Origin of the sequence: Demequina phytophila (genome assembly GCF_000971135.1) — a bacterium.
GTDB lineage: Bacteria > Actinomycetota > Actinomycetes > Actinomycetales > Demequinaceae > Demequina > Demequina phytophila.
The window spans coordinates 281720-338455 of sequence record NZ_BBLW01000004.1 but is presented as its reverse complement, the minus strand read 5'-3'; the positions used below and the strand labels follow the sequence as shown (position 1 = coordinate 338455).

Sequence of the window (56736 nt, the reverse complement as noted above, 5' to 3'; positions counted from 1 at the left end):
GTGGTCGCCGGGTACGCCGCGGTGTGGGGGGCGATCGCCGCGTGGCGGTGGGTGCGCGGATACGTGCGGAGGGACGATGCGCGGGCGGAGCCCGAGGTTCCCGTCGCCCCCGTCAGGGAGCCAGCCCGGTCGGGACGGTGAGCCCCCACTCCTCGAGCAGGTCGAGATAGGACTGCTCGTACTCGTCGAGGCACACCTGGCGCGCGGTCTGGGTGATCGCGTTCGCCTGGCAGTCGGTGAGCGCCTGGACCTGGTCGTGCAGGATCACCAGGCCGAGCCCGTACATCAGCGCGATCGCGGAGGCGCCGATGCCGATCGCGAGCACCACCTTGAGCCCGGTGAGGCGCACGCCGCGCAGCATCACGAGCGCGGTGATCATCGCCGCGGCCGCCGCCGGCGCGAGGATCAGCGAGGACAGCCCCCACGTGGGCCCGAACAGCGGGACCAGCAGCATCGCGGTGAGGAGCCCGAGGCTCCACTGCACGGCTCGGCGAGCGCCGGCACCCACCTCGGGCGCGGCGTCGGGGGTGGGCGGCATGCGGCTCCCTCGGTCGGTGTGACCCCCAGCATGCCGATAGGCTCGACGCTGTGACAAACCCACCCCGTCCCCGGCGTGTCGTCGTGCTCGTCTCCGGGGCAGGGTCCACCCTTCGCGCCGTGCTCGAGGCCGCGCGCGAGGATGCCTACGGCGCCCGCGTGGTCGGGGTGGTCACCGACAAGGACGGGATCGGCGCGCTCGACATCGCGCGCGAGTGCGGCGTCCCCACCGCCGTGGTGCGGCTGGCCGACTTCGAGTCCCGCGCCCTGTGGGATGAGGCGATCGCCCGCACCATCGCCACGTTCGACCCCGAGATCGTGCTGCTCGCGGGCTTCATGCGGCTGCTCGGCGAGCCCTCGCTCGAGCGCTTCGGCGGCCGCATCCTCAACACGCACCCCGCCCTGCTGCCCGCCTACCCCGGCGCGCACGGGGTGAGGGACGCCCTCGCCGGGGGAGCGAAGGTGACGGGATGCACCGTCATCGTCGTCGACGCCGGCGTGGACACCGGGCCCATCGTCGCGCAGGCGGCGGTCGAGGTCCTCGACGACGACACCGAGCCCACCCTCCACGAGCGCATCAAGGAGGTCGAGCGCGTGCTGGTCACCGCCACGCTCGGCCGCCTCGCCCGCGAGGGCTGGACCGTCAGCGGCCGCACCGTGCGCATCGGCGCGGCGAACCCCACCACCGAGGAGTCATCATGACCGAGCGTCAGGCCGTCCGCCGCGCCCTCATCTCCGTGTACGACAAGACCGGCATCGAGGAGCTCGCGACCGCGCTCACCCACGAGGGCGTGCAGATCGTCTCGACCGGCTCGACCGCGCAGCGGATCGCCGCCGCCGGCGTGCCCGTCACCCCGGTCGAGGAGCTCACCGGCTTCCCCGAGTGCCTCGACGGCCGCGTCAAGACGCTCCACCCGAACGTGCACGCGGGCATCCTCGCGGACCGCCGCCTCGAGTCGCACGTCGCGCAGCTCGCGGAGCTGGGCATCGAGGCGTTCGACCTGGTGGTGGTGAACCTCTACCCGTTCGCCGCGACCGTCGCGTCCGGCGCCTCGGACGACGAGGTGGTCGAGCAGATCGACATCGGCGGGCCGTCGATGGTGCGCGGCGCTGCGAAGAACCACGCCAGCGTCGCCGTCGTGGTGGACCCCGAGGACTACGAGCTCGCCGCCAGCGCGGTGGGCCACGGCGGCTTCACGCTCGCCGAGCGCACGCAGCTCGCCGTCAAGGCGTTCCGCCACACCGCGGAGTACGACGTCCAGGTCGCCTCGTGGCTGGGCAGCACCCAGGCGCCCGACGACGAGGGGACCGGCCTGCCCGGCTGGATGGGCGCATCGTTCACCCGCACGGCCGCCCTGCGCTACGGCGAGAACCCGCACCAGAACGCCGCCCTGTACTCGGACGGCTCGGGCGCCGGCATCGCCGGGGCGCGCCAGCTGCACGGCAAGGAGATGTCCTTCAACAACTACGTCGACGCCGACGCCGCCGTGCGCGCCGCGTACGACCACGCCGGCCCGGCCGTCGCGGTGATCAAGCACGCCAACCCGTGCGGGATCGCGGTGGGCGACACCATCGCCGAGGCGCACGCGAAGGCGCACGCGACGGACCCGGTGAGCGCGTTCGGCGGCGTGATCGCCGCCAACGGCGTGGTGACGGCCGATGCGGCGCGTCAGGTCGCGGAGATCTTCACCGAGGTGGTGGTCGCCCCCGGCTACGAGGACGAGGCCGTCGAGATCCTCGCCAAGAAGAAGAACCTGCGCATCCTCGAGATCGACCCGGTGCCGCTGGTGGCCGAGTGGCGTCGCGTGAGCGGCGGGCTGCTGGTGCAGCAGGCGGACGCGATCGACGCGCCCGGCGACCCGGCCTCGACGTGGCAGCACGTCGCCGGCCCCGTCGCGGACGAGGCGACGCTCGCGGAGCTCGAGTTCGCGTGGCGGGCGTGCCGCGCGGTGAAGTCGAACGCGATCCTGCTGGCCAAGGACGGCGGCGCGGTGGGCATCGGCATGGGGCAGGTCAACCGCGTCGACTCGTGCCGCCTCGCGGTGAGCCGCGCCGGCGAGGAGCGGGCGCAGGGCTCCGTGGCCGCGTCCGACGCCTTCTTCCCGTTCGCGGACGGACTCCAGGTGCTGATCGACGGCGGCGTGCGCGCCGTGGCGTCGCCCGGCGGATCGGTGCGCGATGCTGAGGTGATCGCGGCCGCGGAGGCCGCCGGGATCACGCTGTACCACACCGGCACCCGGCACTTCTTCCACTAGGCCACCAGGAGGCGCACATGGGGGAGAGGACCCGTACCCCGCTCGGGCTCGCGGTCGGCCTGACGGCCGCGGTGGTCGCGATCGCGTTGTCCGGCCTGATCGTCGGCGTCGACGTGGCCGTGCTCGCGCTGGCGGCCTTCGCCGCGGCGGGGGCCGTCGCGCGCATCGTGATCCCGGTGGGCCGGACCTTCGAGGTGCGCCGCCGCGCGATCGACGTGGGTGTGCTGGTGGTGCTCGCGGCGGCTCTGCTGTTCCTGGGGCTCACCACGCCGCTGGGATAGAAGAGCCCGAGACGACGACAGCCCCCGCCGCGAGGCGGGGGCTGTCGTGCGTCCTGAGGAGCTCAGTCCTCGATGGTCTCGATCACCTCGACGGTGATGAGGTCCTCCTCGGGGCCGAACGCGCGCACCAGCAGGCCCGCGATCGCGCCGCCCACGAGCGGTGCGACCCAGAACAGCCACACCTGCTGCAGCGCCCACGTGTCGGCGAAGATCGCGATGCCGGTCGCGCGTGCCGGGTTGAGCGCGCCGTTGGTGAAGGGGATGGCCACCAGCACCAGGAAGCCCACGGTGAGGCCGATCGCGAACGGCGCCACGCCGGGCACCGCGCGCGCGGACGTCACCGCGAGCACCACGCCGACGAGCAGCGCGGCGATGAGGACCTCGATCACCAGGCCTGACACCAGGTTGAAGCCCGCGGGGGAGTGGTCGCCGTAGCCGTTGGCCCCGCCGTCCATGAACTCGCGCGCGCTCTCGATGCTCGGGTGCCCGGCGACGAGCCCGAACAGGAGCGCTCCGGCGGCGGTCGCGCCGACCAGCTGCGCGAGGATGTACGGGGCGACGTCGCGGCCCTGGAAGCGGCCCGCGAGCCACAGACCCACCGACACCGCCGGGTTGAGGTGAGCGCCGGACACGCCGCCGAAGATCACCGCTGCGATGATGACGCCGAGCGCGAAGCCGAACGCGGCGGTCAGCGTGCCGTTGTTCCCCACCGACAGGAACAGCGCCGTGCCCACGCCCATGAAGACGAGGATGAAGGTGCCGGCGAGCTCCGCCAGCATGCGGGCCACCAGGCTGGGGCCGGAGGCGTCCTCGACCCACACCTCCTCGGTGAGCTCCTCGGAGAGCTCGACCACGTCGGGCTCCCCCGCGTTCTCAAAAGAAGACTGGCTCATCGTTCCTCCTGACAGGCGTGCCGCGGCGGGCGCGCTCTGTCGCATACTCGCACGCGCATCGTCCCTGGGCGAGGGGGCGCGCGGACCGTCCACCGGCCCTGATCGGGCCGTGACGTAGGGCCCGGGTGCGTGGACTAGCCTGGTGCCACCATCCGACGAAGGTGTGAGGACTGACGCATGGCGAAGATCAAGGTCGAAGGCAAGGTCGTCGAGCTCGACGGCGACGAGATGACGCGGATCATCTGGCAGTTCATCAAGGACCGCCTCATCCACCCGTACCTCGACGTGGACCTCGAGTACTACGACCTCGGCATCGAGTCGCGCGACGCGACCGACGACCAGATCACCATCGACGCGGCGAACGCCATCAAGAAGCACGGCGTCGGCGTCAAGTGCGCGACCATCACGCCGGACGAGGCGCGCGTCGAGGAGTTCGGCCTCAAGCGCATGTACGTCTCGCCCAACGGCACCATCCGCAACATCCTCGGCGGCGTCGTGTTCCGCGAGCCGATCATCATCTCCAACATCCCGCGCCTGGTGCCGGGCTGGACCAAGCCGATCGTCATCGGCCGTCACGCCCACGGCGACCAGTACAAGGCCACCAACTTCAAGGTGCCCGGCGCCGGCAAGCTGACGGTGACCTTCACGCCCGAGGACGGCTCCGAGCCCATCGAGCACGTGGTCGCGAACTACGGCGCCGACGGCGGCGTCGCCATGGGCATGTACAACTTCAACAAGTCCATCGAGGACTTCGCGCGCGCCTCGTTCGCGTACGGCCTGCAGCGCGGCTACCCGGTGTACCTGTCCACCAAGAACACGATCCTCAAGGCGTACGACGGCCAGTTCAAGGACATCTTCGCGGACGTGTTCGAGAAGGAGTACAAGGCGCAGTTCGACGCCGCCGGCATCACCTACGAGCACCGCCTCATCGACGACATGGTCGCCGCGGCCATGAAGTGGGAGGGCGGCTACGTCTGGGCCTGCAAGAACTACGACGGCGACGTCCAGTCCGACACCGTCGCGCAGGGCTTCGGCTCGCTGGGCCTCATGACCTCCGTGCTCATGACCCCGGACGGCAAGACCGTCGAGGCGGAGGCCGCGCACGGCACCGTCACCCGCCACTTCCGCCAGCACCAGGCGGGCAAGCCGACGTCGACCAACCCGATCGCGTCGATCTTCGCGTGGACCGGCGGCCTCAAGCACCGCGGCAAGCTCGACGGCACCCCCGAGGTCACCGGCTTCGCCGAGACCCTCGAGGACGTCATCATCAAGTCCGTCGAGGGCGGTGCGATGACCAAGGACCTTGCGCTGCTCGTCGGCCCCGACCAGGAGTGGCAGACCACCGAGGAGTTCCTCGCGACCCTCGACGCCAACCTGGCGGCACGCCTGGCCTGAGCGCCACGGGACGATGCTCCGGTGACCGGCGCATCGTCCCTCCCGGGCGGCGCCGGTCGCCCGGGTCCCCGCAATCCCCACCCCGTCCTCAACCAAGGAGTCACGACGACGTGAGCACCACCCCTGTCACCGTCACCGTCACCGGAGCGGCCGGCCAGATCGGCTACGCCCTCCTGTTCCGCATCGCGTCCGGCGCGATGCTCGGGCCGGACACCCCGGTCAAGCTCAACCTCCTCGAGATCCCGCAGGCCGTCAAGGCGGCCGAGGGCACCGCGATGGAGCTCGACGACTGCGCGTTCCCGCTGCTGGCCGGCGTGGACATCTACGACGACGCCGAGGCGGCGTTCGACGGCGTCAACGTGGCGCTGCTCGTGGGCGCGCGCCCGCGAGGACCGGGCATGGAGCGCGGCGACCTGCTCGCCGCGAACGGCGGGATCTTCGGGCCCCAGGGTGCGGCGATCAACAAGGGTGCGGCGGATGACGTGCGCGTGCTCGTGGTCGGCAACCCGGCCAACACGAACGCGCTGATCGCGGCCTCGCACGCGCCCGACGTCCCCGCGTCCCGCTTCACCGCGATGATGCGCCTCGACCACAACCGCGCGCTCGCGCAGCTCGCCGGCCGCGCCGGGGTCGGGGTCGCCGACGTCTCGAACGTCACCATCTGGGGCAACCACTCCGCGAAGCAGTACCCGGACATCGCGCACGCCGTGATCGGCGGGCGTCCGGCGCCTGAGGTCGTGGGTGACGATGCGTGGGTCACCGACACGTTCATCCCGACCGTCGCGAAGCGCGGCGCGGCGATCATCGACGCGCGCGGCGCCTCCTCGGCGGCCTCAGCGGCGAACGCGGCGATCGACCACGTGCGCGACTGGGCGCTCGGCACGCCGTCCGGGACCTGGACCTCCGTGGGCATGGTGTCGGACGGGTCCTACGGCGTGCCCGAGGGGATCATCTCCGGGTTCCCCGCGACGTCGAAGGGCGGCGAGTGGGAGATCGTGCAGGGGCTCTCCATGTCCGAGGCCGCCGTGGCCGGGCTCCAGGTGTCCGTCGACGAGCTGGTCGAGGAGCGCGACGCCGTCAAGGAGCTCGGGCTGATCTGAGCGCATCCGCGTGACCGGGCCCCGACCCGCCCCCCGTGTGGGGGCGGGTCGGGGCTCTCGGCGTTCTCGCGCGGCCGTCACGCCTCGTTGATCGGATCGTGCAGAGAAGTCGACCTGGATCTGCGCGATCAGATCACATGGACTCTCGAGCCGATGCGTGCGGTGGGTGGGGTGGGCGCGGAGGCGGTCGCGGCATGCGTTGATGTCTTCGGCGGCGGGTCCCGGTGACGCAGGAGCGCCCGCTGCGCCCTGGTGACACCCTGGTGTCCGCACAGCGCCGTGTGCGAGCTCCAAGGTGTCACGGGCACGCAACGGCGCCCGCTCGACGGCGGCCGTCACGCCCCGTTGATCGGATCGTGCAGAGAAGTCGACCTGGATCTGCACGATCCGATCAGGTGGCTCGAGCCGGGGCGGCTCGGATGACGCCGGACTCGTCCTCGAGTCGCGCGCGCCGCCCGTGCACCCCCGGCCCGTCCGCGATCCGGACGGAAGCGGTGTGAACGTCCACATCACGGACCGGTAACGATCCCAAGAAATTCACCCCGACCCCTTGCACTTTGATTGTTAGTAACCTTTACTAACGAACATGACCCAGCAAGGGACCCGCCAGGGAACCGGACTCGCATCGGAGCGAGCCGCGTCGCGACAGCACCGATTCGCCTCGGTGGTGCGCGCCGGCGCACGCGTCACCCCGGAGCGGGCGCGCAGCCACAACCGCGTCCTCGTCCTGCAGGAGCTGTACCGCTCGGAGGGCCTGTCCCGCGCGGACCTCGCCCGCGCCGTGGGCCTCACCCGCGTCACCATCTCGGACCTGGTCGCGGACCTCATCGCCGACGACCTGGTGATCGAGCTCGGCATCCGCGCCGACGCCCGCCCGGGCAAGCCGGCCACGCTGCTCGACATCAACCGCGCCGGCTTCGCGATCGTCGCGCTCGACCTGTCCTACCTCAACCTGTTCCGCGGCGTGGTCACGGACCTCGACGGCACCGTCCTGCACCGCGAGCAGCTCGACGTCACCGGCGTCACGGGCGCCGCGGCGGTGGACGCGGTCTCCGACCTCCTCGCCCGCCTGGTCGCCCGCGCCGACGCGCCGATCCTGGGCGTCGGCGTCGGCAGCCCCGGCATCGTGGACGATGCGGGCACCGTGCTCTCCGCTCCCAACCTCGGCTGGGCGGACCTGCCGCTTCAGGACACCCTTGCCGAGCGCACCGGCCTGCCGGTCCTCGTGGCGAACGATGCCAACGCGGCGGCCCTCGCCGAGCGCACCTTCGGCGGCGCCGAGGACGACACGCTGCTCATCCGGATCGGCCGCGGTGTCGGTTCGGGCCTGGTGATCGGCGGCCGCCTGGTGCGCGGCGCGCACTCGGCCGCGGGCGAGATCGGCCACGTGGTCGTCGGCACCGACGGCGGCGAGGTCTGCGCCTGCGGCAAGACGGGCTGCCTCGAGACCTGGCTCGCGATCCCGCGGCTCCAGGCTCGCGCCCAGGCCGCCCCCGACGCGGCCGGCCGCGACGCCGTGCTCGCCGCCGCGGGCGAGCGGCTCGGCATCTCGATCTCGCCCGTGGTGGGCGCTCTCAATCTTGGGGAGGTCGTCCTGTCCGGCCCCCTCGATCTTCTCGACGGCACGCTGCTCGACTCCGCCGCCGAGACGATCCGTTCCCGCACGATGGCCGACTCTCACGGCGGTCCCGCGGTACGGATGACCACGCTCGGGCGCGACATCGTCGTGCTCGGGGCCGCGGTCATGGTCCTCACCGGCCAGCTGGGGGTCTTCTGACCCTCGTCCCCCCGTGGCACCACCCGCCACGGAACCCACCAAGAAAAGGAACTGGAATGAAGAAGACGATGCTGGGGGTGACCGCGTTCGCGGCCGCCGGCGCCATCGCACTGGCGGGCTGCTCGTCGCCCGGCGAGACCGAGCCCACCGCCTCCGCCACCGAGTCCGCCGCTGCCGGCGGCGCGGAGGACATCACGCTGTGGCTCATGGGCACCGACACCCCTGAGGCCCTCATCGACTACCTCAAGACCACCTACACCGAGGAGAACGGCGGCGCGCTCACCGTCGAGCAGATCGGCTGGGGCGACGCGATCGCGTCCCTCACCACCGCCCTCCCGGACTCCGCCAACACCCCGGACGTCACCGAGGTCGGCAACACCCAGTCCGCGACGTTCACCACGGTCGGTGCGTTCCTCGACATCTCCGACATGTACGACGAGCTGGGCGGCGACTCGCTGCTCCAGGGCTTCGTCGAGGCCGGCGCGGTGGGCGACGCCAAGTATGCCCTCCCGTACTACTTCGGCTCGCGCCTCACCTGGTTCCGCAAGGACCTGTACGAGCAGGGCGGCGTCGAGGTGCCGACCACGCTCGCCGAGGTGACCGAGGTCAACGCCTCGCTCAAGGACCAGGGCATCGCGGGCATGTACGTGCCCGGCCAGGACTGGCGCGACGGCATCTCGTGGATCTTCGCCAACGGCGGCGAGATCGCCACCTACGAGGGTGACACCTGGACCTCGGCGCTCTCCTCGCCCGAGTCCGTCGAGGGCATGAAGCAGTGGCAGGAGCTCTTCGAGAAGGCCTCCGTCGCGAAGGTCACGGACGACGACTCGACCGCCTACCAGGCGATCAACGACGACTTCCTGCAGGGCACCCCCGCCGCCACCACCATGGCGCCGAACTGGGCCTACTGGTCGCTAGGTGACCTCACCGAGAACGACGAGGGCGAGCAGGTCGCGACCTGGAACGACGAGAAGTTCGGCGCGTACGTCCTGCCGGGCGTCGACGGCGGCACGGCTCCCGTGTTCGCGGGCGGCTCCAACATCGGCATCTCCGCGGCGACCGAGCACGTCGAGGGCGCCAAGACCCTCATGCGCATCATCTTCTCGGAGGACTACCAGACGATGCTCGCGGAGAACGGCCTCGGCCCCGCGAACCTCGACTACGCCGACACCTACACCTCGGTCGCCGCGATGGGTGACCTCGCCCTCGAGGCGGCGTCGTCCGCCAAGCTCACGCCGGCCGCGCCGGGCTGGGCCGCGATCGAGGAGGCCAAGCTGATGGAGCAGTACTTCGCCGCCGTGGCTCAGGGTGGCGACGTCGAGTCGCTCGCCGTCGAGTACGACGCGAAGATCAACGAGCTCATCAACGGCTGATCCACCCCCTGGAGCGGTAGCCTCCCTGCCGCTCGCGCATGGGCCCGGGTGTCCCCGTGGCACCCGGGCCCATGCTGTCCCAGGGACTTGTCGAAGCACCACCGAGAGGTACACCCATGACCACCACCGCGCCGGCGCCGGGCATGACAGAAGCCCCTGCTGCGCCCGCCGCACGCCCCAAGCGCCGCCGGTCCCCGCTGCCGTACATCCTCGCCACCCCGGCGATCCTCGCCCTGCTCGCCGGCATGGGCTACCCGCTCATCTGGCAGGTCTGGAACTCGTTCCGCGAGTACGGGCTCGCCCAGCAGTTCGGGCAGGCCCCCGAGTTCGTGGGTCTCGACAACTACATCGAGCTCCTCACCGGTTCCGAGTTCTGGGGGATCCTCGCGAAGTCCGTGGTCTTCATGGCCGTGACCGCGGGCGCCACCATGATCCTGGGCATCGCCCTCGCGCTGCTGATGAAGCACATCGCGGGCTGGGCGCGCATCACCCTCCAGGTCGCGATGCTGCTCGCCTGGGCCATGCCGATCGTCGCCCAGATGACCGTGTGGAACTGGCTGATCGACGACCGCAACGGCGTGCTCAACTACCTGCTCAGCCTGCTCCCCGGAGTCGACCTCGTCGGCCACGACTGGCTCGAGAACCCCCTCAGCTTCTTCGCCGTCGCCTCGGTCATCATCACGTGGGCATCGGTGCCCTTCGTGGCGCTGTCCGTGTACGCCGGCCTCACGCAGGTCTCCGACGACGTGGTCGAGGCCGCCCAGCTCGACGGTGCAGGCGGCTTCCAGATGCTGCGCCGCATCACCCTGCCGATCCTGCGACCCATCCTCGTGATCCTGCTCCTGCTCCAGATGATCTGGGACCTGCGCGTCTACGCGCAGATCGAGCTCCTCCAGGGCTTCGGCGCCGCCGGCACCCAGTACGACCTGCTCGGCACCTACATCTACGGCCTGGGCATCGGCCAGGGCCACTTCGGCGTCGCCGCCGCGGCCGCGATGCTCGTCATGCTCTTCACCATCGCGCTCAGCTGGTTCTACGTGCGCGAGCTCCTCAAGGAGGACGCCCAGTGACCACCACCTCGCTGACCGCCCGCCGCACGCCGCGGCGTTCCCCGATGCGCCACATCGGCGCGGCCGTGGCGCTCGTCCTCGCCGTCGCCTGGGCCTTCCCCGTGTACTGGATGGTGAACTCGTCGTTCCTGTCCGTCACCACCATCACCGCGCTCACGCCCACCTGGGTCCCGTTCGGCGGCACGCTCGCCAACTACAAGAACGTGCTCAAGAGCTCGACGGGCTTCACGGACGCGCTGCTCATGTCGCTCGGCGTCACCGGCGTCGCGCTCGTCATCTGCATCGTGTTCGCGTTCCTCGGCGCGCTCGCCATCTCGCGCTTCCGCTTCCGCGGCCGCAAGGCGCTCGTCCTCGCGATCATCCTGGTGCAGATGCTCCCCGCGGAGGCCATGTTCATCGCGCAGTACCAGATGATCTCCGGGCTGGGCCTGCTCAACACCCTCGCCGGTGTCTCGATCATCTACGTCGCGATGGTGGTGCCGTTCACCATGTGGATGCTGCGCGGGTTCGTCGCGGGCGTCCCCGCGGACCTCGAGGAGGCGGCCATGATCGACGGCTGCTCCCGGTTCGGCGCCTTCATGCGGGTGACGTTCCCGCTGCTCGCCCCCGGCCTGGTCGCGTCCGGCGTGTTCGCGTTCCTCCAGGTGTGGAACGAGTTCGCCCTCGCCTCGATCATCCTCACCTCCGAGCAGCAGGAGACCCTCCCGCTGTGGCTGCGCAACTTCGCCCAGCCGTCGAGCCTCGGGATGCTCGAGTGGGGTCAGGTCATGGCCGGCTCGACCCTCGTCGCCGTGCCCGTCATCGTCTTCTTCCTCATCGTGCAGCAGCGCATGACGCAGGGCCTCGTGGGCGGCGCGGTCAAGGGATGAGCGCCGCCATCAACCCGCTCGCCGTGCTCATGCCCGGCTTCGTCGGGTACACGCTCCCCGGCTGGCTCGAGGCGCGGCTGCGCGACGGCCTCGGCGGCGTGTGCCTGTTCGCGGCCAACGTCGAGTCTCCCGCCCAGCTGCGCGCCCTCACGGACGCGATCCACGCCGCCAACCCCCGCGCGATCGTCTCGATCGACGAGGAGGGCGGCGACGTCTCCCGCCTCTACCAGGCGGTCGGCTCGCCGTTCCCCGGCAACGCGGTCCTGGGCCGGATGGACGATGCCGCGGTCACCGAGGCCGTCGCGGCCCGGGTGGGCGCGGAGCTGGCCGAGGCGGGCGTGGACCTCACCCTCGCGCCCGATGTCGACGTCAACGCGGACCCGCGCAACCCCGTGATCGGGATCCGCAGCTTCGGCACCGACCCGGACCTGGTGTCCCGCCACTCCGCGGCGTGGGTCGCGGGCGTGCAGTCGCGCGGCGTCTCGGCGTGCGCCAAGCACTTCCCTGGCCACGGCGACACCGCGCAGGACTCGCACCACTCGCTGCCGACCGTCACGGCGGACGCCGCGACGCTGCGCGAGCGCGACCTGCCTCCGTTCGTCGCCGCGATCGACGCGGGCGCCGCGACCGTGATGACGTCGCACATCATGCTGCCCGCGCTCGACCCCGAGCTGCCCGCGACGTTCTCGCGGCTCATCCTCGAGGACCTGCTCCGCGGCGAGCTCGGCTTCGACGGCGTGATCGTCACCGATGCGCTCGACATGCAGGGCGCGAGCGGGGGACGCGGCATCCCCGCGGCGGCCGTGCTCGCGCTCGCGGGCGGAGCGGACCTGCTGTGCCTGGGGTCGGTCAACCCCGACGAGGAGATCGGCGAGGTGGCCGCGGCCATCGCGGCCGCCGTCGCCGACGGCGCGCTCGACGCCGCCCGGGTGATCGAGGCCTCCGCGCGGTGCGCCGCGCTCGGGGCGAGCCATGCCGCCCGCCGGACCGCCGCATCGTCCCCCGCCCCTCAGATCGTGGATGCCGCAGCGGTGCGCGCCACCTTCGCGGTGGACGATGCGGCCCTCGCCCTGGTCGCTCAGGACCGGCCCCGCGCGTGGCTGAGGCTCGAGCCGGCGGCGAACATGGCCGTCGGTCCCGCGCCGTGGGGCCCGTTCGCGGCGGGCGTCACGCCCACGGCCACGCTGGGACCGGACGGCGACCCGGCATCGTTCGCCGCCGCCGTGCCGCCCGGCGCGCTCGCGGTGATCGTGGGCAAGGACAACCACCGCCACCCGTGGGCGCTCTCCGCGATCGACGCGGTGCGCGAGCGCGGCGACGCCGTGGTGGTAGACATGGGCTGGCCGGGTGACACCGCTGCCGACGTCGCGACGTACGGGGCGTCCCGCCTGGTCGGCGCGGCGCTGCTCGAGCTGATCGGACACTGACATGCATCTGGGAATCGACATCGGTGGAACCAAGACCGATGCCGTGGTGGTCGACGCGGCGGGCACCGTGCTGGCGCGCCGCCGCCTGCCGTCGGGTCGGGGCGGCGACGCCGTGGTGGCCGCGGCCGTCGAGGCCTCGCTGGCCGCGTGCGCGGACGCCGGGGTCGCGACCGCGGACGTGACCGTCGGGATCGGCACGCCTGGCACCGTGGTCGACGGCGTCGTGTCGCACGCGGTCAACCTGGGCGTCGACGTGCTCGACCTCGCCGCCGCGTTCGGCGGGGCCTGGGGTGCGCGTCCGGTGGTCGACAACGACGTGAACGTCGCCGCGCTGGGCGCGTGGGCGCTCGCCGGCGACGGCGCGGACCGGTCCATGGCGTACCTCAACCTCGGGACCGGCCTCGCCGCGGGTCTGGTGCTCGGCGGAAAGGTGTGGCGGGGTGCGCGCGGCGCCGCCGGCGAGATCGGCCACATCTCGGTGGACCCGGCCGGACCGATCGGTGCCGACGGCCTGCCCGGCGGCCTCGAGACCTATGCGTCGGGCTCGGGCCTCGCCCTGCAGTGGGGAGTCGAGGGCGCGACCGGCCGCGACGTGGTCGACGCCGCCGCCGCGGGCGACGCGCGCGCACGCGAGATCTGCGAGCGCGCGTACTACGGGCTCGCGTCCAGCGTGCGCGTGCTCGTGCTCACTCTCGACGTCGACGAGGTGGTGATCGGCGGCGGCATGACCGCGTGGGGCGAGGACCTGATCGCGGGCGCGACCCGCATCCTGGACGCGTGGGCGGCCACCAGCCCGTTCCTCGCGTCCCTGCAGCTGGCGCGGCGCATGCGCCCGCTCGACATCGACATCCCCGTGGCCGCCGTCGGCGCCGCGATGCTAGGAGGTGGACGTGGCTGAGGTCATCGTCCTGGAGACGCCCGCGGACGCGGGCGCGTTCGTGGCGGCGCACATCGCGGCCGCCGTCCGCACCGACCCGACGTTCACGCTGGGCGTCGCGACGGGTTCGACGCCGCTGCCGGTCTACGAGGCGCTGCGCGCGCAGGCCGCCGCGGGCACCGACTTCACCCGCATGCAGGCGTTCGCGCTCGACGAGTACGTGGGCCTGCCCGCCGGGCACCCCGAGAGCTACCGCGCCGTGGTCGACCGCGAGGTCACCGAGCCGCTCGGGCTCGACCCGGCGCGGGTGCACGTCCCGGACGGCTCGGCCGCCGGCATCGAGACCGCGGGGGAGCGCTACGAGGCCGCCATCGAGGCGGGCGGCGGCGTCGACCTGCAGCTGCTCGGGATCGGACGCACCGGCCACCTGGGCTTCAACGAGCCCGGGTCGAGCTTCGGGTCGCTCACGCGCGTGAAGACCCTCACCGAGCGCACGCGCCTCGACAACGCGCGGTTCTTCTCCTCGTTGGACGAGGTGCCGATCCACTGCGTGACCCAGGGCCTGGGCACCATCCTGCGCGCCCGCCACCTGGTGCTGCTCGCGTTCGGCGAGTCCAAGGCGGAGGCGCTGGCCGCCGCCGTCGAGGGTCCCGTGTCCGCGTCGATGCCGGGCTCCGCGATCCAGCTCCACCCGCGCGTCACCGTGGTGGTCGACCCTGCCGCGGCGTCGCGGCTGCGCTTCGCCGACTACTACCGGTGGGCGCAGGACCACAAGCCGGAGTGGCAGGGCATCTGATGACCTACCTGGACCTTCACGGTCACGGCGGCGGCGGCCACGCGTACGGCGCGTCCGTCTCCGGCACCCTCGACGCGTTCGCGGCGCACCGCGCGCATGGGACGTCGCGGGCGGTGCTGTCGCTCGTGTCCGCGCCCGTCGACGTCATCGCGGCGCAGGCTGCCGTGGTGTGCGAGGCCATGGCCGTCGAGCCCGGGCTCCTCGGGATCCACCTCGAGGGTCCGTTCCTCGCGCCCGTGCGCAAGGGCGCCCACGACCCGGCGGCGCTCGCCGCCCCCACGCCCGACCTGGTCCGCGCGCTGCTCGAGGCCTGCGACGGGACGCTGCGCCAGGTCACCATGGCGCCCGAGCTGCCGGGCGCGCTCGACGCGATCGCGCTGCTGGCGGACCACGGCGTGGTGGTCGCGGTGGGCCACACCGAGTGCACCGCGGACCAGGCGCGCGCGGCGTTCGACCGCGGCGCGACGCTGATCACCCACGGATTTAACGCGATGCGCGGCATCGTGGGCCGTGAGCCGGGACCGTTGGGGGCCGCGCTCGACGACCCCCGTGTCTTCATCGAGGTCATCGCGGACGGCATCCACGTCCACCCTGCGAACCTCGCGATGCTGTTCCGCGCCGCCCCGGGCCGCGTGGTCCTGGTGACGGACGCGATGGCGGCCGCCGCATCGTCCCCCGGCCGCTACGTGCTCGGGGGGCTGGACGTCGACGTGACCGCGGACGGGCGCGCGGTGCTCGCCGGCACGGACACGCTGGCGGGCTCGACGCTCACCATGGACCGTGCCGTCGAGGTGTGCGTCGAGGCGGGCGTGCCGCGCGAGGACGCCGTCGCGGCGGCGACCACGGTGCCGGAGCGCGTGCTGGGGTTGTAGCCTCGGCGCACCCATCCACACGGCGCGGCTCCTGAGGCGTCCGACACGCGCATGTTCCCGCTCACATCCGGGGTCACGTGTGGAGGAGTGTCCGATCCGTGTGGAGAGGCGTTCGGCGGCGGCGCCGGGGCTACTTGAAGACGATGGTGCGGTGGCCGTCGAGCAGCACCCGGTGCTCCGCGTGCCAGCGGACCGCACGCGCCAGCGCGCGCCGCTCGACGTCCGCGCCGATCGCGGTGAGCGACTCGGGCGTGAACGTGTGGTCCACGCGCTCGACGTCCTGCTCGATGATCGGGCCCTCGTCGAGGTCGGACGTGACGTAGTGCGCGGTGGCGCCGATGAGCTTGACGCCGCGATCGTGCGCCTGGAAGTACGGGCGCGCGCCCTTGAAGGACGGCAGGAACGAGTGGTGGATGTTGATGATCCGCCCGCGCAGCGCGTCCGACAGTTCCGGGGAGAGGATCTGCATGTAGCGCGCGAGCACCACCAGCTCCGCGTCCAGCTCCTCGACCAGCGCGAGCAGCGCCGCCTCGGCGTCCGCCTTCGTGTCCGCCGTCACCGGGATGTGGTGGAACGGCTTGCCGTAGAACTCGGCGAGCTCGCGCAGGGTCGGGTGGTTGCCCACGACGGCGACGATGTCGACCGGCAGCGTCTTGGCGCGCTCACGGAAGAGCAGGTCGTTCACGCAGTGCGCGGCCTTGGACACCATCACGATGGTGCGCATCCGGCGGCCCGCGACGTCGAGGTTCCACGTCATCTCGAAGCGCCCCGCGAGCGCTTCCACCGCGGCCTCGAGCTCGGCGAGCGGCGCCGCCGACGAGAACGCGACGCGCATGAAGAACAGCCCCGTGTCGGGGTCGCCGAACTGCTGCGACTCGGTGATGTTGCCGTCGTGGTCCGCGAGCACGCCGGAGACGGCGTGCACGATGCCGGGCCGGTCGGGGCAGGAAAGGCTCAGGACCCAGGACGATGCGTCGGTCATGACGCACAAGATTAGCGGGAACGACATCGGTCGGGTCCGGCGCGTGCGCGCTCGCCGTCGCGCGGCGCCACGGCGTGGACAACCGCGCGCCGGGGACATACGGTGGCCGCGGGTGCGGCGCCCTCCACCGGACGTCGCCGCCGCCAACGTTCCGACCACGGCCGCGGGAGGCCCTCAGCATGCTGTCATCCACGGTCCTCCGGGCCTCCCGTCGCCGTGTCGCGGCGACCGTCGCGGCGCTCGCGACGCTGGTGCTCGCCCTCGCGGCCGCCCCCGCGACCGCCGCGACCGCCGCCCCCGCCGGAGCCGCGACCGCCGCGACCGCCTCGCCCGACGTCCCGGCCACCTTCACCGTGAAGGGCGCGGGCTACGGGCACGGCGTGGGCATGCCGCAGTACGGCGCGCAGGCGATGGCGGTCGCCGGTCGCGGCGCTCTCACGATCCTGCGCAAGTACTACACGGGCACCAACGTCGCCTGGGTCGACGCGGGCAAGGACCTCCGCGTCGGGATCTTCGGGTCCGGATCGGACGCCCGCGGAGCCGTCGACGTGGTGGCGACCGGCCCGTGGCGCCTGCGATTCGTCGACGGCAGGAGCACCCCGCACACCACGTGGACGGGCGCCGCCGGCGAGGTCCTCCACGTGACCCGCACGGGCACCTCCGTCAAGGTCACCCGGCAGAGCGGCAAGAGCGCCGTCGCGACCGGCCGGGTGAGGGTCGAATGGGCGGGCACCCGCTACTACCGGTCGGGCTCCTCCGCCGCCACCACCGTCTCCCTCCGCAAGGCCGGCAGGAAGGTCTCGGCGACCCACGGCACCTACCGTCACGGCCGCCTCGTGATCTCGGTTCCGGCCGCCGGATCCCCGCAGCGTCTCACCGTGGTCAACCAGCTGAGGCTCAACTCCGAGTACCTGTACGGCATCGCCGAGATGCCGTCGTCATGGCACACCTCGGCGCTCCGTGCCCAGGCGATCGTCGCGCGCGGTTACGCGCTGCGCGCCGTCGACGCCGGGATCAAGGCGGACTGCGACTGCCACCTCTACGACGACACCCGCTCCCAGAACTTCACCGGCTGGCGCAAGGAGAGCGAGGGCACGGGCGCGTACTACGGCAAGCGCTGGGTGGCCGCCGTCGACCGCACGCGCGACGGCTCCAGCGGCCGAGTGGTCCGCTACAAGGGCGCGATCGCGCAGACGTTCTACTTCTCGTCGTCCGGTGGCCAGACCGAGAACAGCGAGGACATCTGGACGTCGGAGGTGCCCTACCTGCGCTCGGTCGACGACCCGTGGTCGCTGAAGACCACCATCTCGAACCCCTGGCGCGCCTGGTCGCAGACCCTGACGCAGGCGCAGGCGAGCGCGGCCTTCGGGCTGCCCGACGTGGTGTCGATCGCGATCACCGCGCGCACCGACGGCGGGTCGGACGCGGCGGTCACGCGGGTGAGGGCGACCTCGTCCACGGGTGCGACGTCGGTCCTCACGGGCGCCGAGACGATCCGGAGCAGGCTCGCGGCGGGCACCTCGCCCTGGATCCACCGGTTCGTCGCGAACTCCTGACGACACGGCACCGCCGGGCGTCGCGTCGTGCGCCGCGCGTGGGGACGTCATGCCAGGATGGAGCCATGAGCGAGGGCGACCAGATCAGGATCGACGTGGTGACCACCGCGGACGCGGGCGAGCTGCTGACGCTGCGCCGGGCGGCGTTCGTGTCGGAGGCGCAGATCTTCAACGATCCCAACATCCCTGCGCTCACGCAGACGCTCGAGGAGCTGGTCGTGGACCTCCAGTCGGAGGACGTCGTCACGCTCGGCGCCTGGGCGGGTCACCGCCTCATCGGGTCCATCCGCGTGGGCATCGAAGGCGGCAAGGCGACCATCGGCCGCCTCGCGGTCGCCCCCGACCAGCAGGGCCAGGGCATCGGCACGCAGCTCCTGTTCGCGGTCCTGGGCCACCTGCCCGAGGACACCAAGGAGGTCTGGGTCTTCACCGGCCAGAACTCCAAGCACAACATCTCGATGTACAACAAGGCCGGCTACGAGCACCAGTTCGACCAGGTGGCCGGCGACCTCACGTACGCCTACCTGCGCAAGGTCCTCGAGGCCGGCGCGATCGTCGACGACGAGGACGACGAGGACGAGGTGGTCCGCGGGGAGAACTAGCCGGGACGATGCGGGGGTCACCCTTCGCACGAACCCGGGCGGCGCATCGTCCACGGGAGGGGACATGGCCTGGTACGACTCGCTCGCCGAGTCCGGCCGGGCGCCCACGCTGTGGCTGCTGGTCGGCTTCCTCATCACGTTCGCGCTCACGCGCTGGGTGACGCGGCGCATCCGCGCCCGCGAGCAGGCGCAGGAGGCGGCCGGCGGCGTGGTGTCGAACATCCACATCGGCGGCGTCCACATCCACCACCAGGTGTGGGGCATCCTGCTGGTCCTGCTCACCGGCGTGCTGCAGTTCCGCTTCGCGCCCGGATCGCCGTGGGCGGAGGTGCTCGCCGCGCTCTTCGGCGCGGGCGCCGCCCTCGCGCTCGACGAGTTCGCGCTCTGGCTCCACCTCGAGGACGTCTACTGGTCCGCGGAGGGGCGCAAGTCCATCGACGCGATCCTGGTGGCGGCCGTGATCGCGCTCGGGCTCCTCGTCGGCTCGTCGCCCGTGGGGGTCGATCCAGCCGAGCAGAGCTCGGGATGGGGGTTCGCGATCGCGCTCGCCGTGCATTTCGCGCTGGTCGTCATCACCGCGCTCAAGGGCAAGCGGGTCTCCGCGCTCATCGGCGTGGTGGTGCCGCTCGTGGCCGAGATCGCCGCGATCAGGCTCGCGAAGCCCACGTCCTTCTGGGCGCGACGGTTCTACTCGGAGCGTCGCATGGCGCGCGCCCGGAAACGCTACTCCGAGCAGTACCAGGCGAGGTGGGACCGCATCCGCGACCGCATCGGCGGCAGCCACGGCACCCGGCTCACCGCCGCCGTGGAGCGGCGGGTGAGCGCGGGCATCGCCCGTGCGACGGCGGACGATGCGCCGGTCGCCTCGGCGTCGCACGGGCAGGCGGCGGGGGACACGGATTGACCACTGGCGAGCGCCGCTCGCATTGCTAGACTGACCGCGCCGCAACTGGCGCAGTGGGCTCACCCACGGGGAGCGGCAAGGAGATCTCTCGACTGCTGGTCGCACGCCTGGGCCACTGGTCACCGGAAGCAAGGTGCCGGCGACCCCGCCGGCGGACAGACAAGGACAGTCATGACGACAGACTCCAGCGCCACCGCAGCGGTGATGAACGCCACGCTGCAGGACTTCGACCCCGAGATCGCCCAGGTGCTCGACCGCGAGCTCGGCCGCCAGCGCGACTACCTCGAGATGATCGCGTCCGAGAACTTCGTGCCGCGCTCCGTGCTGCAGGCCCAGGGCTCGGTGCTCACCAACAAGTACGCCGAGGGCTACCCGGGCCGCCGCTACTACGGCGGCTGCGAGGAGGTCGACGTCGCCGAGTCGATCGCGATCGAGCGCGCGAAGGCGCTGTTCGGCGCCGAGTACGCGAACGTCCAGCCCCACTCGGGCGCCACCGCGAACGCCGCGGTGCTGCACGCCCTCATCAACGCCGGCGACAAGATCATGGGCCTCTCCCTCGCCCACGGCGGCCACCTCACGCACGGCATGAAGCTGAACTTCTCGGGACGCCTGTACAACGTCGCGGCGTACGGCCTCGACGAGCAGACCCACCGCGTCGAGATGGACAAGGTGCGCGAGCAGGCCCTCGCCGAGCGCCCCGACGTCATCATCGCGGGCTGGTCCGCGTACCCCCGCCACCTCGACTTCGCCGCGTTCCGCTCGATCGCGGACGAGGTGGGCGCGAAGCTGTGGACCGACATGGCGCACTTCGCCGGCCTGGTCGCCGCGGACCTGCACCCGAGCCCCGTGCCGCACTCCGACGTCGTGTCGAGCACCATCCACAAGACACTCGGCGGCCCCCGCTCGGGCCTCATCGTGTCGCGTGACACCGTGCTGGCCAAGAAGCTCAACTCCGCGGTGTTCCCCGGCCAGCAGGGCGGCCCGCTCATGCACGTGATCGCAGCCAAGGCCGTCGCGCTCAAGGCGGCCGGCGAGGCCGAGTTCAAGGAGCGCATGGAGCGAGTCCTCGAGGGCGCGAAGATCATCGCGGACCGCCTCACCGCCGCCGACGCGATCGCCGCGGGCGTCAACGTGGTCACCGGCGGCACCGACGTGCACCTGGTGCTCGCGGACCTCCGCAACTCTCCGCTCGACGGCCAGCAGGCCGAGGACCTCCTCCACGAGGTCGGCATCACGGTCAACCGCAACGCCGTCCCGTTCGACCCCCGCCCGCCGATGGTCACCTCGGGCGTGCGCATCGGCACCGCGGCGCTCGCCTCGCGCGGCTTCGGCGCCGAGGAGTTCACCGAGGTCGCCGACGTCATCGCCACCGCGCTCAAGGGCGGCGCCGACATCCCCGCCCTTCGCGCCCGCGTCGCGAAGCTCGCGGCGGACTTCCCGCTGTACGAGGGCCTCGCCCAGTAATGGCGCCCCAGAAGCTCGACGGCAAGGCCACCGCGGCCGCCATCAAGTCCGAGCTCGCGTCGCGCGTCGCCTCCCTGGCGGCGCGCGGCGTGACGCCGGGACTCGGCACCCTGCTGGTCGGCTCGGACCCGGGTTCCACCTGGTACGTGGCCGGCAAGCACGCCGACTGCGCCGAGGTGGGCATCGCCTCCATCCGTGAGGACCTGCCCGAGACCGCGACGCAGGAGGACATCGAGGCCGCGGTCGCGCGCCTCAACTCCGACCCCGCGTGCACGGGCTTCATCGTCCAGCTGCCGTTGCCGGCGGGCATCGACACCAACCGCGTGCTCGAGCTCATCGACCCGGACAAGGACGCGGACGGCCTCCACCCGACCAACCTGGGCCGCCTGGTGCTGCGCATCTCCGAGGACGTCGAGTCCAGCCTGCCGTGCACGCCCAAGGGCATCATCGAGCTGCTGGTGCGGCACGGGATCTCGCTCAAGGGCAAGGAGGTCGTGGTCGTGGGCCGCGGCACCACCGTGGGCCGCTCGATCGGGCTGCTGCTCACCCGCAAGGACGTCAACGCGACCGTGACGCTGTGCCACACCGGCACCGCCGACCTCGCCTTCCACACCCGCAAGGCGGACGTGGTGATCGCCGCGGCCGGCGTGCCCGGGATCGTCACCGGCGACATGGTCAAGGACGGCGCCGTGCTGGTGGATGTGGGCGTCTCGCGCGTCACCGACCCCGAGACCGGCAAGTCCCGGGTGGCCGGAGACATCTCGCCGGAGGCCCGCGAGAAGGCGTCCTGGTACTCGCCCAACCCCGGCGGCGTGGGTCCCATGACCCGCGCGATGCTGCTGGCCAACGTGGTCGAGTCCGCGGAGCGCGCGCTGGGCTGACCGTCGCGTCGAATCCGGGTGACCGCGCCCGCGGCCGATCCTGCATGCAGGACTGCCGGTCGAACTATTCGACATGCGAGCTGCGCCGACCCGTATGCGGGACCCATCGTAGGTTGGTCCTGCATACGGGTCGGCACCCGCGCTGTCGGCGGGACCGGGTAGCGTCGTCGCCATGAGAATCGCTTCCGTCAACGTCAACGGCGTGCGCGCCGCCGCCAAGAAGGGCATGGGCGGCTGGCTCGCCACCGCGACCCCCGACGTGATCTGCCTCCAGGAGGTTCGCGCGCCCCTCGACATCACCGCCCCGCTGCTGGGCGAGGGCTGGCACGTGGTCGAGCAGCCATGCGAGATCAAGGGCCGCGCCGGCGTCGCGATCGCCTCGCGCACCCCGCTCACGGACGTGGTGGCGGGCGTCGACGCGCTCGGCGGCGTCACCGGCGAGCCGGTGCACACGGGCCGCTGGATCGAGGGCACCGTCGAGTCGCCCTCCGGCCCCGTCCGCGTGGTCTCCGTCTACCACCACTCCGGGACCGCGGGCACTCCCTCGATGGATGACAAGTACGCGTTGCTCGACGCCGCGACCGCCCGCATGGCGGCCCTGCGCGCCGCCTACGAGCACGTGGTGGTGATGGGCGACATCAACATCGCCCACACCGAGAACGACATCAAGAACTGGAAGGGCAACCTCAAGTCCGCCGGCTTCCTCCCAGAGGAGCGCGCCTACCTGGACCGCTGGATCGAGGCGGGGTGGGTGGACGTCCACCGGACGCTCGAGGGCCCCAAGCCGGGCCCCTACACGTGGTGGTCCATGCGCGGCCAGGCCTTCGACAACGACGCGGGCTGGCGCATCGACTACCAGCACGCCTCGCCCGCCCTGGCGGCCAAGGCGACCGCGGTGCGCGTCGACCGCCAGGCGTCCTGGGACTCCCGCTGGACGGACCACGCCCCGCTGGTGGTGGACTACACGCTGTAGGCGACCGGCGCATCGTCCCTTCGACCCGGGACGATGCGGGGCACGTCAGACCAGCAGGTAGCGCGGGCGGGGGACGGCGTACGTGTCGAACACGGCGTCGACGGCGCGCGCGACCTGGTCGAGCTGCGTCGCGCGGACCAGCGCAACCGCGCAGCCGCCGAACCCCGCGCCCGCCAGGCGCGCGCCCAAGGCGCCCGCCTCCATGGCGGCCTCCACCGCGATGTCGAGCTCGGGCGTCGAGGCCCCGAAGTCCGAGCGCAGCGACCGGTGCGACGTGAGCATGAGGGCGCCGATCTCGGTGAAGCGGTCGTGCGCGGGGCCGAGCCCGGCGAGCTCTGCCACCGTCTCCCGCACGCGTTGGTCCTCGGTGACGATGTGCCGCGCGCGCCGGTGCACCGTCGGGTCCGCGATGTCCCGCACCCGGGCGAGCGCGCCGGGCTCGTCGGCGAGGGCGCGCAGCGACGACACCCCGAGCGTGGCGGCGGCGAGCGACGCGTCCCTGCTGCGCCGCGCGTACGCCTCGCGCCAGCCGGGGTCGCGGGCGCCCGTGTCGACGAGCAGCAGCCGTAGCCCGTAGTCGGGGAAGTACAAGGGGTAATGGGTGAGCGCGGGCGGCACCTCCGCGAAGTCGAGCAGCACCGCCTCCCCGTCCTGGCAGCGGAGCACCGTGTGGGTGTCGAGGCGGCCGCACGGGAAGCCCACGTACGAGTTCTCCGCCTCCCAGCACGCCTCCGCGAGCTCGATCGCGCCCGCCTCCGTGTCGAGCGCGAGCCCCCACGCCGCCTCGCATGCGTGCGCGACGGAGGCGGTGAGCGCGGCGGAGGAGCCCAGGCCGGCGCTCGGCGGGAGGCACGAGTCGATCGCGAGGTCCAGCCCGGTCACCGGGTAGCCGCGCTCCTCGAGCGCCCAGATGACGCCGGCGACGCGCGACGGCCAGCCGTCGTCGCCGGGCGCGAGCGCGTCGAGCGCCCCCTCCCATCGCGCGCCCGGGCCGCGGACCGCGTCGCCCTGCGCGGTCACCACCCGCAGCGCCTGATCCTCGCGGCGGCGCACCGCGACGAACGTGCGGGCCGCGGTCACCGTCGCGAGGGTGAGCCCCTCGCTGTAGTCGGTGTGGTCGCCCACGATGGTGAGCCGCCCTGGCGCGGACACGATCGCGTCGGGCTCGCCGCCGAAGTGCTCCCCGAACAGCGCGCGGGCGCGGTCCGCACCCTCGTCCAGGCTCCAGGGCTCGAGCCAGCGAGGCGCCTCGTCGTCCGGGGACGCGGTCACGCCGCCATTGTGCCAGCGCGCGTGCCGGTGTGCCGGGCCATGTGCCGGGGGAGCGACCGCGCTATCAGCCGTGCCGCCCGCCGCGCCGCGCGTGCCAGAATGCAAGGGACAGCCGAGGAGGAGCCATGGCCCGCGAGTCCGCACCCGAGCCGACGGGACCGGAGGAGCCCGCCGGCGCATCGTCCCTCCCGCCGGAGGCGCCGCGGCAGGAGCCGCCCTCGGTGCTGGAGCGGGTCCGCCGCAACCGCGTGGGCGCGCTCGCCGCGGGGCTCGGCGTGGCCGTGGTGGTCGCGCTGCTGCTGGCGATCCTGGTCCCCGGCGAGCCCAACCTCTACGCGAGCGCGCTGCTGGGCCTGCTGCTGACCGCCGCGGTGGGCTTCACCGTGCGCTACCTGGCCGTCGACCGCGGGTGGGCGGCCCAGGGTGCGGCGTTCCTCGCGACGGTGATCGGCGTCCACCTCATGGGCGTGACCGGGACCCTCAACGGCCTCGGGTCGGGGCGCGGCGCCGGCCGCGGCATGATGGCGCAGCTGGGGTTCAGCGGGATCGGCTTCGACGACGCGCTGCTCGCCGCGCTCGCGACGCCCGCCGTGTCGACCGGCGGGGTGCTCGCGGGGCTGGTGGCCGCGGTGATCGTCGGCTGGGGCCCGCGCGACCGCGACCGCGGCTGAGCCCCTGGGCCCCCTGGGTGGTTCGGGACAACCAGTCCTCGATATTCCGTGCGGAGCCGCGTTTCGGGACACTCAGTCCCCCAGACGCCTGGAGGCACTGGGTCGCTTGGAGGCTTCTGCGCGATGCGAGGACTGAGCGTCCCGAACAAGCGCTCGGACGCGCGAACGGAGGACTGAGCGTCCCGAACCGACGTGTCAGCTAGCGCTTGACGGGCGTCACGCCCAGCGACCGGCCCGCGAGGCCGCGCTGGCGTGACGTGAGCCTGCGAGCGACCGCTCGCAGCGCCTCCGCCGCGGGCGAGGTCGGGTCGGAGACCACCACGGGCGTGCCGTTGTCGCCGGCCTCGCGCGCGGTGATGTCGAGCGGGATCTGGCCCAGCAGCGGCACGTCGGTGCCCAGCACGGAGGACAGGCGCCCGGCCACGGTCTGACCGCCGCCGGACCCGAACACCTCGAGGCGCGAGCCGTCGGCCTGCTCGAGCCAAGCCATGTTCTCGACCACGCCGACCACGGACTGCGAGGTCTGGGTCGCGATGGCGCCGGCCCGCTCCGCGACGCCCGCCGCGGCGGACTGCGGGGTAGTGACCACCAGGATCTCGGCGTGGGGGAGCAGCTGCGCGACGGAGATCGCGATGTCGCCAGTCCCGGGCGGCAGGTCGAGCAGCAGCACATCGAGGTCGCCCCAGAACACGTCCGCGAGGAACTGCTCGATCGCGCGGTGCAGCATGGGGCCGCGCCACACGACGGGCTGGCCCTCCGGCACGAACATGCCGATCGAGACTGCCTTGACCTCGTGCGCGATGGGCGGGAGCAGCATGTCGTCGAGGCGGGTCGGCTGGCCCTGCACGCCCAGCATGCCGGGGATCGAGAAGCCGAAGATGTCCGCGTCGAGCACGCCCACCTTCAACCCGTCGGCAGCCATCGCGGCCGCGAGGTTCGCGGTGACGGTGGACTTACCCACGCCGCCCTTGCCGGATGCGATCGCGTAGATGCGCGTCATGTTGCCCGGCTGGGTGAACTGGATGACGGGCTCGGGCTTGCCGCCGCGCAGCTTGGAGCGCAGCTCGAGGCGCTGCTCCTCGCTCATCACGCCCAGCTCGATGCGGACGTCGCTCACGCCCTCGACGCCGCGCGCGGCGGCGTCCACGTCCGTGGTGATCCGCTCGCGCATGGGACAGCCCTGCGTGGTGAGGTCGATGCCGACGACGGCGACGTCCCCCTCGAGGTCGACCGAGCGGACCATGCCGATCTCGGTGATGGGGCGGCGGATCTCGGGGTCGATCACCTTCGCCAGGGCGTCGCGGATGAGCTCTGCGGTAGGCATGGGGTCAATCGTAGGCGGTCCCGGGACCGCCGCCTCCCGCGGCCCGGGTGGACGATGCGTGGGTTCAGCGGGCGCGACGGGTGGGCTTGCGGTGGTCGTCGTCCTGATCGTCGGGCTCGTCCTCGGCCCGCAGCTCCTCGAGCAGCGCGCGGAGCTCCGAGCGCACGAAGTCGCGCGTCGCGGTCTCGCCGAGCGCCTGACGCAGGGCGGCGACCTCGCGGGCCAGGTACTCGGTGTCCGCGAGGGAGCGTGCGGCCTGCTGACGGTCCTGCTCGGCGGCGACGCGGTCGCGGTCGTCCTGGCGGTTCTGCGCGAGCAGGATGAGCGGCGCGGCGTACGACGCCTGGAGCGAGAGCATGAGGGTGAGCAGGGTGAAGCCCAGCGCCGCGTCGTCGAAGCGGAGGGGTTCGGGACCCCACGAGTTCCAGCCGAGCCACGCGGCGCAGAACAGCGTCAGCCACAGCAGGAAGCGCGGGGTGCCGAGGAAGCGGGCGATGCCCTCGACCACCACGCCGGCGCGGTCGGGGTTCGAGGGACGGCGTCGGAACAGGCCGCGGTCGGCGCCCTTGGGGCGGTCGAGACGGTCAGCCACGGGCGACCCCCTCCGCGGCGGGCTCCTCGGTGTCGTCCTCGTCCATGTGCTCGCGCCAGTCGCTGGGCAGCAGGTGGTCGAGGACGTCGTCGATGGAGATCGCGCCCACGAGGCGGTGCTCGTCGTTCACCACGGGCAGCGCGAGGATGTCGTAGGCGGCCATGCGGCGCGCCACCACGGAGAGGTGGTCGCCGGGATGCAGGGGCGCGATCGCGGGGTCGACGAAGTTCCCGATCGAGTCATGAGGGGGCTCGCGCAGCAGGCGCTGGATGTGCACGAGGCCGATGTAGCGGCCCGTCGGGGTCTCGAGCGGCGGGCGCACCACGAAGACCATCGAGGCGAGGGCCGGCGGCAGCTCGTTCTTGCGCACCAGTGCGAGGCACGTCGCCACCGAGGTCTCGGGGCCGACGATGACGGGCTCGGTGGTCATGAGGCCGCCCGCGGAGTCGTCCTCGTAGCCGAGCAGCTGCTCGACGTTGCGCGCGTCCTCCGGCTCCATGAGCTCGAGGAGGGCGGCCGCCTGCACCGCGGGCAGGTCGCCCAGGAGGTCGGCGGCGTCGTCGGGGTCCATCGCCTCGAGGACGTCGGCAGCGCGCTCGGACTGAAGCGTCGACAGGAGGACGATCTGGTCCTCCTCGGGCATCTCCTCGAGCACGTCGGCGAGGCGCTCGTCGTCGAGCGCCGCGGCGATCTCCGCGGAGCGCGACGGGCTCATCTCCATCAGGGCGGCCGCGAGGTCCGCGGGCTTGTGGTCCTCGAAGGCCTCGATGATCATCGACGCGCCCTGGTTCTTGTCGCGCGTCGACAGGCCGGTCACCTGGTCGACGTCGACCACCAGGGCCTCGCCGCGACGCGAGAACCCGAGGACGCCCTTGCGCCGCTCGGCGCGCCGGACATACAGCTTGGTGAGCCGCCACGTCTTGGTGCGGTCCTGCTCGATCGCGATGTCCTCCACGTACGCCGTGCTGCGGTCCTCCTTGAGCTTGACCGACCGCTCGAACAGCTCGGCGAGCGCGAGGGACTCGCCCGGACGCGCCTTGAAGCGGCGCAGGTTGATCACGCCGGTGCAGATCACCTGCCCGGGGTTGATCGCGGTGACACGGGTGAGGGGCATGAAGACGCGGCGGCGCCCCGGCACCTCGACCACGAGGCCCACGGCGGTGGGCGGGGTGCCGCCGGTACGGCGCACGACGACGACCACGTCCCGGACGCGGCCGACCTCGTCGCCGATGGGATCGAAGACCGGGGTGCCCGCGAGGCGCGCGATGTAGACGCGGTCGACTGCGGTGCTCATGGGCTCAGCGTAGCCCCGCGAGCGGGCCCGGTCGGGGAGGCGGCGGGGAGGACCTCAGCCCCGCACGCGTTCCCACGCGCCGAGCAGCGCAGCCGCGCTCACCTCCACGTCGTCCCTGGTGGTGGCCTGGTCGGACACCGAGATGCGCATCGCACGGCGACCCTTCCAGGTCGACGCACCCGCCCACATGGTGCCCTCGCGCTGGGCGGCGCCGATGACCGCGTCCGTGATCGCGGCGTCGCCGGGCGCTCCCGGCTCGCGACCGAACGCGACCAGCACCTGGTTGAGCGCCACCGGCGCGAGCAGCTCGACGCCGGCGCCCGCGAGGATGCCCGCGAACGTCCGCGCGTGGCCGCACGTGCGCTCGATCAGGTCAGCGACCCCGTCGCGCCCGTTGGCCGCGAGCATCGCCCACGTCTCGATCCCGCGCGCCCGCTGCGACATCTGCAGGCCCAGCTGCATGAGCGGACGCGCGTCCTCGCTCGCGACGTAAGCCGCCTGCATCGCGGTCGCCCGCTCGAGGTCGGCACGCTCGCGCACGATCGCCACGCCCGAGTCGTAGGGCACGTTGAGCCACTTGTGGGCGTCCGTGCCCCACGAGTCCGCGAGCTCGACGCCCGCGACCTGGTGGCGCAGCTCGGGGGACGCCGCCGCCCACAGGCCGAACGCGCCGTCCACGTGGACCCAGCCCCCCGCATCGTGCACCCGTGGGATGATCGCCCCGAACGGGTCGGACGCCCCGGTGTTGACGTTGCCCGCCTGGAGGATCACCAGGGTGAGGGCGTCGATGTCGGCGGGGAGGGCGTCGGCGCGGACGGCGCCGTGCTCGTCGGTCGGGACGGTCTCGACCCGGCCCACGCCGAGGCCGGCGAGGCGCGCGGCCTTGAGGATCGACACGTGCGCCTCCTCGCCGGCGATGACGCGCACCGGGGGCGCGCCGAAGAGCCCGCGCTCGTGGACGTCCCAGCCGGCGCGCGCGAGCAGGGCGTCGCGCGCGACCAGGATCCCGGTGAGGTTCGCGAGGGTGGCACCCGGCGTGAACGTGGCGGTCGCCGTGCGCGGCAGCCCGAGCAGGTCGACCACCCATCCGGTGGCAACCTCGTCCAGCACGGACGCGACAGGCGAGCCGACGGGGAGCGAGGGGTTCTGGTCCCACTGGCCCGCCAGCACCGCGGCGGCCGCGGCTGCGTTGTCGACGCCGCCGTTGACGAACCCGAAGAACCGGCCCTGCGCCTGCGCGACGGTGGCGGGCGAGCCGAAGGCGTCCAGCTCGGCGAGCACCTCGCGCGGGTCGATGCGGCCGTCCTGCAGGGGCCGGCGGAACACGTCGAGGGCGGCGACCGCCTCGGGCCCGGGCGCGACGGGACGATGCGCGGCGCCGGCGAGGTACGAGCCCGCCCTCCGCGCGGCCTCGGTGACGAGCGCGATCCGTTCGCGCGTGGAGGCGAGCGCGCGAGGGCTGGTGAGGGCCGGGGTGAGGTCGACGGTGCTCATGACCCCAGCCTCCGACGACTGGCCCCCTGTCGGAAGGGCCGCTCGAGGTGCCACTGGCACTTGCTTGAGGGTGCCACCTCGGGGTGGAATGGCCCCATGCGCACCACGGCCGACCAGCTCAGCGGCGTGCTCGACCACTGGAAGTCGGGCACCGGACCGCTCTACCAGCAGCTCGCGGACGCGATCGTGGCGCTCGCGGAGGCCGGATCGCTCGAGCACGGGGCGCGCATGCCGTCAGAACGCGCGCTGGCCACGCAGCTCCACCTGTCGCGCAACACGGTGACGGCGGCCTACCAGCGGCTGCGCGACCAGGGCTGGCTCGAGGCGTCCCCGGGCGCCGCCCCGCGGCTCGGGATGCGCTCGCGCGGGGTCTCCGCGCTCACGGCGCAGGACCGCTTCTCGAGGATCCTGGTGGGCCAGGAGCTGCCGCTCGTGGCGCTCAACACCGCCTCGCCGCCGCCCGCGCCCGCGGTGTCGGAGGCGCTTGCGCGGCCGGAGGAGCTGCTCGACGGGCGGGCGGCGCTGGGCAACGGCTACGCCGCGCTGGGCGACCGCGACCTCACGCTCGCGATCACCGATCACCTGCGCGCGCAGGGCATCCCCGCGCGGCCGGACGAGATCGTGGTGACCGCGGGCGCGCAGCAGGCGTTGTGGCTCGCGGTCACGGCGCTCGCGACCTCGGCGACGCCGGTCGCGCTCGAGGCCGTGACGTACCCCGGGGTCTTCGACGCGATCGCGGCGGCCGGCTCGCGGCCCTTCGCGCTGCCCATGACGGCCACGGGCCTCGACGTCGACGGCGCCGCCAAGCTGCTGCGCGCGGCCGCTCCCGACCTCGCGTACCTCACCACGTTCAACAACCCCACCGGCACGGCGGTCGCGGCCGCCGACGCGGTGCGCCTCCTCGACGCAGCGGCGGACGCCGGCACCACGGTGATCGACGACCGCACCCTCGCCGACCTCGCGCTGTCCGGCGAGACGCCGCGCCCGCTCGCCGCGCTGGGCACCCGCGCGTCCGTGGTCACGGTGGGCGGGCTGTCCAAGGTGTTCTGGGGCGGGCTGCGCATCGGCTGGCTGCACACCAACGCGACGCTCGCCGCGCAGCTGCGCCACCGCCGCGCCGCGATGGACCTGGGCAGCCCCGCGCTGTTCCAGCGGATCGGGGCGCGGCTGCTGAGCGAGCGATTCGAGGACACGCGGGCGTGGCGGCTCGAGACCCTGCGCGAGTCGCTGGACGCGACGCTCGCCGCGATCGCGGACGCCGGCCTCGACTGGGAGGTGGTGGTGCCCACCGGCGGGCCCTCGCTGTGGGTGCGCATGCCCGGCGTGTCCGCCGAGCGGTTCGCGGAGCGCGCCGACCGTGCCGGCGTGCCCGTGGTAGCCGGCGCCGCGTTCTCCGTGGTGCCCGGCGCGGGAGCGGACCGGTTCCGGCTGCCGTTCTACCTGCCGCCGGAGGAGATGCGGCTGGGCATCAAGACCCTCGCGGAGCGCGCCGCCTGACGAATCCCAATGTCACTTGTGACGCGATGTTCCTCGCGTGAAGGATGTGACAGCCTCACCAGGTGACGGGCGTCACTTCAGCCACAAGTGTCATTGGGAGTCTCCGGGGTGACGCAGGGCAGCACCCGCGAGCTCCACGGAGCGGATCCGCGCCTCGGGGTCGAGCGACGGGTGCACGGTGATGAGCTCGTCCGCGCGCGCCTCGGCGGCGAAGGCCTCGAGGCCCGCGCGCACCTCGCCGGGCGTGCCCACCGCGACCTTCGACATCATCGCCGCGATGCCGGCGCCCTGCGGGGTGGTGAGGAACGCGTCGATCTCCTCGTCGGAGTAGCTCACGGAGGCCGCGCCGCGGCTGATCATGGCTCGCACGCGCTGGCGACGGGCGTCGGTGAACTGGGCCCGCGCATCGTCCCCGTCCTCGGCCGCGACCACGTTGACGCCCGCGATCACGTACGGCTCCGGGTGCGCCGCGGACGGCCGGTAGGTGCCGCGGTACAGCGCGACGGCCTCCTCGAGCGCCTGCGGCGCGAAGTGCGACGCGAACGCGTAGGGAAGGCCCAGCTGCGCGGCGAGCTGCGCGCCGAACAGCGAGGATCCCAGCACGTACAGCGGCACATGCGTGCCGGCGCCGGGGGTCGCGACCACGCCGTCCGCGCGCGCCTCCCCCGCGAGCAGGCCCTGCAGCTCGACCACGTCCTGCGGGAAGCGGTCCGAGGCCTCGGGCGTGCGGCGCAGCGCGGCGAACACGGCACGGTCGCCGCCGGGCGCGCGGCCCAGCCCCAGGTCGATGCGCCCGGGGTGGAGCTCCGCCAGGGTGCCGAACTGCTCCGCGACCACCAGCGGCGAGTGGTGCGGCAGCATGACGCCGCCGGCACCCAGCCGGATGGTCGAGGTGTGCGCCGCGACGTGCGCGATCACCACCGCCGGCGCGGAGGACGCGATGGTCGCCATGCCGTGGTGCTCGGCGTACCAGACGCGGCCGTAGCCCGAGCGCTCCGCGGCCCGGGCCAGCTCGACCGAGTGCGCGAGGCTCTCGGCGGCGCTGCCGCCCGGACGGATGAAGGCGAGGTCGAGCACGGACAGGGCGAGGGGCATGGCGGGGTCCTTCTGAGGATGGTGCGGGGGTCCGGGGGTGCAACGCAGCGAAACGGCACCCTATGCCCGTTCGCCGCCCCCGCCGACGCAGCGGAAGCAGAGGTGGCCGTGACCTGTGTCGAAGCCAGGGACGATACGCGGCGGCGGCTAGGGTCCGAGTGTGACCGAGATCCTCCGCACCGTCCCGCTGCCGCTCGTCGAGCTCGCGGTCGGCGCGGCTGTGGTGGCCGCGTTCGCGGTCGCGATCCTCGTGCGGCGCGGCGGGCTCGACCGTGCCGGCGCCGCGCGCATCCTGCTCGCCGCGGTGCTGCTCGTGATCGCGTCGGTCACCATCCTGCGGTCATCGGGACGGGTCGCCTCGGCGGGCTGGATCAACCTGGTGCCGCTCCGCTCGATCTCGGAGCTCTGGACGGACCCGCACCTGTTGCCTGGTCCTCGCTGGCAGATCTACGGCAACGCGCTCATGCTCGTCCCGGTCGGCTTCCTTGGGACGCTCGCGGCACGGAGAGTCTCGTGGATCGCGGGGCTGGCGTGGGCGACGGCGACGGCGCTCGTTGTCGAGACCGTCCAGTTCGCGTTCGCGCTCGGCTCCGTCGACATCGATGACGTCATCCTCGCGGCCATCGGCGGCGCGGTGGGGGCGGCGCTCGCGGTCGCCGCCCAGCGGCTGTCGCGCGCGTGGGGCATCTCCGCCAGCCGTCAACGCTCCGCGGCGGTTCGAGCAACGACCGGCCCGTGACCTATTCGAGCGTGACGGGGTAGTAGGTCTCGAGGATCGGCACGAGCGGCGACGCGAGGTGCGCCTCGCCGAACGATGCAACTGGGTCCGCGGGGTCTGAGCAAGAGCCCACGGACACCGCGGGCGCGAGCACGAAAAGGGTGGCGAGGGCCCACCGGCCCCACCGCATCGTCCGCCGTCGCGACTCGCTCGCCGGCGCATCGTCGCACGTAGAGCGGCAGAGACACACGGCGCGCCCTCCCGTCAGGAAGGGCGCGCCGTGAACAGCACGGAACAACTCAGCGCGCGAGGCGCGCCATCCAGGCCTCGACCTCGTCGGGGTCGCGGGGGAGCGCCGCGGAGAGGTTCTCCGCGCCGTCGGCGGTCACCAGGATGTCGTCCTCGATGCGGACGCCGATGCCGCGCAGCTCCTCGGGCGCGACCAGGTCGCCCTCCTGGAAGTACAGGCCCGGCTCGATGGTGAACACCATGCCCGGCTCGAGCACGCCCTCGAGGTAGAGCTCGCGCTTGGCCTCCGCGCAGTCGTGGACGTCGAGGCCCAGGTGGTGCGAGGTGCCGTGCACCATCCAGCGGCGGTACAGCTTGGACTCGGGGTCCTCCTGCGCGGGCGCGATGCCCCACTCGGTGAGGCGCTGCTCGATGACCTCCATCGCGGCGAGGTGCACGTCGAGGAAGCGGATCCCCGGCCGCACGATCGCGAACGCGGCGTCGGCGGCCTCGAGCACGATCTCGTAGACGCGCCGCTGGGTCGCCGTGTACTGGCCGGAGATCGGGAAGGTGCGGGTGACGTCCGCGGTGTAGAGGCTCTCCACCTCGACGCCGGCGTCGAGGAGCAGCAGGTCGCCCTCGTGCACCTGGCCGGTGTTGGTGATCCAGTGGAGCGTGGTCGCGTGCGGGCCGGCGGCGGCGATGGTCTCGTAGCCCACCGCGTTGCCCTCCTCGCGCGCGTGGCCGTCGAACGTCGCCTCGATCACGCGCTCGCCGCGCTTGTGGGCCACCGCGCGGGGCAGCTCGGGGATGACGCGCTCGAAGCCCGCGATGGTCGCGTCGACGGCGTCGCGGAGCTGCTGGATCTCGTACTCGTCCTTGACGAACCGCGCCTCGGCGAGCGCGATGCGGACCGCCTCGGCGGGCTGGTCGGCGGTCGCGACGCCCTCGGGCAGGTCCTTGAGCGCCTCGGTCGCGATGCCGGTCATCGCGGCGAACTCCGCGAGGCCGGGACGGCGGCCGATCCAGAACTCGCCCGCAGCCGGGTCCGAGTAGAAGCCCTCGTCGCCGGGCTGCGCCGGCGGCACCAGGTACAGCGTGACGTCGTGCCCCTCGTCGGAGCCCTCGCGCGGCTCGAACACCAGGATCGCGCCGGGCTCGTGGTCGATCCCCAGGCCGGTGAGGTAGGTGAAGTCGCTCGACGGGCGGAAGCGGTAATCGGTGTCGTTGGCGCGGGTCTTGAGCTCGCCCGCGGGCACCACGATCCGCTCGCCGCGGAAGCGGGCGCTCAGGCGCGCTCGGCGCTCGGCGGCGTACGGGGCGGCGGCGATGCGCGTCACCTCGACGTCCTCGTGCGGCGCCCAGTGCGCCCCCATGAAGTCCTTGAACTCCTGGGTCGACGGGCGGGTGGTGCGGGCCTTGTTGGTCTCGTCCTTCTCAGTCACCCGGCAATGGTCGCACGGCGGCGGCGGGACGATGCGCCGCCCGGGTTCCCGCCGCATCGTCCCCCGGGCGGGGGCGATACTGGGCGCGTGCGCATCGACCTCCACACCCACTCGACCGTCTCCGACGGCACGGGCACACCCGCCCAGGTGATGCGCGAGGCCGCGGAGGCGGGTCTCGACGTGGTGGCGCTCACCGACCACGACGCCGTGGACGGCTGGGAGGAGGCCGCGGCCGAGGCGGAGAGTCTGGGCCTGAGGTTCGTGCCCGGGATCGAGGTGTCCGCGAAGGACCGGTGGGTGTCGATCCACATGCTCGCGCTGTGGCCGCGCCCTGAGGACGCGGCGCTCGCGGAGATCCTGGCGCTCACGCGGGAGGCGCGCGTGGGGCGGGCCCGCACCATGGTCGAGCGGATCGCCGTCGACTACGCGCTCGAGTGGGAGGACGTGGTGACGCACGCGGGCGACGCGGCCACCGTGGGCCGGCCGCACATCGCCGACGCATTGGTCGCGCGCGGCCACTTCGCGCGCCGCGACGAGGTGTTCGCCGAGGTCCTGCACAACAGCTCCCCGTACTACGTGCACCACTACGCGCCCGACGTGCACGACGCGGTGCGCGCGATCCGCGCCGCCGGCGGGGTCCCGGTGTTCGCCCACCCCGCCGCGCACGCACGCGGCAGGGTGGTCCCGGACCGCGTGATCGCATCGCTCGCGGAGGCCGGGCTCGCGGGGCTCGAGGTGGACCACCGCGACCACGACGCGGAGGCGGTCGCGCGCCTGGCCGCGCTCGCGGAACGGCACGGGCTCATCCGCACCGGGTCATCCGACTACCACGGGACAGGCAAGCTCAACCGGCTGGGGGAGAACCTCACCTCGGTGGAGGCGTTCGAGGCGCTCGAGGCGCAGCGGGGGTAGCGGGGGCGCCGGCGCGGGTCCGGCGGCCCGCCGACCTATCATGCGGGCATGGCCTCACGCGCTCCGCTCCACGACGTCCCGATCGCCGGCGACATGATCCGGCTCGGTCAGTTCCTCCAGCTCGCGGGCCTGGTCGACACCGGGGGCGAGGCCAAGGAGGTCATCGCGGACGGTCTGGTCACCGTGAACGGCGAGGTCGACGTGCGCCGCGGACGTCAGCTGCACGAGGGCGACGTCGTCGAGCTCGACGGACGCGCGGCACGCGTCGCCAGCTGACGGCGCCTCACCCGCAGACGGCGGAAGGGGCGGGATCCGTGATGGATCCCGCCCCTTCCATGACTGCTGACCGCTACTCGCCGGCCGGCTGCGCCTGCGGCGCGCCCTCACCGGCGCCGCCGCCCGCGCCACCGGAGCGGCGACGGCGGCGGTTGCGGCTGCGACGCGGCTTCGCCTCGCCGCCCTCGGTCGGGGCGGACTCGCCCGCGGGACGCTCGGCGCGCGGCTCGCGCGGCTGCGACGAGCCCTCGCCCGAGCCCTCGCCGGAGCCCGAGCGGCGACGGTTGCGCCCGCCGCGCGAGCGGCCCTCGCCCGAGCCCGAGCGCTCGCCCGAGCCGGAGCGCGAACCGCCGCGGCCGCCGTCGCGCGAGCCACCCGAGCGGCCGGAACCGCCGGTGTGCTTGCCGGTCTCGCCCAGGTCCTCGAGCGTCTCCGCCTCGAGGCCCTCGCGGGTGCGCTTGTCGCGCGGCAGGCGGCCCTTGGTGCCCTCGGGGATGTCGAGGTCCTCGAACAGGTGCGGCGACGTGGAGTACGTCTCCTGCGGCTCGGGGTAGCCCAGGTCGAGCGACTTGTCGATGAGCGACCAGCGCGGGATGTCGTCCCAGTCCACGAAGGTCACGGCGGTGCCGGTCTTGCCCGCGCGGCCCGTGCGGCCGATGCGGTGGAGGTACGTCTTCTCGTCCTCGGGGCACTGGTAGTTGACCACGTGGGTGACGTCCTCGACGTCGATGCCGCGGGCGGCGACGTCGGTCGCGACCAGGATGTCGATCTTGCCGGTGCGGAACGCGCGCAGCGCCTGCTCGCGGGCGCCCTGGCCCAGGTCGCCGTGGATCGCGCCGGCGGCGAAGCCGCGCTCGCGCAGCTCGTCCGAGACCTTCGCGGCGGTGCGCTTGGTGCGCGCGAACACCACGGTGAGGCCGCGGCCGTTGGCCTGCATCATGCGCGCGAGGACCTCGACCTTGTCGAGCGCGTGCGCCCGGTAGACCACCTGCTTGATGGCCTTGACGGTGGCGCCGTCGTCGTCGGGGTCCGCGGCGCGGATGTGCGTGGGCTGGGTCATGTAGCGGCGCGCGAGCGCGACCACGGCGCCCGGCATGGTGGCCGAGAACAGCATGGTGTGGCGCGACGCCGGGGTCGCGGCGAGCAGCTTCTCGACGTCGGGCAGGAAGCCCAGGTCGAGCATCTCGTCGGCCTCGTCGAGCACCACGGTCTTGATGAAGCGCAGGTCCAGGTGGCCCTGGTTGAGCAGGTCGATCATGCGGCCGGGGGTGCCGACGATCACGTCCGCGCCCTTCTGGAGGGCCTCGATCTGCGGCTCGTACGCGCGACCGCCGTAGATCTGCACGATCCGCACGGCGCGCTTGCGAGACGCGGCCTCGAGGTCGGTGGCCACCTGGACCGCGAGCTCGCGGGTGGGGGCGACGATGAGCGCCTGGGGCTTGCCCTGCGCGTCGCCGAGGGCCTCGTACGCCTCCTCGCCGGGAGCCGCGGTGCGCTGGAGCGCGGGGATGCCGAAGCCGAGGGTCTTGCCGGTGCCGGTCTTCGCCTGGCCGATGATGTCGTGGCCGGCGAGCGCGACCGGGAGGGTCATCGCCTGGATGGGGAACGGGGTGGTGATGCCCTTGTCGGCGAGCGCCTCGACGATGCGGTGGTCGACCGCGTAGTCGGCGAACGTCTTGTCGGGCGTCTGCACGCTGGCGTGCGTCTCTGTCATGGTGCTCCGATGAATTCGGGGGCGCGCGAGGCGCCTGTGGCGGGCAGCCGATCGCGAATCATCCTCTTCGGCGGCGCATCGCTGTCTTCAGCGGTACCGCGTTTCACATGACGACCGGTCAGCCCCGGGTCAGGACACAGTGTACCGGGATGCCGTATCCCGGCGGTAGGGAGGGACGATGCGCGCGTCGCCGCCCGCGCCCGCGGTCAGGGGAGATCGTCCCCGAGCGGGGACGGGCGGGGGTCGAGGACGGCGGTGACGATCGCGTCGATCGCGAAGCGGGACGCCTCCGCGAGCGCGACGTTGTCGCGGTCGAGCAGCCACTGCACCTGGAGGCCGTCCATGACCGCCAGCACGGACGCGGAGGCGCGTGCGACGGTGTCGGGGGAGTCGATGCCGCGCTCCGCACACATCTCGCGCAGCGCGTCGGCGACCTCTCCGCGCAGGGTCGTGTACCGCTCCTCGAAGTAGGCGCGGCCGGGGTTGCCGTCCGTCACGGACTCCGCGGACAGCACGGCGTACGCCTGCACGATGCCGGGCCGCTCCTCGTTGGCGAACGCGGTGCGCACCAGGTGGCGGAACAGCTCGGTGCCACCGGGGATGTGCTGCTCGTCGAGCCCCTCGACGTCGGACTCGTCGCGGTAGCGCAGCACCTCGACCAGCAGCCTGTCCTTGGAGCCGAAGTGGTGGAGGATCCCGGCGTGGGTCATCTCGACCTGCTCGGCGATCTCCGCGAGCGGGCCGTTGTTGTAGCCCTTCTGGCCGAAGATCTCGAGCGCGGCCTGCAGGATCTCGCGACGGCGTGCGGCCGTCTCCGGCCGGGGACCGGATCGCCGTCGTGTGGTCGCCATGCTCACCCTCGCTCCGCTTCATCGCCTGCACCAGCGCGGATGGCCGCGCACGCGACCTGCGGCGGTCGCGGGGCCGGGCCGTCGTCGCGGTCTGCGCCCCACTCTACGCAGGTGCCGTGGAGGGTATCGCGCACCGCCGCAGGTCACGGAACGGCAACACTTCGCCGCGCCGGTTTGAAATTGTTACTGACAGCATTGTAAGTTCTAGCGCCAGAGGCCCCCACCGCGGGGCCGGCGCCCTCTCGAGGGTGCGAGTCCGCTCGATGATGAGGAGCTCCACCGGTGACAACGCCGTCGCTGACCGCCCCCGAGGCGTTCGCCACTCTCGCCGACTGCCGTGCGGCGGCGCGCGCGCTTCCCCTCGCGGACAAGGTGCGCCTCCTCACCGGCCGCTCGATGTGGCACCTCCACGCGCTGCCCGGGATCGGCCTGCGACCCGTGACCTTCTCGGACGGGCCCGTCGGGGTCCGCGGGCTCGGTGAGGTCGAGGGGGCGACCTCGATCCTGTTCCCCACGCCCAGCGCCGTCGCGGCCACCTGGGACGTCGCGCTCGCGTTCGAGGTGGGCCAGGCCTTCGGGCGCGAGGCGCGTGATCACGGCGTCGACGTGGTGCTGGCACCGCAGGTCAACCTCCAGCGCACCCCGGTGGGCGGGCGGCACTTCGAATGCTTCTCCGAGGACCCGTTCCTCACCTCCGCGATCGGCGTGTCCGTGGCCTCCGGGATCCAGGACCAGGGCGTGGGCGCGTGCATGAAGCACTACCTCGCCAACGACTCCGAGACCGAGCGCACCACGTACGTCTCGCGCGTCGGGATGCAGGCCCTGCGCGAGGTCTACCTCGCGCCGTTCGAGGACGCGGTCCGCGCCGGCGTCTGGTCGGTGATGGCCGCGTACAACGGCGCCGACGACGGCATCGAGGCCGCGCCCATGACCGAGCACCGCCACCTGGTGGTCGACATCCTCAAGGACGAGCTGGGCTTCGACGGCGTCGTGGTCTCCGACTGGGAGGCCACACGCACCGCGACCGCCGCCGCGAACGGAGGGCTCGACCTCGTCATGCCGGGGCCCGGCGGCCCCTGGGCCGAGCGCCTCCTCGCCGCCGTCGAGGCCGGCCGCGTGAGCGAGCGCGAGATCGACGACAAGGTCGCGCGCCTCCTCCTGCTCGCCCACCGCGTGGGCGCGCTCGGCGCGGAGCCCGCCCCGGTGACCCACGCGGCCGACCTCCGCGCGCTGGTCCGCCGCGCCGCCGCATCGTCCATGGTGGTGCTCCGACGCGAGGGCGTCGCGCCCTGGGACCGGCCGGCCCCCACGACCATCGCGCTGATCGGTGCCAACGCCGCCCGGCCTCACGTCCTCGGCGGCGGCTCCTCGACCGTCCACCCCGCGCACGTGGCGACCCCCGCCGAAGGTCTCGCCGTGCGCTGGCCCGACGCGCGCATCGTCCTCGAGCGCGGCGGCGACCCGCGCGCCTTCGCGCCGCGCCTCGACGTCGCGGCGCGAGGTGCCGCCACCCTGGTGCAGCGGGACGATGCGGGGATCGAGCTCTCGCGCACCGACGCGAGCTCCTGGGCGGGCTGGGACAAGGACCTCCACCCGCATGCGCGCAGCGCGGAGCTGCGCATCCGGGTGCGCCTCGACGAGCCCGGCGTGCACCGGCTCTCCGTGGGCACCGTGGGAGCCCACCGGATCGTCATCGACGGCGTCGAGGCCTCCGCGAGCGAGGCCGCGGTGGGCGTCGACTGCGTGCTCGACTCCTCGGTGAACAACCCCGCCGGAATCGAGGTCGACGTCGCGGTCGCGGAGGCGCGCGAGATCGAGATCCTCGCGACGCTCGGCGTGATCGACGCGGGCGGCTACGGCCGTTTCGTGCGCGCAGAGCCGCGCCATGCGCTCCCCGGGCCCACCGCGGATCAGGAGATCGAGGCGGCCGTCGAGGCCGCCCGCGCGGCGGACCTCGCGGTCGTGGTGGTCGGCACCAACGAGGAGTCGGAGTCCGAGGGCTGGGACCGCACCACCCTCGCCCTGCCCGGCCGCCAGGACGAGCTGGTCGCACGCGTGCTTGACGTCGCACCCGACGCCGTGATCGTGATCAACGCCGGCGCGCCCGTGCTGCTGCCGTGGCTCGACCGCGCGCGCACCGTCATCTGGGCGTGGTTCCCCGGGCAGGAGGCGGGCCACGCGCTCGCCGACGTGCTCGCCGGGGCCGTCGAGCCGGCCGGTCGGCTCCCGTGGACCCTCCCCGCGTCCGCCGACGACGTGCCCGTGCCCCACGCGGTCCCGGACGCGGGGAGCCTCTCCTACGACGACGGCGTGCACGTGGGGTACCGCGGCTGGGAGCGCTCGGGCGCGACGCCCGCCGCGCCGTTCGGCCATGGCCTCGGGTGGACGGGCTGGCGCTACGACGACGTCGCCGCGGCGCCCGCCCCCGACGGCGGCGTCGAGGTCGACGTGGCGGTCACCAACACCGGCGACCGTGAGGGTCGCGAGGTGATCCAGGTGTACGTCGAGGCCCCGGCGGGAGCGCACGAGCGCCCCGTGCGGTGGCTCGGCGGATTCGTGGCCGTGCACGCACGGCCCGGCGAGACCGTCCGTGCGCGCGTCCCCGTCGCGCGCCGGCGTCTCGAGGTGTGGGATGCGGAGGCGGCGTCCTGGGCGCTGCCCAACGGCGAGTACCGTCTCCGCGTCGGGCGCTCCGTGCGCGACCTCAGGCTGGACACCGCGGTCCGGCTCGAGGCGCCCGAACCGGTGAGGAGGGACGGCTAGCACGCGGCTCCCCGCCCCCAGGGCGGACTGACAACGAGGTCAAGCGACCGCCGGCGGCAGGCCGGCGTCACATCACAGAAGGAGAAAGAGGATGAGGAAGTCCTCGCTGGTGGCCCTGTCCGTGGCCACGACCCTCGCGCTCGCGGCGTGCGCCGGCGGCGGAGAGGCCACCGACGACCCGTCCGAGAGCGGCGGCGGCTCGGTCGCCACGCCCGGCGCGCCGCTCACCATCGCCAAGCCCGACGGCGCCATCACGACCGAGTCGAACAACCCGTGGATCGGGGACTCGTCGGCGCTCAAGCTCGGCTACATCAACGCGCTCCTCGAGCCGCTCGCCATCGTCAACCTGGTCGACCCGTCGCAGGACGTGAAGCCGTGGCTCGCGAGCGACATCGCGTGGTCGGACGACTACACCTCCGTCACCCTCACCGCGCGCGACGGCGTCAAGTGGAGCGACGGTGAGGACTTCACCGCCGAGGACATCGCATTCACGTTCCAGCTGTTCATCGACCACCCGGAGCTCGACTCCGCCGCGCTCGGACTCACCTCCGTCGCGACCGAGGGCGACACCGTCACCCTGAGCTTCGCGAACCCCATGTACGTCAAGCAGGACAAGGTGCTGCACAAGCTCATCGTCCCGAAGCACGTGTGGGAGGGCGTCGCCGACCCCACCACCGAGACCAACCTCGAGCCGGTAGGCACCGGCCCGTACACGCTCACGAGCTTCTCCTCGCAGAGCGTGCAGCTGGACGCCCGCACCGACTACTGGGGCGGCGAGCTCGCCGTGCCGACGCTCTACTACGTCTCCTACAACGACAACACGGCGCTGACCACGGCGCTCGCGAGCGGCGACGCGGACTGGGCGCAGGCGTTCATCCCCAACGTCCAGTCGGCGTACCTCGACAAGGACGCCGACCACAACGTCTACTGGGCGCCCGCCGGCCTCGGCATCGACACCATGTACGTCAACACCACCACCAAGCCGTTCGACGACGTGGCGTTCCGCCAGGCCGTCAACATGGTGGTCGACCGCACGCAGCACCAGGCGATCGCGCGCGAGGGCGGCGTGCCGCTGCTCACCTCGGTCACAGGCCTGCCCACCCCGGCCGGCGACCCGTTCATCAACGCCGAGTACCAGGGCAAGGAGTACGCGGTCGACGTCGAGGGCGCCAAGGCCGTCCTCGAGGACGCCGGTTACACGTGGAGCGGCGACCAGCTGGTCGACCCGGACGGCACGGACGTCGAGTTCACCCTCCAGGTGCCGCAGGGCTGGAACGACTACGTCACCGGCATCTCGCTGATCGCCGACGAGGTCAAGGCGCTCGGCGTCGACGCCAAGGTCGACACCCCCGACGTCGACACCTGGTGGGCGGACAAGTCCAACGGCGACTTCCAGGCGATCCTGCACTGGACCGACACGGGCGCGACGCCGTACGACATCTACTCCAACATCATGGACGGCCGCTGGCTCATGCCGGTGGGCGAGGCCGCGAACAACAACTTCGGGCGCTACGACAACCCCGAGGCGACGGACGCGCTCAACGCGTACGCCAACGCGACCGACGACGCGGACCGGACCGCGGCCCTCGAGAAGGTCCAGCAGATCTTCGTCGAGGATGTCCCGGCGATGCCGATCGGCACCCGCCCGTTCATCAGCGAGTTCAACACCCGCAACTACGTCGGCTGGCCCTCGGACGAGGACCCGTACGTCAACGCCGACCCGACGCAGCCGACCTCGGTGCTCATCCTCACGAGCCTCGAGCCCGCGAGCTGACCCACCCGGACGGACCGGCGGGGCCGGGGCGATCGCCCCGGCCCCGCCGGCACCACCCGCTTCACCCGCATCATCCGAGGAGCCACCCTTGACCTCCGACACCCTGCTGACCGTCTCCGGGTTCAGCGTCACCTACGACGTCGACCCGCCGGTCGAGGCCGTCCGCGACGTCTCGCTCGAGCTGCGCCGCGGCGAGATCCTCGGGCTCGCCGGCGAGTCCGGCTGCGGCAAGACCACGCTCGCGTACGGCATCCAGCGGCTCCTCAAGCCGCCGGCCGTCATCACCGGCGGGCACACCGTGTTCCACGACGAGTCCGGCAGCGACGTCGACATCAACGCGCTCACGCCCGAGCAGCTGCGCGCGTTCCGGTGGGACAAGGTGTCGATGGTGTTCCAGGGCGCGATGAACGCGCTCAACCCGGTGACACGGATCGGCGACCAGCTCGAGGACGTCTTCACCACGCACCGCCCCTCCATGGGCAAGGCGGAGCGCCGCGACGAGTGCGCGCGGCTGCTCGACATCGTCGGAGTGGGCCGCGACCGGGTCAAGAGCTACCCGCACGAGCTCTCCGGAGGGATGCGCCAGCGCGTGATGATCGCCATGGCGATGGCGCTGCGGCCCCAGCTCATGATCATGGACGAGCCGACCACCGCGCTCGACGTCCTGGTCCAGCGGGGGATCCTCCGCCAGATCTCCGAGCTGCGTGAGGAGCTGGGCTTCTCCGTCATCTTCATCACTCACGACCTGCCGCTGCTGCTCGAGATCTCCGACCGGATCGCGGTGATGAAGGACGGCCGGATCGTCGAGATCGACACGGCCGAGCGGATCTACCGCGACGCGCAGCACGAGTACACCCGCCGCCTGCTGTCCTCGTTCCCCAGCCTCACCGGGGACCGCGGCGGCTTCGTGCGCGGGGACGATGCGCGGGTCGCCTCGGGCGCCCGGAAGGAGGTCGCGCGATGACCACGCTCGAGTTCAGGAACGTCACCAAGCGGTACAAGGTGCGCGGCGCGGGCGACATGCTCGCGCTCGACGACGTGAGCTTCTCGCTCGAGTCGGGCCAGACCATCGCGCTCGTCGGGCAGTCGGGCTCCGGCAAGTCGACCATCGCGAAGATCCTCACCCAGCTGGAGCGGGCGACCACGGGGGAGGTGCTGCTCGACGGCAAGCCGATCCCGCATCGTGGCCCCGGCCTGCGCCGCTACCGCCAGCGCGTGCGCATGGTCTTCCAGGATCCGTTCGCCTCGCTCAACCCGTACCACACCATCCGTCACCACCTCGAGCGGCCGCTGCGGCTCGACAAGGTGGTCCCCAAGGACCAGGTCGAGTCCGAGGTGATGGCGCTGCTCGAGCGCGTGCGGCTCGACCCCTCCGCGACCGTCGACCGGCGCCCCCACGAGCTGTCGGGAGGCCAGCGGCAACGCGTCGCGATCGCCCGCGCGCTCGCGTCGCGCCCCGAGCTGCTGATCGCGGACGAGCCCGTGTCGATGCTCGACGTCTCCATCCGGCTCGGCGTCCTCAACCTGCTCGCCGACCTGCAGCGCGAGTCGAACCTGGGCGTCCTCTACATCACGCACGACCTCGCGACCGCCCGGCACTTCTCCGACCGGATCATGGTGCTCCACCACGGCGTGGTGGTGGAGCGCGGGGACGCCGACGGCGTGATCCTCGATCCCCAGCACGAGTACACCCGCGCGCTGCGCGACGCGTCCCCGGACCCGGACCGGCACTTCGCCGGGCCCGCCGGCACCGCGAGCCTGAGGAGCTGACGTGAGATTCATCCTGCGCCGCATGGCGTTCTACCTGTTCACCGCGTGGGCGGCGATCACCATCAACTTCTTCCTGCCACGGCTGATGAAGGGCGACCCGATCTCCGCGTACCTCGCGCGCAACCAGGGCAAGGTCAGTCCGGAGTCGATCGAGTCGCTCACCACGCTGTTCGGGCTCGACTCCGACAAGTCGATGCTCCAGCAGTACCTCGACTATTGGGGCCTGCTGTTCTCCGGCGACCTGGGCGTGTCCATCTCGAACGGTCTCGCGCCGGTGTCCGCGGTGATCGCGTCCGCGCTGCCGTGGACCCTGGGCCTGGTGGGCATCGCGACCGTGCTGAGCTTCCTCATCGGCACGTCGCTCGGTTCCGTGATCGGCTGGAGGCGCGGCTCGCGCGCCGACTGGGCGGTCCCGTTCGCGACGTTCTTCTCGACCGTGCCGTACTTCTGGATGGGGCTCATCGTCATCGCGGTGTTCTCCACCACGCTCGGCTGGTTCCCCGCGTCGCATGCCTACGACAAGGGATCGCAGCCCGAGTGGTCGTGGGACTTCATCGGCCAGGTCATCGCGCACGGCACGCTCCCGGCGCTCACCATCGTGGTCGCGTCGCTCGGCGGCTGGGTGCTCGGCATGCGCAACATGATGATCACCGTGCTCGACGAGGACTACGTCACCGTCGCGCAGGCCAAGGGCCTGCGCCAGCGCCGCGTCCTCACGCACTACGCGTCGCGCAACGCGGTGCTGCCGCAGCTGTCGAGCTTCGCGCTCGCGCTCGGCTTCATCGTGGGCGGCACGCTCGTCATGGAGCTCGTGTTCTCCTACCCCGGCGTGGGCAAGCTGCTGCTCGACGCCACGAGCGCCAAGGACTACCCGCTGATGCAGGGCCTGTTCCTGGTGATCACCCTCGCCGTGCTCGTCGCCAACATCCTCGCCGACGTGGCGTACGCGGCCCTCGACCCGCGCACGCGCCAGATGGAGTCCTGACATGTCGCTCACCACCGCACCCGCGACCGCCCCGACCGACGACGCCAGCGCCACCGAGCCGCAACGGCCACGCCGGGCCCCGCGCATCGGGCAGTCCTTCGCGATGTTCCGCAACGGCAAGTCCCTCGCGGGCCTCGCGATCCTGGGCGTCTTCGTGGTCGTCGCCGTGCTCGCACCGCTGATCGCGCCGTACGACCCGCTCGAGAAGGACTTCATGGCGCTGCGCCAGCCGCCGTCCGCCGCGCACTGGCTGGGCACCACCCACATGGGCGAGGACGTGTTCAGCCAGATCGTCTACGGCACCCGCGGCGTGCTGGTCGTCGGCTTCCTCGCGGGCGTCCTCGCCACGCTCGTCGCCGTGATCGTCGGAGTCGTGGCCGGCTACGTCGCCGGCTGGCGATCCGAGTCGCTGTCCGCGCTCACCAACGTGTTCCTGGTGATCCCCGGCCTCCCGCTCATCATCATCGTGGCCTCGCAGTACGAGGACCCGCCGCTCATGCTCATCGCGGGGGTGCTCGCGATCACCGGCTGGGCGTGGGGTGCCCGGGTGCTGCGCGCGCAGACGATGTCGCTGCGCAACAGGGACTTCGTTCAGGCCGCCAAGGCCAACGGCGAGAAGCTGTGGCGCATCATCGCCGTCGAGATGCTGCCCAACCTCACCGCGATCATCGCGTCCAGCTTCGTGGGCACCGTCACCGCCGCGGTGCTGGGGCTCACCACGCTCGCGTTCATCGGCGTCATCCCCATCACCAACCTCAACTGGGGCACGATCCTGTTCTGGGCGCAGCAGAACGGCGCCTTCCCCGACTACTGGTGGTGGTACATCCCGGCCGGCCTGTGCATCGCGCTGCTGGGCATGGCGCTGTCGCTCGTGAACTTCGGCATCGACGAGTACGTCAACCCCCGCCTGCGGTCCGCCGGCGAGCGGGCGCGCGCCGCACGCAGGAAGGGCCTCCAGGTCGACGGCGGCGTCACCGAGGTGCGGACCGTCTCCGGGACGGGGGACGATGCGCGGGCCGGGTGACCGGCGCATCGTCCCGTCGCGCGCCGCGCCAGCGGCGCCCCGGACGCGCGAGAGGCCCCGGGGAACGCATCGTCCCCGGGGCCTCTCGCGACTACCGTTACGCGCCGAAGCCGACGCGGCGCTTGGTCTCCTCGCCGATGTCGACGTAGCCGAGCGAGGCGCCCGGGACCACCACGCGGCGCCCCTTGGCGTCCGTGAGGTCGAGCGTGCCGCCGCCCATCGCCGCGGCCACGGCCGCCGCGACCGCGTCGGCCGTCATGTCGGTGTCGATCGCGATCTCTCGCGAGACGTTCTGCACGCCGATCCTGATCTCCACGGTCGCCTCCAATGCGCGTGTTGCCCGATGTCTGCCCTTATCCTAGGGCGATGACTCGGCGGTCCGGAGGCCTGTTCGCGGGCAGGGGAATCGCCCTTCCCGGCATCCTCGTGACCGTCGCCACCTTCGTCGCGTGCTTCGCGCTGGGCATCGGAGCCGGGTGGGTGACGGGCCAGGTACCCGGCTGGTACCGCGCGTGGAGCGCCGACTCGGAGGCCACCGCGTCCGCGTCGCCGAGCGAGTCGTCGGCACCCGATGTGACGCTCCCCGCGCTCGAGCCCATCACCCGCGGGCTCGACGACGCCGATGCCGCGGCCGGCGTGGTCACCACCGACATCGCCGAGGCCGGGGCCGGCACCTTCTCCACCGCGTCGGACGCCGCGGGCGCCTCAGCGTCGCCCGACGCCGCGGACGGCCCGACCCGCTCGGTCCGCGTCGACGTCGAGGACGGCGTGAGCATCGACCCGGAGGCCCTGGTCTCCTTCGTCATGACCACGCTCAACGACAACCGGGGGTGGGGCTCGGCGGGACGCCTGCAGTTCGTGCTGACCGACGGCGCGGCGGACGTCACCGTGGTGGTCGCCTCGCCGGCGACCGTCGCCGCGCGCTGCCCCGACGCCCACGCGGGGACGGACGCGGCGGAGGCGGGTGACGCCGCGAGAGATGCGTCCCCCAGCCCGGATGCGTCCGCCGCGGTGCCGTGCGTGGCGCAGGGCATCGTCCCGGTGTCGATCTACGACTGGACCGCGGGCCTCGACCGTTACGGCGACAAGCGCGGCGCCTCGCGCGCGTACCTGCTCAATCACGGTGTGGGCCACGTGCTCGGCGAGCCCACGGCGACGTGCTCCTCGGGGCGCGCCGAGGTGATGGTGGATCAGACGGACATGCCCAAGGCCTGCTCCGTCAACGCGTGGCCGTTCCCCGACGCCAAGAAGTCCGCCTGAGCCTCCCGTGTCGGACCCTTCTGGTGGGATGAGCGCATGACCGACCTGCGCCTCCTCCCGGCGGCCGCGCCGGCGCCGCTACCGCCGCTGGACGCGGCGCAGTCGGCCGCGCTCGAGCGGGCCCTCGCGCCGCGGGGTCCGGGCGACGCCGGACACCTGGTCGTGGTCGGCGCGCCGGGCTCGGGCAAGACCGCGCTCGCCGCGGCGCTCGCGCTCGAAGCGTCGCGCCGGGGCACCGATCCCGACCGGCTGCTGGTGATCGCGGCCACCCGCGAGGGGGCTGCGCGGCTGCGTGACCGGGTCTCGCTCGGGCTCGACAGGCCCGTGGGCGCGCCGGTGGTGCGCACCGCGGCCTCCGCGGCGCACGCGATCCTCACCGCCCACGCGACCGCGCTCGGCGAGCCGCCGCCCGTGCTGGTCACGGGAGCCGAGCAGGACCAGATCCTGCGCGAGCTGCTCGAGGGCCATCGCGCGGGGCTCGGCGTCGCGCCCGACTGGGGAGGCTCCGTGCCGCCGGAGGCGACCGGGCTGCCGGGCTTCCGTGCGGAGCTGCGCGACCTGCTCATGCGCGCGAGCGAGGCCGGGCTGACGCCGGGAGATCTCGCCGCTCTCGGCGACTCCGCCGGGCGTCCCGAGTGGCGCGCCGCGGCGGCCGTCATGGAGGAGTACGACGCGATCCTGGGCTGGCGTTCCGTCACCCCGGACCAGGGTGCGCGATTCGACCCCGCCGTCGTGGTCGCGCAGGCCGCGGACGTGCTCGCCGGCTGGGACGCGCCGGGGGACCGGCCCGGTTGGACGCTCGTCGTGGTCGACGACGCCCAGGATCTCACCCAGGCCGGCATCGAGCTGCTGCGGGCGCTCGCCGGCGCGGGTGCGCGCGTGGTGCTGCTGGGCAACGCGGACCAGGCGGTGCAGGGCTATCGCGGCGCGGTGCCGGCGGTGCTCGCGAACGCGACCGCGGCGCCCGCGGCCGGAGGGTTCGGCGCCACGGTGATGCGGCTCGGCGGCGGGCACCGGCAGGCGGGGGCGCTCGCGGCCGTCGCCGCCGCAGCCGTGAGCCGGATCGGCACCTCGGGGATCGGATCCGCGCGTGTCCCGGTCGCCGCGGCTGCCGGGCACCCGGGCGTGGACATCCTGGTGGCCGCCCACCGCCACGCCCACTCGCGCGCGATCGGCCAGGCGCTGCGGCGCGCCCGTCACGGGCTCGACGGCCCCGAGGTTCCCTGGGGGGAGATGGTGGTGATCGCGCGGTCGAGCGCGCGCCTGCGCGAGATCCGGGCGGACCTCGCGGCGTCCGACATCCCTTGCGAGACGCTCGGCGACGGCACGGCGCTCCACGCGGAACCCGCGGTCGCGCCGCTGCTCACCCTCATGCGTCGCGCCGCCGCGAACGCTCGCGGCGAGGACGCGCCATGGGAGGAGGCCGAGGCCGTCGAGCTGCTCGGCTCGCGGATCGTCGGCATCGACCCGGTGGCGATGCGGCGCCTGCGGCGCGCGCTCGTGAAGGAGGAGCGGCGGGGTGGGGGAGCCCGCGGGTCCGCGGAGCTGCTCGTGGAGGCGATCGAGGCGCCCGAGCGCTGGGTCACGCTCGGCATCCCCGAGGCGCGGCTCGCGGCACGCGCCTCACGGGCGCTGGCCGCCGGCACCGCCGCCGCCGCGGACGAGGGCACCGCGGCGACCGTCGCGTGGGCCGTGTGGGATGCGCTCGGCGTCGCGGACGACTGGCGCGCGGCCGCGCTCGCCGGGTCCGCGCGCGACGACGCCGACCTGGACGCCGTGATCGCGCTGATGCGCGCCGCGGCCGTCTACGTCGAGCGCATGCCGTCGGCGTCCGTCGGGTCGTTCGTGGAGCATCTCGAGGGCCAGGACTTCGCCGCGGACACCCTGGGCGCGACGGCGCGGGTCGAGGACGCCGTCGCGTTCTGCACGCCCGCATCCGCGGCGGGCCGCGAGTGGGAGCTCGCGGTGGTCGCGGGGCTCGAGGAGGGGGCGTGGCCGGATACGCGCCTGCGCGACGCTGTGCTGGGCGCGCACCAGCTCGCGGAGATCATCGCCGGCCGCGCCGAGGCCGTGCCGCTCGAGCCTCGTGCTCGTGCCGCCTGGGCGCGCGCCGCCCGCCGCGCCGTCGTGGATGACGAGACGCGCGCCTTCGCCGTGGCCGTGTCGCGTGCGCGTACGCGGCTGGTGCTCACGTGCGTCGACGGCGAGGACGAGAGGCCGTCCCGGTTCCTGGCCTGGGCGGCCGCGGCCGCGGGCGTCGAGGCGGTGCGCGCGGACGCGACGCCACGCGTGACGGACCTGAGGTCTGCGGTGGCCGCGGTGCGCGCCGGAGCGGTCGAGGCCCAGGGGGCGGGACGGGTCGCGCACGTCGAGCTGCTCGCGAGGCTCGCCGCGATGGGCGTCGCCGGCGCGGACCCCGAGGACTGGCACGGAGTTCCCGCACCCTCGTCCGACGTCGCGATGTGGGAGGACGAGGCGCCGGTGCGCGTGTCGCCCTCGCGGCTGGAGGCGCTCGAGACCTGCCCGCTGCGCTGGGCGCTCGAGACCGCCGGCGGCAGTGCCGCGGCCTCCGAGAAGCAGAGCCTCGGCACCCTGGTGCACGAGGTCGCCGCGGCGTTCCCCCGCGGCACCCATGCCGAGCTCGCCGCCGCGCTCGAGGAGCGCTGGCCCGCGATCGCGGGCACGGACACCTGGCCCGACCGCGTCCTCAAGGACCGCGCGGACGCCATGATCCGTCGCCTCGCCGGATACGTCGCCGCCGTGCGGGCGGGTGAGGTGCGCGTCGAGCAGCCGTTCTCCGTGCAGATCGGCCGCGCCGTGGTCGCGGGCAGCGCGGACAGGGTCGAGGTGACCGACGGCGCCGCGCGAATCGTCGATCTCAAGACGGGCCAGGCGGTCTCCGCAAGGGACGCCGAGGAGCACGCGCAGCTCGCGATGTACCAGCTCGCCGCCGACCATGGCGGGTTCACCGGGGTCGAGCAGGCCGACGGCGCCGCACTGGTGTTCGTCGGCGGCGCGACCCAGGGCGCGAGCGAGCGCGCCCAGCCGGCGATCGACGTGGAGCGCGAGACCGCTCGCCTCGCCGACGCCGTCGACACCATGGCGCAGGCGACGTTCACCGCCATCACCAACGACCGCTGCCCGTCGTGCCCTGTGCGACGGTCGTGCCCGGCGTGGCCCAGCGGAAGGCAGGTGACGGACGGATGAGCGGGACGGTGCTGCCCGACGAGGGGCTGGTGCGCGGAGAGGCACGCGCGGCACGCGAGCTCGTCGAGCTCGTGACGGGCCGGCCACCCACGCCCGAGCAGGAGGACGTCATCGGCGCCGGCCTCGACCCCATGCTGGTGGTCGCCGGCGCGGGCTCCGGCAAGACGGAGACGCTGTCGCTGCGCATCGTCCACCTCCTCGACCACGCCGAGGAGCTGTTCGGGACGGCCATCAGCCCCGACGAGATCCTCTGCCTCACCTTCACCCGCAAGGCCGCCGCGGAGATCGCCGAACGCGCCGAGTCACGCATCGCCGCCGCGTTCGGCGAGGACCCGGCGCGTCCGCCCGCCTCGGTGTCGACCTACAACGCGTACTCGGCGCAGCTGGTCGCCGAGCACGGGCTGCGGCTCGGCATCGACCCGGACGCCACCACGCTCACCGCGGCCGCGCTGTGGCAGCTCGCCTCGGACGTGGTCACCTCCTGGACGGCGCCGCTCGACACCGACGCCGCCGTCAGCACCGTCACCGCCTCCATCTCGCGCCTCTCCGGACAGCTGCGCGACCACGACGTCGCGCCCGAGGCGCTGCGCGACTGGGCACGGCAGGCGCTGACCGCCCTCGAGGAGCTCCCCAAGAACGTCGGCGACCGCGCTCCCGGCCCGCTCACCACGCGCACCGGCACCCCCAACGACCACGCGAAGCGCCTCGCGAAGCTGCGCACGCTCATCGCGGTGTCCGGCCTGGTCGAGGAGTTCCAGCGCCGCAAGCGCGACGCTTCCCAGCTCGACTTCGCGGACCAGGTCGCCTTCGCGGCGGAGCTGTCGCGGCTCGAGACGGTGCAGGCCGTCGAGCGAGGCCGCTACCGTGCCGTCCTGCTCGACGAGTTCCAGGATACGTCGCCCGGCCAGCTCCGGCTGTTCGCGCGGCTGTTCGGCGCCGACCACCACGTCATGGCGGTCGGCGACCCGAACCAGGCGATCTACGGCTTCCGAGGCGCCTCGGAGAGCGCGCTGCCCATGTTCGTCGACGAGTTCGCGCACGGGCGCGACGTCGCGCAGCGCAGCCTGTCCGTCTCGTGGCGCAACGAGGGATCGGTGCTGGCGGTCGCCAACGCGGCCGCCGCCCCGCTGCGCGAGGCCTCCCGCGTGGATGTGCGCCCGCTGCGCTCGCGCGCCGCGTTCCTGGGCGAGGAGGAGCCGCGCCGCCGCGCGCCCGGCGTCGACAGCCTCGTCACCGAGGACCACGTGCAGGAGGCCGATGCCGTGGTCGCCTTCCTCGCGGACCGTCGTGCGGAGCTGCGGACCGGACCCGAGCTGCCGACCGCCGCGATCCTGTGCCGCAGGCGGGCCCAGTTCGCCGCGATGGTCGAGGCGCTCGTGCGTGCCGGTGTCGACTACGAGGTGGTGGGGCTCGGCGGCCTCGTCGACACCCCGGAGGTGTCGGATCTGGTGGCGCTGCTCGAGATCGCGCACGACCCGTCGCGCGGGGACTCGGCGATGCGCCTGCTCACCTCCGAGCGGGTCGCGCTCGGCATCCGCGACCTCGCGGCGCTGCAGGACTGGTCGCGCGAGCTCGCGGGACCCCGCGAGGCGCGCGACTCGGAGCCGAGCCTCGTCGACGCCCTCGCCACCCCGCCGCCCGCGGGCTGGACCTCCCGCGAGGGCCGGTCGCTCGGCGCCGTGGCCCACGCGCGCATCGTCCGCCTCCAGCGCGCCGTCGACTCCATCCGCACCCGCACCTACCTCTCGCTGCCGGAGCTCATCCTCGCCGCCGAGCGCGCCTGGGGTCTCGACATCGAGGCCGCCGTCGCGCGTCCCGACGGCCGGGCGGCGCGCAACGTCGACGCGTTCGTCGACGCCGCGCGGCAGTTCGCCGCGGGCGCGGAGCGCGCGACCCTCGGCGCGTTCCTCGCGTGGCTCGAGGCGGCGCGCAGCGAGGAGGGCGGTCTCGAGCTCCCGGTCAAGGAGCCCGAGCCCGGCGCGGTGCAGGTGCTCACCGTGCACGCCGCGAAGGGGCTCGAGTGGGACGTCGTCGCCGTGCCCGGGCTGGTCGACGGCCACTTCCCGTCGGTCGGCGAGCCGTCCTCGCGGCGCCCGTACTACACGGACGCGGGATGGCGAGGGCGCAACCTCGAGCTGCCCTACGAGCTGCGCCTCGACCACGCCGACCTGCCGCGCTGGGACTGGCGCGGCGCCGCGGACCACGGCACGCTCGGCGACACGCTCGAGGACTTCGAGAAGGCGTGCGGGCTCCATCGCGTCGCCGAGGAGCGCCGCCTGTTCTACGTCGCCGTGACCCGCGCGCGTTCGCACGTGCTGCTGTCGGCCTCGTGGCGGGTCGGCGGCGCGACCGTGCGGACGCCGTCGTGCTACCTGCGGGAGCTGGTCGAGGCCGGCATGCTCACGGACGCCTCCTGGGCGCCGCGCCCCGAGGACGGCTCCGCCGTCGAGGTCGTTCCCGTCACCGCGACCTGGCCGCCCGCGCCCAGCGATGCGCAGCTCGCGCGGCGCGAGCTCGCGGTCGAGGTGCGCGCGGCCATGGTGGCCGGCGTGGAGGCGGGCGAGGACCCTGCCGCGGCACGGTGGGAACGGCTCCCGCTCGGACGCGAGATCGCCGCGATGCTCGAGGAGCGGCGCGCGCGCGAGACCGGAGTCGGCGACGTCGCGCTGCCCGCACACCTGTCGACCTCCGGCCTGGTGTCGCTGCGCCGCGACCGCGACGCGTTCACCGCGCAGCTGCGCCGGCCGCTGCCCGCCGCGCCCACCCCCGCCGCGCGCCGCGGAAGCCTGCTGCACGCGTGGATCGAGGCGCAGTACGGCCATGTGCCGCTGCTGTCGCTCGATGACCTGGGGCCGGGTGAGGACGAGACCGACCTCGAGGCCCTCAAGGACGCGTTCGCGCGGTCCGAGTGGGCCGGCCGCGTGCCCAGCCACATCGAGGTCGACGTCGAGCTCCCGCTCGCGGGTGTCACCATCCGCTCCCGCATCGACGCCGTGTTCCCCGCGGGCGCCGGTCTCGACCGTGTCACCGTGGTCGACTGGAAGTCCGGCTCCGCGCCGCGAGGAGCGGAGGAGCGGGCGGCACGCGAGGTGCAGCTGGCGGTGTACCGCCTCGCGTGGGCGGAGTGGACGGGCGTGCCGCTCGACGCCGTCGACGCGGCGTTCCACTACGTCCGCGACGACGCGACGGTGCGACCCGAGCGGCTGCTGGGCCGCGAGGAGATCGAGGCGCTGCTCGCGCCGACGATCCGGTGAGGAGGGCTACTCCTCCTCCTCGTCGAACAGCATCGCCTCGAGGTCGGCGAGCATGCCCTCGCCATCGGCGACCACGTCCGGGTTGTCGGTCCGCACCCCGTACATGAGCCAGCGCATCAGCGCCATCTCGGACGCGAGGCGCGCGCGATCCAGCAGGTGCGGGTCCCGCATCTCGCGGCGGCGGCCGTGGTAGGCCTCGACCACCGAGTCGAGCACGTCGTCGGGGGCCGCGGCGACCAGCCACGCGAGGTCGTCGGCCGGGTCGGCGACGCGGGCGTCCATCCAATCCACGATGCCGGACACGGAGCCGTCCGCGACGTACACCTGGTGCTCGCCCATGTCGCCGTGCACCACAGTCGGGTCGAACCTCCACCACGACACGTTCTCGAGCTGGTGCTCCCACCGGTCGGCGAGACGCGGCGGCACCTTGCCGGTCTGGATGCCGGCATCGAGCTCCGCGAGGCGGCGCGCGCGGTACTCCTCGGCGGAGTACGCGGGCAGCCCCTGGTCCTCGATCACGGTGACCGGGAGCTCGTGCACCTCGGCCAGCGCGCGGCCCACGGTGGCGGCGAGGCCGGGGCCCGGGTGCAGCGCCGCCAGCATGAGCGGGGCGCCGGGCACCTCGGTGTAGACGATCGCGCGCCCCGTGTCGTCCGGCAGCTCCGCCGCGCCCACGGGATGCGGCACCTCGAAGGACACGATCCCGGCCTCCTTGGCCCGCCCGAGCGCGCCCAGCAGACCCTTCTCGGCCTCGAGAGCGGCACCGGCGGCTGCGCGCTTGGGGGCGCGGACGATCCAGCGCTTGCCGGTCGCGTCCTTCACCACCACGACCTCGAAGTCCGCGTCGGTGTGCGGGCTGCGCAGCACGTCGTAGACGTCGAGCCCGGGCACGGCGACGGACGCCAGGGCGGCGAGCGCGAGCGGAGAACGAGGCACAGGCTCACCGTAGGGCCAAGCCGGGGCGGGCGCCACGCTCCACGCCGCGCGGGCCAGGCATGATGCCTGACGCCGCCGGGTCGTGACGGCGGTACGGTGACCGGGTGAGGAATCCTTGGCCGCTCGACCACCCCAGCCGCGTCGATCGGGCCGCCGAGCGTCGCGCGACCACCGACCTCGCCGCGTGCGACGCGATCGTGGTGCGCGACGGACGCGTGCTCGTCGCGGACGGCCGCGTCCTCGAGCTGCGCCCGGACGCCCAGCCGCCCGCCGCGCTCCGCATCTACCTGGGTCGCGACGAGGGTCGCGACCTGGTCGCGCTCGTGCCGGAGGACCCCGCGTTCGGCATGGACCCGGACGGGATCGGCGGGGACCGCATGCGCGGCCTGCGCGACCTGCTCGCGGGCTTCTGGGATCGTGGCGCGGAGGGCGAGCGCGAGCACGAGCTCGCCACCACCGCCGTCGCCATCGCGACCTGGCACGCGAACCATCCGCGCTGCGCGCTGTGCGGCGAGCCGACCGTCCCGACCCAAGGCGGCTGGGTGCGCCGCTGCGAGCGGGACGACCGCGAGCACTACCCGCGCACCGACCCCGCGATGATCGTCGCGATCACCGACCCCGAGGACCGGCTGCTGCTCGCCCACGCCACGCCGTGGTCGCCCCGCCGCTTCTCCCACCTCGCCGGGTACGTCGAGCCCGGCGAGACGCTCGAGCAGGCCGTCCACCGTGAGGTCGCCGAGGAGGCCGGGCTCACGCTGACCGGGCTCGAGTACCTCGGCTCCCAGCCCTGGCCCTTCCCGGCGTCGGTGATGGTCGCGTTCCGCGCCCGCACCGAGGACCCGGACGCGATGCGGCTCGACATGGACGAGATCTCCGAGGCGCGGTTCGTCGCCCGCGAGGGCCTGGGCGAGCTCATCGCCTCGGGCGAGGTGATCCTCGCGCCCAAGGGCTCGGTCGCGCGTCGCATGCTCGAGGACTGGTTCGGCGGCGCGCTGCCGGAGCGTCGTCCCGACGCGACCATCGACGTCTGACCGTTCCGCCGCTACCCTCGCGCCAAGACCCGCGCGAGAGGAGAGCCATGATCGAGCTCGGCTCCTTCGCGCAGACCGTCGGGCTGGTCACCGGACCCATGCGCTCGACCCTCGAGGACCGCGGCTACCGGGTCGCCGGCGTGACGAACGGCTCGTCGAGCCACATCCTCCACCTGTTCCTCGAGAACGACGTCCTGGGCTTCTGCGTCACGTGGGACTGGTCGGAGGCACGATGCGCGGCCTACCCCGCGTCCCAGCGTGCCGAGTGGTGGCGCTGGGCGATCGGGCCGGCGTGCCTCGCCCGCTGGCGCGGCGAGCCGCTACCCACGGACGAGGGTTCCGCCGAGGCGGTCGCGCTGATGCTCGAACGCGTGCGGGAGCTCGAGGGGCTGGCGCGCGACGAGGGCCGCTGGCTCGACGTGCGCCGCGGCCGCCTGCCGCGTTGAAGGCGACCCCCGCATCGTC

At 73.2% G+C, this 56736-nt stretch carries 51 protein-coding genes and 1 riboswitch (1 of these 52 running past the window's edge); of the genes, 36 read left to right on the top strand and 15 right to left on the bottom strand.

Annotation, left to right across the window (positions count from 1 at the left end; genetic code table 11):
* A protein-coding gene (locus AOM01_RS08475; protein WP_062291806.1) for a cell division protein PerM crosses the window boundary here: on the top strand, window positions 1-141 show its 3' portion. Its footprint begins 1107 nt before the window's first position; 141 of the gene's 1248 nt are visible here — the last part of the coding sequence; its start codon lies off the left edge, out of view; its stop codon occupies window positions 139-141.
* On the opposite strand, the gene AOM01_RS08470 is transcribed toward AOM01_RS08475, so the two are convergent.
* Entirely contained in the window at window positions 113-538 is a 426-nt protein-coding gene (locus AOM01_RS08470; RefSeq protein ID WP_062291803.1) for a hypothetical protein, read from the bottom strand. The two genes, AOM01_RS08475 and AOM01_RS08470, sit on opposite strands and share 29 nt — an antisense overlap.
* A gap of 50 nt (window positions 539-588) precedes the next feature.
* On the opposite strand from AOM01_RS08470, the gene purN reads away from it, so the two are divergent.
* The 3 genes from purN to AOM01_RS08455 are packed head-to-tail and all read left to right on the top strand — an operon-like array spanning window position 589 to window position 3073.
* Complete coding sequence (purN, locus tag AOM01_RS08465) at window positions 589-1239, top strand: phosphoribosylglycinamide formyltransferase (protein ID WP_062291800.1); 651 nt, start codon at window positions 589-591, stop codon at window positions 1237-1239.
* Window positions 1236-2792, top strand: coding sequence for a bifunctional phosphoribosylaminoimidazolecarboxamide formyltransferase/IMP cyclohydrolase (purH, locus tag AOM01_RS08460; protein ID WP_062291796.1), 1557 nt, complete (start codon window positions 1236-1238; stop codon window positions 2790-2792). Before purN ends, purH begins: the two co-directional genes overlap by 4 nt.
* A gap of 17 nt (window positions 2793-2809) precedes the next feature.
* Window positions 2810-3073: a hypothetical protein gene (locus tag AOM01_RS08455; RefSeq protein WP_062291794.1), complete on the top strand. Its 264-nt coding sequence runs from the start codon at window positions 2810-2812 to the stop codon at window positions 3071-3073.
* A gap of 62 nt (window positions 3074-3135) precedes the next feature.
* Here AOM01_RS08455 and AOM01_RS08450 read toward each other — a convergent pair whose 3' ends face one another.
* Window positions 3136-3966, bottom strand: a complete 831-nt coding sequence (locus AOM01_RS08450; protein ID WP_228374259.1) for an aquaporin — start codon at window positions 3964-3966, stop codon at window positions 3136-3138.
* Between the two features lie 177 nt (window positions 3967-4143).
* Here AOM01_RS08450 and AOM01_RS08445 point away from each other — a divergent pair, with 177 nt between their 5' ends.
* From AOM01_RS08445 to AOM01_RS08400, 10 genes are all read left to right on the top strand, one after another.
* Window positions 4144-5361, top strand: coding sequence for an NADP-dependent isocitrate dehydrogenase (locus AOM01_RS08445; protein ID WP_062291788.1), 1218 nt, complete (start codon window positions 4144-4146; stop codon window positions 5359-5361).
* Window positions 5362-5471: 110 nt separating this feature from the next.
* Window positions 5472-6461 carry a malate dehydrogenase gene (locus AOM01_RS08440; RefSeq protein WP_062291785.1) on the top strand — a complete coding sequence of 330 codons (990 nt, stop codon included), beginning with the start codon at window positions 5472-5474 and terminating at the stop codon, window positions 6459-6461.
* 586 nt (window positions 6462-7047) lie between these two features.
* Window positions 7048-8238 carry an ROK family transcriptional regulator gene (locus tag AOM01_RS08435; protein WP_082110105.1) on the top strand — a complete coding sequence of 397 codons (1191 nt, stop codon included), beginning with the start codon at window positions 7048-7050 and terminating at the stop codon, window positions 8236-8238.
* Window positions 8239-8294: 56 nt separating this feature from the next.
* Window positions 8295-9611, top strand: coding sequence for an extracellular solute-binding protein (locus AOM01_RS08430; protein WP_062291778.1), 1317 nt, complete (start codon window positions 8295-8297; stop codon window positions 9609-9611).
* 116 nt (window positions 9612-9727) lie between these two features.
* The gene (locus tag AOM01_RS08425) at window positions 9728-10681 is read left to right on the top strand and encodes a carbohydrate ABC transporter permease (RefSeq protein WP_062291775.1); all 954 of its coding nucleotides are present in this window, start codon (window positions 9728-9730) and stop codon (window positions 10679-10681) included.
* 44 nt (window positions 10682-10725) lie between these two features.
* Complete coding sequence (locus AOM01_RS08420; protein ID WP_082110123.1) at window positions 10726-11550, top strand: carbohydrate ABC transporter permease; 825 nt, start codon at window positions 10726-10728, stop codon at window positions 11548-11550.
* On the top strand, window positions 11547-12977 hold the full coding sequence (locus AOM01_RS08415) for a glycoside hydrolase family 3 protein (RefSeq protein WP_062291769.1): 1431 nt from the start codon (window positions 11547-11549) through the stop codon (window positions 12975-12977). The genes AOM01_RS08420 and AOM01_RS08415 overlap by 4 nt, the downstream gene beginning before the upstream one ends.
* A gap of 1 nt (window position 12978) precedes the next feature.
* The gene (locus tag AOM01_RS08410; RefSeq protein WP_062291768.1) at window positions 12979-13875 is read left to right on the top strand and encodes an ROK family protein; all 897 of its coding nucleotides are present in this window, start codon (window positions 12979-12981) and stop codon (window positions 13873-13875) included.
* Window positions 13868-14650, top strand: coding sequence for a glucosamine-6-phosphate deaminase (locus tag AOM01_RS08405; RefSeq protein ID WP_062291766.1), 783 nt, complete (start codon window positions 13868-13870; stop codon window positions 14648-14650). Before AOM01_RS08410 ends, AOM01_RS08405 begins: the two co-directional genes overlap by 8 nt.
* Complete coding sequence (locus AOM01_RS08400) at window positions 14650-15522, top strand: N-acetylglucosamine-6-phosphate deacetylase (protein WP_062291764.1); 873 nt, start codon at window positions 14650-14652, stop codon at window positions 15520-15522. The genes AOM01_RS08405 and AOM01_RS08400 overlap by 1 nt, the downstream gene beginning before the upstream one ends.
* Window positions 15523-15652: 130 nt before the next feature.
* Here AOM01_RS08400 and purU read toward each other — a convergent pair whose 3' ends face one another.
* Complete coding sequence (gene purU, locus AOM01_RS08395; RefSeq protein WP_062291761.1) at window positions 15653-16504, bottom strand: formyltetrahydrofolate deformylase; 852 nt, start codon at window positions 16502-16504, stop codon at window positions 15653-15655.
* A gap of 179 nt (window positions 16505-16683) precedes the next feature.
* Between purU and AOM01_RS08390 the strand changes: the two genes are divergently transcribed.
* From AOM01_RS08390 to AOM01_RS08365, 6 genes are all read left to right on the top strand, one after another.
* Entirely contained in the window at window positions 16684-18060 is a 1377-nt protein-coding gene (locus AOM01_RS08390) for a SpoIID/LytB domain-containing protein (protein ID WP_062291759.1), read from the top strand.
* Window positions 18061-18125: 65 nt separating this feature from the next.
* Window positions 18126-18662 (top strand): GNAT family N-acetyltransferase, encoded by a 537-nt coding sequence (locus tag AOM01_RS08385; RefSeq protein ID WP_062291756.1) that lies wholly within the window; start codon window positions 18126-18128, stop codon window positions 18660-18662.
* Between the two features lie 64 nt (window positions 18663-18726).
* On the top strand, window positions 18727-19566 hold the full coding sequence (locus AOM01_RS08380; protein WP_174441888.1) for a hypothetical protein: 840 nt from the start codon (window positions 18727-18729) through the stop codon (window positions 19564-19566).
* Between the two features lie 31 nt (window positions 19567-19597).
* Window positions 19598-19686, top strand: a riboswitch (ZMP/ZTP riboswitch).
* Window positions 19687-19737: 51 nt separating this feature from the next.
* On the top strand, window positions 19738-21030 hold the full coding sequence (gene glyA / locus AOM01_RS08375) for a serine hydroxymethyltransferase (protein WP_062291753.1): 1293 nt from the start codon (window positions 19738-19740) through the stop codon (window positions 21028-21030).
* Complete coding sequence (locus tag AOM01_RS08370; RefSeq protein WP_062291750.1) at window positions 21030-21911, top strand: bifunctional methylenetetrahydrofolate dehydrogenase/methenyltetrahydrofolate cyclohydrolase; 882 nt, start codon at window positions 21030-21032, stop codon at window positions 21909-21911. The genes glyA and AOM01_RS08370 overlap by 1 nt, the downstream gene beginning before the upstream one ends.
* Window positions 21912-22083: 172 nt before the next feature.
* Window positions 22084-22884 (top strand): exodeoxyribonuclease III, encoded by an 801-nt coding sequence (locus tag AOM01_RS08365; RefSeq protein ID WP_062291747.1) that lies wholly within the window; start codon window positions 22084-22086, stop codon window positions 22882-22884.
* A gap of 45 nt (window positions 22885-22929) precedes the next feature.
* Here AOM01_RS08365 and AOM01_RS08360 read toward each other — a convergent pair whose 3' ends face one another.
* The gene (locus AOM01_RS08360) at window positions 22930-24156 is read right to left on the bottom strand and encodes a galactokinase (protein ID WP_062291744.1); all 1227 of its coding nucleotides are present in this window, start codon (window positions 24154-24156) and stop codon (window positions 22930-22932) included.
* A gap of 125 nt (window positions 24157-24281) precedes the next feature.
* Here AOM01_RS08360 and AOM01_RS08355 point away from each other — a divergent pair, with 125 nt between their 5' ends.
* Window positions 24282-24827, top strand: coding sequence for a hypothetical protein (locus AOM01_RS08355; RefSeq protein WP_062291742.1), 546 nt, complete (start codon window positions 24282-24284; stop codon window positions 24825-24827).
* Between the two features lie 199 nt (window positions 24828-25026).
* Here AOM01_RS08355 and AOM01_RS08350 read toward each other — a convergent pair whose 3' ends face one another.
* The 4 genes from AOM01_RS08350 to AOM01_RS08335 all read right to left on the bottom strand — a co-directional run bounded on the left by AOM01_RS08350 (window position 25027) and on the right by AOM01_RS08335 (window position 29531).
* On the bottom strand, window positions 25027-26151 hold the full coding sequence (locus AOM01_RS08350; RefSeq protein ID WP_062291739.1) for an Mrp/NBP35 family ATP-binding protein: 1125 nt from the start codon (window positions 26149-26151) through the stop codon (window positions 25027-25029).
* A gap of 64 nt (window positions 26152-26215) precedes the next feature.
* Entirely contained in the window at window positions 26216-26743 is a 528-nt protein-coding gene (locus AOM01_RS08345) for a DUF1003 domain-containing protein (RefSeq protein WP_062291736.1), read from the bottom strand.
* Window positions 26736-28037 carry a magnesium transporter MgtE N-terminal domain-containing protein gene (locus AOM01_RS08340; RefSeq protein WP_062291733.1) on the bottom strand — a complete coding sequence of 434 codons (1302 nt, stop codon included), beginning with the start codon at window positions 28035-28037 and terminating at the stop codon, window positions 26736-26738. The genes AOM01_RS08345 and AOM01_RS08340 overlap by 8 nt, the downstream gene beginning before the upstream one ends.
* Window positions 28038-28091: 54 nt before the next feature.
* Entirely contained in the window at window positions 28092-29531 is a 1440-nt protein-coding gene (locus AOM01_RS08335; protein ID WP_082110101.1) for a pyridoxal phosphate-dependent decarboxylase family protein, read from the bottom strand.
* Window positions 29532-29627: 96 nt separating this feature from the next.
* Between AOM01_RS08335 and AOM01_RS14375 the strand changes: the two genes are divergently transcribed.
* Window positions 29628-31028 carry an aminotransferase-like domain-containing protein gene (locus tag AOM01_RS14375; protein ID WP_062291730.1) on the top strand — a complete coding sequence of 467 codons (1401 nt, stop codon included), beginning with the start codon at window positions 29628-29630 and terminating at the stop codon, window positions 31026-31028.
* A gap of 90 nt (window positions 31029-31118) precedes the next feature.
* Here AOM01_RS14375 and AOM01_RS08325 read toward each other — a convergent pair whose 3' ends face one another.
* Entirely contained in the window at window positions 31119-32123 is a 1005-nt protein-coding gene (locus AOM01_RS08325; RefSeq protein ID WP_062291727.1) for an LLM class flavin-dependent oxidoreductase, read from the bottom strand.
* Between the two features lie 160 nt (window positions 32124-32283).
* Between AOM01_RS08325 and AOM01_RS08320 the strand changes: the two genes are divergently transcribed.
* On the top strand, window positions 32284-32862 hold the full coding sequence (locus AOM01_RS08320; protein WP_062291724.1) for a VanZ family protein: 579 nt from the start codon (window positions 32284-32286) through the stop codon (window positions 32860-32862).
* A 1-nt stretch (window position 32863) separates the two neighbouring features.
* Here AOM01_RS08320 and AOM01_RS14780 read toward each other — a convergent pair whose 3' ends face one another.
* Together AOM01_RS14780 and AOM01_RS08315 are read right to left on the bottom strand one after the other, a co-directional pair.
* Window positions 32864-32995: a hypothetical protein gene (locus AOM01_RS14780; protein ID WP_267127727.1), complete on the bottom strand. Its 132-nt coding sequence runs from the start codon at window positions 32993-32995 to the stop codon at window positions 32864-32866.
* A gap of 145 nt (window positions 32996-33140) precedes the next feature.
* The gene (locus AOM01_RS08315) at window positions 33141-34571 is read right to left on the bottom strand and encodes an aminopeptidase P family protein (RefSeq protein ID WP_156155902.1); all 1431 of its coding nucleotides are present in this window, start codon (window positions 34569-34571) and stop codon (window positions 33141-33143) included.
* 30 nt (window positions 34572-34601) lie between these two features.
* Here AOM01_RS08315 and AOM01_RS08310 point away from each other — a divergent pair, with 30 nt between their 5' ends.
* Both AOM01_RS08310 and AOM01_RS08305 read left to right on the top strand, forming a co-directional pair.
* Window positions 34602-35426: a PHP domain-containing protein gene (locus tag AOM01_RS08310; protein WP_062291719.1), complete on the top strand. Its 825-nt coding sequence runs from the start codon at window positions 34602-34604 to the stop codon at window positions 35424-35426.
* 48 nt (window positions 35427-35474) lie between these two features.
* Entirely contained in the window at window positions 35475-35702 is a 228-nt protein-coding gene (locus AOM01_RS08305; RefSeq protein WP_062291716.1) for an RNA-binding S4 domain-containing protein, read from the top strand.
* Window positions 35703-35775: 73 nt separating this feature from the next.
* On the opposite strand, the gene AOM01_RS08300 is transcribed toward AOM01_RS08305, so the two are convergent.
* Window positions 35776-37416, bottom strand: a complete 1641-nt coding sequence (locus AOM01_RS08300; RefSeq protein WP_082110098.1) for a DEAD/DEAH box helicase — start codon at window positions 37414-37416, stop codon at window positions 35776-35778.
* Window positions 37417-37622: 206 nt separating this feature from the next.
* Window positions 37623-38267 (bottom strand): TetR/AcrR family transcriptional regulator, encoded by a 645-nt coding sequence (locus AOM01_RS08295; protein ID WP_062291711.1) that lies wholly within the window; start codon window positions 38265-38267, stop codon window positions 37623-37625.
* Between the two features lie 282 nt (window positions 38268-38549).
* Between AOM01_RS08295 and AOM01_RS08290 the strand changes: the two genes are divergently transcribed.
* The 6 genes from AOM01_RS08290 to AOM01_RS08265 all read left to right on the top strand — a co-directional run bounded on the left by AOM01_RS08290 (window position 38550) and on the right by AOM01_RS08265 (window position 46583).
* Entirely contained in the window at window positions 38550-41030 is a 2481-nt protein-coding gene (locus AOM01_RS08290; RefSeq protein WP_228374258.1) for a beta-glucosidase family protein, read from the top strand.
* A 91-nt stretch (window positions 41031-41121) separates the two neighbouring features.
* Entirely contained in the window at window positions 41122-42804 is a 1683-nt protein-coding gene (locus AOM01_RS08285) for an ABC transporter substrate-binding protein (protein WP_062291708.1), read from the top strand.
* 88 nt (window positions 42805-42892) lie between these two features.
* A complete protein-coding gene (locus tag AOM01_RS08280; RefSeq protein WP_062291705.1) occupies window positions 42893-43768 on the top strand; it encodes an ABC transporter ATP-binding protein in 876 nt (291 codons plus the stop codon).
* On the top strand, window positions 43765-44574 hold the full coding sequence (locus AOM01_RS08275) for an ABC transporter ATP-binding protein (RefSeq protein ID WP_062291701.1): 810 nt from the start codon (window positions 43765-43767) through the stop codon (window positions 44572-44574). The genes AOM01_RS08280 and AOM01_RS08275 overlap by 4 nt, the downstream gene beginning before the upstream one ends.
* 1 nt (window position 44575) lies before the next feature.
* The gene (locus tag AOM01_RS08270; protein ID WP_062291699.1) at window positions 44576-45559 is read left to right on the top strand and encodes an ABC transporter permease; all 984 of its coding nucleotides are present in this window, start codon (window positions 44576-44578) and stop codon (window positions 45557-45559) included.
* 1 nt (window position 45560) lies between these two features.
* Window positions 45561-46583 carry an ABC transporter permease gene (locus AOM01_RS08265; RefSeq protein WP_062291697.1) on the top strand — a complete coding sequence of 341 codons (1023 nt, stop codon included), beginning with the start codon at window positions 45561-45563 and terminating at the stop codon, window positions 46581-46583.
* 97 nt (window positions 46584-46680) lie between these two features.
* On the opposite strand, the gene AOM01_RS08260 is transcribed toward AOM01_RS08265, so the two are convergent.
* Window positions 46681-46899, bottom strand: coding sequence for a DUF3107 domain-containing protein (locus AOM01_RS08260; protein ID WP_062291888.1), 219 nt, complete (start codon window positions 46897-46899; stop codon window positions 46681-46683).
* Window positions 46900-46949: 50 nt separating this feature from the next.
* On the opposite strand from AOM01_RS08260, the gene AOM01_RS08255 reads away from it, so the two are divergent.
* Genes AOM01_RS08255 through AOM01_RS08245 form a run of 3 tightly spaced genes read left to right on the top strand, consistent with a single transcriptional unit; the run spans window position 46950 to window position 54304 of the window.
* Entirely contained in the window at window positions 46950-47843 is an 894-nt protein-coding gene (locus tag AOM01_RS08255; RefSeq protein ID WP_169746537.1) for a DUF3152 domain-containing protein, read from the top strand.
* Window positions 47844-47879: 36 nt separating this feature from the next.
* Complete coding sequence (locus AOM01_RS08250; protein ID WP_062291691.1) at window positions 47880-51050, top strand: UrvD/REP family ATP-dependent DNA helicase; 3171 nt, start codon at window positions 47880-47882, stop codon at window positions 51048-51050.
* Window positions 51047-54304, top strand: a complete 3258-nt coding sequence (locus AOM01_RS08245; RefSeq protein WP_156155900.1) for an ATP-dependent helicase — start codon at window positions 51047-51049, stop codon at window positions 54302-54304. Before AOM01_RS08250 ends, AOM01_RS08245 begins: the two co-directional genes overlap by 4 nt.
* A gap of 6 nt (window positions 54305-54310) precedes the next feature.
* On the opposite strand, the gene AOM01_RS08240 is transcribed toward AOM01_RS08245, so the two are convergent.
* Entirely contained in the window at window positions 54311-55240 is a 930-nt protein-coding gene (locus tag AOM01_RS08240) for a phosphotransferase (protein WP_062291685.1), read from the bottom strand.
* Between the two features lie 104 nt (window positions 55241-55344).
* Between AOM01_RS08240 and nudC the strand changes: the two genes are divergently transcribed.
* Both nudC and AOM01_RS08230 read left to right on the top strand, forming a co-directional pair.
* Window positions 55345-56271 carry an NAD(+) diphosphatase gene (gene nudC / locus AOM01_RS08235; RefSeq protein ID WP_062291683.1) on the top strand — a complete coding sequence of 309 codons (927 nt, stop codon included), beginning with the start codon at window positions 55345-55347 and terminating at the stop codon, window positions 56269-56271.
* A 47-nt stretch (window positions 56272-56318) separates the two neighbouring features.
* Entirely contained in the window at window positions 56319-56717 is a 399-nt protein-coding gene (locus AOM01_RS08230) for a hypothetical protein (RefSeq protein WP_062291681.1), read from the top strand.
* The last annotated feature ends 19 nt before the right edge of the window (window positions 56718-56736 follow it).

Coding starts and splice junctions, on each gene's coding strand:
- AOM01_RS08365 (WP_062291747.1), top strand. CDS start 22,084: ATGAGAATCGCTTCCGTCAACGTCAACGGCGTGCGCGCCGCCGCCAAG.
- AOM01_RS08415 (WP_062291769.1), top strand. CDS start 11,547: ATGAGCGCCGCCATCAACCCGCTCGCCGTGCTCATGCCCGGCTTCGTC.
- purH (WP_062291796.1), top strand. CDS start 1,236: ATGACCGAGCGTCAGGCCGTCCGCCGCGCCCTCATCTCCGTGTACGAC.
- AOM01_RS08380 (WP_174441888.1), top strand. CDS start 18,727: ATGGCCTGGTACGACTCGCTCGCCGAGTCCGGCCGGGCGCCCACGCTG.
- AOM01_RS08430 (WP_062291778.1), top strand. CDS start 8,295: ATGAAGAAGACGATGCTGGGGGTGACCGCGTTCGCGGCCGCCGGCGCC.
- AOM01_RS08385 (WP_062291756.1), top strand. CDS start 18,126: ATGAGCGAGGGCGACCAGATCAGGATCGACGTGGTGACCACCGCGGAC.
- AOM01_RS08390 (WP_062291759.1), top strand. CDS start 16,684: ATGCTGTCATCCACGGTCCTCCGGGCCTCCCGTCGCCGTGTCGCGGCG.
- AOM01_RS08450 (WP_228374259.1), bottom strand. CDS start 3,966: ATGAGCCAGTCTTCTTTTGAGAACGCGGGGGAGCCCGACGTGGTCGAG.
- AOM01_RS08230 (WP_062291681.1), top strand. CDS start 56,319: ATGATCGAGCTCGGCTCCTTCGCGCAGACCGTCGGGCTGGTCACCGGA.
- AOM01_RS08400 (WP_062291764.1), top strand. CDS start 14,650: ATGACCTACCTGGACCTTCACGGTCACGGCGGCGGCGGCCACGCGTAC.
- AOM01_RS08305 (WP_062291716.1), top strand. CDS start 35,475: ATGGCCTCACGCGCTCCGCTCCACGACGTCCCGATCGCCGGCGACATG.
- AOM01_RS08445 (WP_062291788.1), top strand. CDS start 4,144: ATGGCGAAGATCAAGGTCGAAGGCAAGGTCGTCGAGCTCGACGGCGAC.
- AOM01_RS08265 (WP_062291697.1), top strand. CDS start 45,561: ATGTCGCTCACCACCGCACCCGCGACCGCCCCGACCGACGACGCCAGC.
- AOM01_RS14375 (WP_062291730.1), top strand. CDS start 29,628: ATGCGCACCACGGCCGACCAGCTCAGCGGCGTGCTCGACCACTGGAAG.
- AOM01_RS08350 (WP_062291739.1), bottom strand. CDS start 26,151: ATGCCTACCGCAGAGCTCATCCGCGACGCCCTGGCGAAGGTGATCGAC.
- AOM01_RS08295 (WP_062291711.1), bottom strand. CDS start 38,267: ATGGCGACCACACGACGGCGATCCGGTCCCCGGCCGGAGACGGCCGCA.
- AOM01_RS08420 (WP_082110123.1), top strand. CDS start 10,726: ATGCGCCACATCGGCGCGGCCGTGGCGCTCGTCCTCGCCGTCGCCTGG.
- AOM01_RS08255 (WP_169746537.1), top strand. CDS start 46,950: ATGACTCGGCGGTCCGGAGGCCTGTTCGCGGGCAGGGGAATCGCCCTT.
- AOM01_RS08315 (WP_156155902.1), bottom strand. CDS start 34,571: ATGCGGCGGGAACCCGGGCGGCGCATCGTCCCGCCGCCGCCGTGCGAC.
- purU (WP_062291761.1), bottom strand. CDS start 16,504: ATGACCGACGCATCGTCCTGGGTCCTGAGCCTTTCCTGCCCCGACCGG.
- AOM01_RS08410 (WP_062291768.1), top strand. CDS start 12,979: ATGCATCTGGGAATCGACATCGGTGGAACCAAGACCGATGCCGTGGTG.
- AOM01_RS08245 (WP_156155900.1), top strand. CDS start 51,047: ATGAGCGGGACGGTGCTGCCCGACGAGGGGCTGGTGCGCGGAGAGGCA.
- AOM01_RS08275 (WP_062291701.1), top strand. CDS start 43,765: ATGACCACGCTCGAGTTCAGGAACGTCACCAAGCGGTACAAGGTGCGC.
- glyA (WP_062291753.1), top strand. CDS start 19,738: ATGACGACAGACTCCAGCGCCACCGCAGCGGTGATGAACGCCACGCTG.
- AOM01_RS08455 (WP_062291794.1), top strand. CDS start 2,810: ATGGGGGAGAGGACCCGTACCCCGCTCGGGCTCGCGGTCGGCCTGACG.
- AOM01_RS08300 (WP_082110098.1), bottom strand. CDS start 37,416: ATGACAGAGACGCACGCCAGCGTGCAGACGCCCGACAAGACGTTCGCC.
- AOM01_RS08285 (WP_062291708.1), top strand. CDS start 41,122: ATGAGGAAGTCCTCGCTGGTGGCCCTGTCCGTGGCCACGACCCTCGCG.
- AOM01_RS08250 (WP_062291691.1), top strand. CDS start 47,880: ATGACCGACCTGCGCCTCCTCCCGGCGGCCGCGCCGGCGCCGCTACCG.
- AOM01_RS08425 (WP_062291775.1), top strand. CDS start 9,728: ATGACCACCACCGCGCCGGCGCCGGGCATGACAGAAGCCCCTGCTGCG.
- AOM01_RS08370 (WP_062291750.1), top strand. CDS start 21,030: ATGGCGCCCCAGAAGCTCGACGGCAAGGCCACCGCGGCCGCCATCAAG.
- AOM01_RS08335 (WP_082110101.1), bottom strand. CDS start 29,531: ATGAGCACCGTCGACCTCACCCCGGCCCTCACCAGCCCTCGCGCGCTC.
- AOM01_RS08355 (WP_062291742.1), top strand. CDS start 24,282: ATGGCCCGCGAGTCCGCACCCGAGCCGACGGGACCGGAGGAGCCCGCC.
- AOM01_RS08470 (WP_062291803.1), bottom strand. CDS start 538: ATGCCGCCCACCCCCGACGCCGCGCCCGAGGTGGGTGCCGGCGCTCGC.
- AOM01_RS08325 (WP_062291727.1), bottom strand. CDS start 32,123: ATGCCCCTCGCCCTGTCCGTGCTCGACCTCGCCTTCATCCGTCCGGGC.
- AOM01_RS08435 (WP_082110105.1), top strand. CDS start 7,048: ATGACCCAGCAAGGGACCCGCCAGGGAACCGGACTCGCATCGGAGCGA.
- AOM01_RS08340 (WP_062291733.1), bottom strand. CDS start 28,037: ATGAGCACCGCAGTCGACCGCGTCTACATCGCGCGCCTCGCGGGCACC.